This is a genomic window from Parasedimentitalea nitratireducens, from assembly GCF_057444295.1.
Map to the genome: position 1 here is coordinate 55,992 of NZ_JBYAXC010000009.1, position 55,405 is coordinate 111,396.

Consider the following 55,405-nt stretch of genomic DNA (forward strand, 5'->3'; position numbering starts at 1 on the left):
GTCAGAACATTTGGGCGCTTGGTTAAAGATGCGCCGATCCGTTGCTGCTGGCGCAACCCGAAATCCAACGTGTCAAACAGATCAAGCCCGGGTGGAAGTGCCGTGGGCTCGTCAGGCAAAAGATCCTTTACTACATCTGGTGGGAACAAGGCCTGCAAATGCCATCGGTTATTTTTCTTAAGGAAACGATTGGTCGCATCCTCCCAGTCTTCGATGGGCTTATAGGCGTCTGGCTTGGACCCGCCCAGGGTCGCGTCGCCCATGAAACCATGGAAGCTGGTGCGGGGGAGCCATTCTTCGTTTAGCGCGGCGTTCAGGTGCTTTTTTGAACTGTAAGCTCGCGCCACACTTGATCGCGCACAGGAGCGTATCTCATCTTCGATTGACCAGATGATTGATGATGTTGTTTTGAAACGGTGGTTTTTGGTAAAACTGCCGTAACGGCGGATGAACTCGTAATCGAATTGTCCAGGGTAGCCAAATGTGAAAGTGAATATACGCTGAGGCGGCAGAACCTCTCTGAGGGCAGCATAGATCACCCGGGAGTCCAAGCCGCCGGTGAGCCCCATCCGAGCCTCAGTACAGCCCGATTGATCGACAGCACGTTGAACCGAGGCGAGAAGACTGTTTTTTAATCTGGTGGTGCGTGTCTTTTTTGATTTGGCTTTACGCGGTTTGGATTTCCCGGGCTCGCGATGCCCGTTCAGGTGAGTAAGGTAGGAGTCGAACGACTGTTCGTCTAAGGTGAATCCTAAACTCAGGTATTGGCAGAGAGGTTTATTGATCAGAATGTTTGTGCCAGCTAGGGCACCGGAATAGTGCTCGTTTATGTGGTCTGATACCGCCATCAGTCTCTACCGGTCGTTGACACCATGGTAGAGCGCAATTTGATTTTGTCACATGTCGTCTTTGCAGCAGATCGCATGCGGGAACTGGCGCAGACGCTCTGCGCCAAAATTCGGCAAGGTTGTTTGCAAGTTTTTGCAGCAGCCGTTTTTGGAAATTAGCCCTTAACCAAACGCGCAGCTTGGGCGGCGGCGCGGATTTCTTCGGCAATTTCGTCAGCTTCTTCCGGGTCAAAATCCATGGGGATTTCAACACCATCGGCCTCGATGAACAGGCGCACCATACCGGCATCAGTAGGGCCAATTTGCATGTTTGCTTCGATATCGCGTTCGCTGTTGATACCCATTTTGCACTCCTGAAGATCTGATGGCTGAATGCAGGTGCTACCTCGCGCACTATTGAAACGCAAGGTGGGTTCGGTGTTTGATGGCATATGGTTGATGTGAGTTTACGCCGATTCGTTGCAGGCGATATGCACTGGCTGGCTGCACGCCACCAGGACTTATATGCACGTGAGGAAGGTTTTGATTCCAGCTATGGTCAGCTGATTGCTGGGGTGCTGCATGATTTCTGCAGCGACCATGATCCGATGTGCGAAAAAGGCTGGGTTGCCACCAAAGATACACAGCGGGTTGGCAGTATATTCTGCATCAAAGAAAATAGTGAAATCGCCCGGTTACGGCTATTTTTCCTGATGCCCGAGGCACGTGGGCAGCGATTGGGGCAACGGTTGCTGCGCGATTGCATGGGGTTTTCGCGGCAGGCCGGGTATCGCCAAATGGTGCTGAGAACCCATAAAGGCAAGCGGTCTAGCGGTTCGCTGTACAAAGCCTTTGGCTGGGAGATGACCGAGGCCAAACCGGTATTTTCTTACGGCGTAAATTTGATCGAACAAACTTGGCGTGTTATGCTTTAAGCCCCTTGCAATTGCCCGAGGGGTTGGCTAAATCGCCCTCAGTGCCGCCATAGCTCAGTAGGTTAGAGCGCCTGATTGTGGATCAGGAGGTCCCCCGTTCGAGCCGGGGTGGTGGTACCACTTCCTACCATTGCGCAAATACGATCGGGATGATGCCTTCGGGATCAGGTGGACTCGTGCCTGCAACGTCAGTTTATAGCATTTACGCGCCCTTGGCGCGCTGTGCAGTATCGGACACACAGGGCGGAAAATGAGAACTCGCTGCGATCGGTACCAATGGCAGCTTTACGGATAAAGCAGGCACAAAATTGATTGGAGTTCGATCAATCGGCTTCACTTCCACTGAAGCAGCTCGGCTTCATGTCTTTTTAAGATCGGGTAGGCTGCTTTGCTGCTTAATTCGGCGGTCTCAGCTAGGCCATCTGGGAAGATTTCGTGGAATTCAGCGAGTGCTCTGAGCGAAGACTTTGAGGCTACCCACTCACTTGCTAAAAGAGTTTCTGCATACATGCCACAGGTTCGTACAACGTGGTGACTGTCTAGGAGTAGGTGGTAGTATTCCACTTCATGCCAACTGGTTTCGATAGTTATGTTTTGGTTGTTCACCAAGTGCCTTGCCGAAACAAGCACTCCAGATACCCCAAACACAAGTTCGTTTATGGCACTGCTGCAGTAAATGCGATGCTGTTGAGACAGGAGGACGTCGGTGGCTGGCACTCCATTTCCTAAACAGCCAGCTGAGAACCGAACCGGGCGAAGATGGTGTGTGTTCGCGCCATTTAGCCGAACTCTAGAGCTGCCAATCCAGCGAGCGGGCTTGTCACCTTCGGGCGTTGATATCAGCTGCCCTTTCCTGAGATCTTCAATAGCAGTCGGACCATAGGGGGTATCGATAAGCGTACCTGCCACAAAGCAAGGCGGAGGAAGCGGCTCAAGATCAGTTGGTGGAGGGCTTGTATCCCAGGGTGGTCCGTCGGTGTACCAAGGGCCTTCACCGGGTGCATAATTTCCATCACCTGGACTGATACTAATCCCGTCTCCCGGGCCTCCGATTAAATCAAATTCTTCGTCTTTTCCCCAACCGACTTCGTCCACAATTGATGGCGTGTCATCGACAAGTACAAGGGCATCTCGCTGTTCTGATGGGGAAGATAAAGGTCCCAACTCCTGGAGATAATAATAGTAGCCATCATCTGGGTCGAAGACATAGGGTAATGACGTATCTACAAGTTGTGTCTGTGTTGGGGCAGAACCATTCCCGGATTGCCCATAGCTCACCAGTAACCAGTTTGATAGATCCTCGCCCGGGAGGGCTTGGATGTAGACTTCACCAGTCTCGGCATTGAAAGAGTAAATTCCAGCCATACAGCAACCTCGCTAGGTCATTTGTATACCTTAATTAAAAAAAGATGCATTAATTGTGGCCAGCTAATGTTTTTATATTGCGGCAGATGACACTGCCAAACCTCCATTGAACTGGATCTTCGCCGCAATAACCGCAAAAGTGCGTGGGCTTTGGCTGGCGTTACCTGCAAAGTCCCGAATGGCTGTGCTGTCTGACTTGCGCCTTGCCTGCGATATCATTCGTGTTATTTCAAACCGACTTTGACGATAGGTGTTTCATTGCCCTCTGGATTTGCCCAAGCTGAACTGATTGCCGTATTGGTGGCCGTCACCGATAACGAGCCGCGTGTCATGACGTTGCGCGCAGGTGAGGCCTTGCCTTCGGGCCCGTTTGAAACGGGTCATCGCAGCCTGCAGGCCGGGTTGCATGCCTGGATTGAAAGCCAGACGGGGCATCCGGTGGGCTATCTTGAGCAGCTTTATACCTTTGCTGATCGAGACCGGGATCCGCTGAAACATGAAGAGGGCAGTGAGCCGAGACAGATTTCAATTGGCTATCTGGGGCTGCTGCGCGAGCAGGATGTGCCTGAAACCGGGCAATCCTCTTGGCAGAGCTGGTATCAGTATTTCCCATGGGAAGATCACCGTGAAGGCGCTCCCGAGGTGTTGGATGTCATTGCTAAGGGGTTGGGCGATTGGTCCAACGGGGAAGCCTCACGTCAGCAGCGGGTGGACTATCTATTTGGCCTGAATGGCAAGTCGTGGAACGAAGATCTGACCCTGCAACGCTATGAATTACTGTTTGAGTCCGGCCTGGCTGACTGGGCTGCGGCACAAGGCAATGCCGAGCTGGGACGGGTTATGGTAGGGGATCATCGGCGCATTCTGGCAACTGGAATCACCCGGCTGCGGTCAAAAATCAAATACCACCCGGTGGTGTTTGAATTGATGCCCGACAGTTTCACACTGCTGCATCTTCAGCGTACGGTCGAAGCGCTGTCAGGATTGCGGCTGCACAAGCCGAACTTCCGCCGTCAGATCGACCAGCAGGAATTGATCGAGGAAACCGGCGAGATGTCCAGCGGTACAGGCGGGCGTCCAGCCAAGCTGTTCCGCTATCGCCCCGCCATCCTCGAGGCGCAGGTTCTGTCCAACGTGCGGCTTTCTGTTTCTCGCAGTTGACATAAACTCAGATCGAGAATAAGTAGCGCTCCGAAAGTACTCACTTTGAGTATAATGGAGACGTTATGACATCTATTCGCATGCCAGACCTGTATGACCGGGTTAGCCAGATCATTCCGCAACCCGATTGGATGCTGTTTGAGGACGATATCGAAGCGATTCTGAAGCTGAAGCGCGAGAGGAACGCGGTGATCCTGGCGCATAACTACCAGACGCCCGAGATTTTCCATGGCGTCGCAGATATTGTCGGCGACAGCCTGGCGCTGGCGCGCGAAGCGATCACGGTTGAGGCCGATGTTATCGTCCTGGCGGGTGTGCATTTTATGGCGGAAACCGCCAAGCTGCTGAATCCGGAAAAGACGGTTCTGATCCCTGACATGCAGGCGGGCTGTTCACTGGCAGACTCGATCACGCCTGCGGATATTGCCCTGCTGCGCGAGGCCCATCCCGGTGTGCCGATCATCACCTATGTGAACACCTCGGCCGATGTGAAAGCGGCATCTGACATTTGTTGTACCTCGGGCAATGCGGTCAAGGTGGTGGAATCTCTGGGCGTTCCCAAAGTCTTGATGATCCCCGATGGATACCTGGCCCGCAACGTGGCCAAGGAAACTGAAGTTGAAATCATCGCCTGGAATGGCGCCTGCGAGGTGCATGAGCTGTTCACGCCGGATGATGTGCGCGGTATGCGCGAGGCCTATCCCGGTGTGACCATTCTGGCCCATCCTGAATGCCCGCCCGAAGTGGTGGCCGAGGCTGATTTTTCTGGCTCCACTGCGGTGATGTCTGATTTTGTGGGCGACAAGAAACCGGCGCGGGTGTGCCTGCTGACCGAATGTTCGATGAGCGACAACGTGGCGGTGAACCACCCCGAAGTAGAGTTCATTCGCCCCTGCAACCTGTGCCCACACATGAAGCGGATCACGCTGGGCAATATTCGTGAGGCGCTTGAAAAAGGCCATCATGAGGTGACGGTTGATGCTGCGATTGAAGCGGATGCGCGCCGGTCGGTTGAGCGGATGCTAGAGATCTGATGCCAGACTTGGCCAAGGCACAGGGGCGCATTGCCATCATTGGCGGTGGGCTTGCTGGCATGATGACGGCGCTAGAGCTTGCGCCGCGGCCCGTGGTGCTGATCACCCGTGCCGGGCTGGGGCAGCAAAGTTCTAGCCTGTGGGCGCAGGGTGGCATTGCGGCGGCGCTGGGGGCGGATGACAGTGCTGAATTGCATTTGGCTGATACCCTTGCCGCTGGTGCGGGCCTGTGTGATGCCGAGATTTCGGGTGGGATCCTTGCCGAGACTCCCGCGGCTATTGCGGCGCTGGAACGCTATGGCGTGACGTTTGATCGTGGGTCAGACGGCGCGTATGTCTTTGGTCGCGAGGCTGCACATTCGCGGCGGCGTATTTTGCATGTTGGTGGCGACGGGGCCGGGGCGGCGATCACCATGGCGCTGGCAAAAGCGGTCGAAGATAGTCCGTCGATCCTGCAATTGACCAATGTCGAAGCCCGCCGGTTGATAGTGCGGGATGGTGAAGTTTCTGGCGTGCTGCTGCAACAGGGCGACCGAGCCGAGGTTTTACCTTGTTCACAGGTGGTGATGGCCACGGGTGGTGTTGGCGGGCTGTTTAACGCGACTACCAACCCGATTGGTAACTATGGTCAGGGCGTGATGATGGCGGCGCGGGCCGGGGCGCAGTTGATGGATTTGGAGTTTGTCCAGTTCCACCCCACAGCGCTGGACATTCCCCGCACGCCTCTGGGGCTGGTCAGCGAAGCGGTGCGTGGTGAAGGCGCGATACTGGTTGATGAGCAGGGCGAACGGTTCATGGCCGATGTGCCGGGCCAAGAGCTGGCCCCACGTGATGTGGTCGCCCGTGCGATCCATGCCGTGATTGCCCGTGGCGGGCGTGTGTTTTTGGATGCGCGAGAGGCGATTGGCGACCGGTTCGCCAGCACCTTTGTCGGAATCCATCAGATCTGCCAAGAGGCCGGGATTGACCCTGCGCGGGATCTGATCGCGGTGCGGCCTGCTGCCCATTACCATATGGGGGGGATTGCCACGGATGCCCGCGCGCGCAGCAGCCTGTTGGGCCTGTGGGCTGTGGGTGAATGTGCGGCAACTGGGCTGCACGGGGCCAATCGGTTGGCCAGTAATTCCCTGCTCGAAGCGGCGGTAATGGCACAGCGCGCGGCGCAGGACCTGAAGGGGCAGGTGTCATCAGAGGCTCACCCATTCTCTGTATCCGAGCAGAACGTAGCGGCAGATCCCTCCTTGGTGCGCCCGATTGTGTCTCATCACCTTGGCGTAGTCCGCGATGAGGCTGGGTTGCGTCAGGCCATTGGTGAATTGTTGCCTTTGGCCCAAGGCTCGGGCGCCACCGCCGATCCGGCTGTTGTTGCGCTGAGTATGGGTGTTTTTGCCTATCTTCGTACTGAATCCCGAGGCGGTCATTGCCGTGCGGACTATCCAAATGAACTGCCCCATCCAGCCTCGCGCCGGATGGGGCTAAGCGATGTCTTTGCCCATGCAGAACAGCTTATCAATGAACCTATTTGTCGGAGTGCATAAGAGATGCTCAGCCCTTTACCCCGTGTGATGATTGAACCCGTGCTGCGCCGTACCCTAGAAGAGGACCTGGGGCTGGCCGGGGATATTACATCTGCTGCTGTGATCCCGGCGGGGCATCACTCGGTTGTCGAGGCGGTTGCGCGCAAACCCGGTGTGATTGCAGGATTGGATTGTGCTGAGCTGGCCTGTGAGCTTGTGGATCGAGCGATCAAGGTCACCCGGTTTGTCGACGATGGCGCCGCAGTTGAGCCGGGTACCCGGATTGCCCGGTTTGAGGGGCCATCAACCAGCATTCTAACAGCTGAACGAACAGCGCTGAACTTTTTGGGGCATCTGTCGGGGATAGCCTCGGTCACGGCAGAGCTGGTGCAGGCGATGGCTGGCACAGGTGCGGCGGTGGTTTGCACCCGCAAGACCACGCCGGGGCTGCGTGCGCTGGAAAAATATGCGGTGCGGGCTGGGGGCGGCATGAACCACCGCTACTCGCTGGCCGACGCGGTGCTGATCAAGGACAACCACATCGCTATTGGTGGCGGCATCGCGGCGACGCTGGGCCGGGCCAAGGCCGGGGTGGGGCACATGGTCAAGGTTGAGATCGAGGTCGACACGCTGGAGCAACTGGCCGAGGTGCTGGAGATTGGCGCGGATGCCATTCTGCTGGATAACATGCCCCCGGCGATGCTGCGTCAGGCGGTTGAGATGATTGATGGCCGTGCCATCACCGAGGCTTCGGGCGGGATTACTCCGGGAACCGCCGCCGAGATTGCCGCCACAGGTGTGGATCAGATTGCGCTGGGTTGGATCACCCACAGCGCGCCGACGATGGATATCGGGCTGGACTTCGTGTCGATGTCCGATGTGAAACCTGCGGGTTACTCGATAGTGATGGTCTGACGCAGATCGCAACTGGTCTTGTCAAAGATCAGGATCTGATTGTCACCGCTCACCACCGCGATCCAGCCCTTGCCAAAGGTCACGGCGGTGGGGGTGGTACCACCCTTCACACAACTAAAGTTTCGAAGATGCTACATCTGCTCATTGTCGCGCCGTCGGCACATCAGGGTTATCCGCTGGCTGAACTGGTCATTGCTTCGGAATTCCAAGTTTCAGGGTGACACAGATCTAGCTGAAATCGTCAGGGATGTAGGATTTCAGCAGCCTCTTGAAAGTACCTTCCTCTCTTAATGAATTTGTCGATTGTCTAAGCCGCTCTCTTGCCTCGGGCGAGACTTGTCCCTTAGCGCAATGCAGCCACAGTGAGGCCTGCAGGAAGGGTAAGATGCCGCCGATATCTTGGCGATCCATTTCTTCGGAGTGGAGATAGAAGAAAAGACTGATTTCGGAACCAGCAATTGCGTCGACGCGACCAGCCTTCAATAGGCGTACGCTTTGCTCGTAGCCCGTTGTCAGGAAGCGTTCGATTTTCGGGTCTGTAGAAATGGGGAATTTCCGGAAGCTCCCGCGCGGTATTGCGAGCCGCTGTCCGTGCAGGTCTTCGATTTTTGAGATGGGAAGCCCCGCTCGGGTGACAACCGTGGCATCGAATTTGTCCAACACCTCAGCTATTGGAATAAAGTTCTCTTCGCTCCATGGGGTAAGAGCAATTACTGCGCAGTCGGTGATGCCATGTTCCAGATTTTTCAGAGCCCGGGCAATCGGTAGGATTTCATCTGTGATTGAGACATTGGCCTGTTCGGCTATCATCTTGTTGATTTCGACGATCAGACCAAGGCGACCGCTGGAGTCATCGCGCAAGGCATAGGGAGCCAGATCCATGGTCGCAAAGTCGAGCTCCTGTGACTTTGCCGGATTACCAAGAAATGCGAGGCAAACTATGGCAAGAAATGCTGACAGCTGCTTGGTGTTGATCATCTGCATCTCAATCACTTGGAGCTTTGTTCGTACAGAAGCTTTTGGCCTCACTTGCACATGTTGTGTCCATTTGCGCGATGAATCAAGCAGTGTTCACGGTGAGGCCTAAAAGTGAAGAAAGACGCGCCCTGTTGGGTTGCTTTAGTCGATGTCAATTGTCTGGCGGAGTTCGCCGCTGGTGGCATCCATGATCAGGATGCGATTGTCATTGCTGACTACGGCAATCCAACCCGGTCCAAAGGTAACAGCTGTGGGGGTTGTGCCATCGGGCAGGGTGATGGTTTCGGGCAGGGCCACATCTTTATCAGACAAACGGATGACAAGCAGGCTGATAACCACTACAAGCCCGCCAATCATGACCACGGTAAGCGTGGTCACCAGCCGCCGCAGGAATTTTATCTGGGGTGGTTCTTGGACTTTAGGTTCGGAAGGACGTGTCATGGGCAGCCGCCAGATTGAGTTTGTCATTGCGGAAAATCCGCCTAAGCGGCTTGATAAGGCGCTTTCGCGGGATGTGCCAGTAGAAGCAACCCTATCGCGCACCCGATTGGCGCGGCTGATTGCCGACGGCGCGGTGAGCGTGGATGGCGCTGCGGTGACGGATCCCAAGGCCAAGGTGGCTGAAGGTGCGGTGATCGTGGTTAGTGTGGAAGAGGCTGAAGACAGCCATATCGGCCCCGAAGATATCACGCTGGATGTTGTCTATGAAGACGACGACCTGATTGTAATCAACAAGCCCGTAGGCACGGTAGTGCATCCTGCACCTGGGACGCCGTCGGGTACTTTGGTCAATGCGCTGTTGCATCACTGTGGGGACAACCTGTCGGGTGTTGGCGGGGTGAAACGCCCCGGCATTGTGCATAGGATCGACAAGGAAACCAGCGGACTGCTGGTGGTGGCCAAATCAGATGTCGCGCACCAAGGGTTGGCGGCGCAGTTCGAGAAACACACGGTGGAACGGTACTACCGCGCGATCTGTTACGGTGTGCCGGATGCCAATGATCCGCGTCTGCGCGGGATCAAGGGCACCAGCTTTGAACCTGGCAACATTTTGAAACTGACCACGCAACTGGCGCGGCACAAGCATGACCGTCAGAAACAGGCGGTGATGTTTCAAGGCGGCCGGCATGCGGTGACGCGGGCGCGGATTGTTGAGCCCTTTGGCAATCCCGGCGTGGTTGCGCTGGTCGAATGTTGGCTGGAAACCGGCCGTACCCATCAAATCCGCGTGCATATGGCCCATGCCGGTCACGGGTTGGTGGGGGATCCAACCTATGGCGGCAAGCGCAAGCTGGCGGCCAAGTCACTGGCTCCGGCAGCACATGACGCTCTGAGGGCCTTCCCTCGCCAAGCGCTGCATGCGGCGGTTTTAGGTTTTGTGCACCCGGTTTCAGGCGAAAACATTCGGTTCGAAGCACCGATGCCGGATGACATGGAGGCCTTGATGGAGACCCTGCGGCAGGTTGCTGCCTAGGCCTTTTCACTGTTTAGGACTACCTGAGCTGTGCTGGCCGGTAGATAAATCGGGCGTTCGGGGCCCTTACTTATATGGCCGATGTGCAAAAATCATAGAATTCGGCAACATTTTGAACATCCCTGTGAAGCAGATCACAGACGGCTCTTCGCGTGTTAGTATATCAAAACGCTAAGGCACCTCTTGAAAGAGAAAAAGTGCTGACCCATATGATGATATGTTAAGTCCTTATACATTAGGGAGGGGCACACTACATGGCGAACTTTAAGAACCTACCAGCACCAACACCTGAGGGCGGTCTGAACCGCTATATGCAGGAAATCCGCAAGTTTCCTTTGTTGGAACCGGAAGAAGAATACATGCTGGCCAAGGCCTGGGTGGAAAAGGAAGACTCAGGTGCTGCGCACCGTATGGTCACCTCGCACCTGCGTTTGGCTGCTAAGATTGCCATGGGTTATCGCGGTTATGGGTTGCCCCAGGCCGAAGTGATTTCAGAGGCCAACGTTGGCCTGATGCAGGCGGTAAAGCGCTTTGATCCTGAAAAGGGTTTCCGCCTTGCGACCTATGCAATGTGGTGGATCCGCGCCTCGATCCAGGAATACGTCCTGCGGTCCTGGTCGATGGTGAAGCTGGGCACAACCTCTGCGCAAAAGAAGCTGTTCTTTAACCTGCGCAAAGCCAAGGCCCGTATCGGTGCGCTGGAAGATGGCGACATGCACCCGGACAACGTCAAGCGGATCGCAACTGATCTGGGCGTGACCGAGGCCGAGGTGATCTCGATGAACCGGAGGATGTCGGGTGGCGATGCATCGCTGAACGCCACGGTTGGCTCCGAGGGCGAAGGCACCATGCAGTGGCAGGATTGGCTGGAAGACGAAGATGCCGATCAAGCCGGTGACTATGAGGCGCGTAACGAGTTGGAAGCGCGTCGTGAGTTGCTGGGGGAAGCCCTGGACGTGCTGAACGATCGTGAGAAGGACATTCTGACACAGCGTCGTTTGGCCGAGAAAGCTAAGACGCTGGAAGAGCTGAGCGGTCAGTACGAAGTCAGCCGCGAGCGGATCCGTCAGATTGAAGTACGCGCGTTTGAGAAGCTGCAGAAGAAGATGCGCGAACTGGCGCAAGCCAAGGGCATGTTGGCGCTGAGCTAATCAGCGACATAGAGCTCTGGATAAGAAAGAAGGCGGTGCTGATGCACCGCCTTTTTGCGTTTGATGGCTTGCACGATACCTGGAGAGGGCCTAGGGACCTGTGTCGCTATCGGTGCTGGCGGGGGGCTGGCTGATTAAGAGACACTGCACGGGCTTGCTGGGACTATCCTAGCGGACTTGGCTGGCTGAAATTGATCTGGGGAGCTGGCGTGTCTGGCTGTCTGGCATGCCCCGTAGGACTGGCTGGATTAGCTGGATGCTGGCGGCCTGGTGTTTCTGGCTTGCTGCCTGTCTTGAGAATTGGATATGGAAATCCTTCGGTGGCGTCAAGAATAATTGTTATAAATCAAATAATTGAATGTAATTATCAGGATTGTAAAGCGGAGCAAAAAGGTAGGTGTTTCCTGAGGGTATAGAAAAACCGCCCAGATATGCTGGACGGTTTTTTGGAAGTGCTTCACCTGTGTAAGGAATTAGTCGAGCCGCGCCCGCAGAACGCGTAGCATGTTTTCGCCCGCAACCTTTCGGATCTGCTGTTCGGTCAGTCCTGCGTCCATCATGGCCTGCGTCAAGGCAGCCAGTTCGGATGTGTCAAACGCGGTGGTCACTGAGCCGTCAAAGTCGGACCCCAGTGATACAGCGTCTTCGCCAATAACCTCGATTGCGGCCTTGATGGTTTTTGCGATACCAGCCGGGCTATCATCGCAGGTAACATCTGCCCAATACCCAATACCGATAACCCCACCTGTGGCAGCGATTTCTTTCATCAAGTCATCGGGGAAATTGCGTTTCACCTCACAATTGCTGTGGAGACCGGTGTGCGAAACGACCAGCGGGATATCTGTCATTGCGATGACATCGCGTGCAACCTGCGGGCTGGAGTGGGCCACATCCAAGATGAGACCACGATCAGCAACGGCCTGCACAACTTCGCGGCCAAAATCGGTGAGCCCTTTGTTGCCATTGCCGTGCAGTGAACCACCCAGCCTGTTATCAAAAAAGTGGTGCAGAGCAACCATCGTGAAGCCTGCATCCTGTAGGCCCTGGAGGTTGTTTAGATCTCCATCTAGGGCATGGGCTCCTTCTATTCCCAACAAGCCACCAACCACCGGTTCACCCGCCAGTTTCAGCGCCATTAAAGCATCCAGATCAGCTTCAGTGCGGATAATACGCAGGCTGCGGCCCGAGCGGTCTTTGACTTTGTGCAGCTTTTCGGCCTGATACAGCGCGCGCTGGTAGAGCGAGTTCCAGGTGCGTGGTGGCCACATCTGCGCAACGGCGAGCAGGGTGATGTTGTCCATCGCATCTGTTTCGTTGTGATCATAGTTCTGACCGGCTGGGGATTTGGTCACGGCGGTGAACATCTGCAGGGCCACATTGCCTTCGATCAGACGTGGGATATCCATCTGCCCCCGGTCACCGCGTTTGCTTAGATCACGGTTCCACAACAATGGATCAGCGTGCCAATCTCCGATCAGCAGGCTTTCGTGCAGGGCTGCGGCTTCGGGTGAGACCGGATAGGGCTCATGTTCGGCCACCACATTGCGGGATTCCTCGATATAAGCGGGCACAAAGACCAATACGGGCACTAAGGCGATAATTGCGAGCACAAGCAACCGTCCCAGCCATTTTCCGAATGTTCTCATTCCTAGTTACTCCCTGAAATTCATTTTGCGCAGCCTAGGGCAGGGGGCCGTAGGTGCAATGAAAACATTAGGTCAACAGCTCTTGCCGACGGTGGTGGCCGAAGTAAACTGGTGCTTCAATCAGGAGTGATATGGATGCAAAAACCTGTCAGATGGGGAATACTAGGGGCTGCCAAGTTTGCTCGACAGTATATGGGGCCCGCCATTCATGCTGCCGAAGGCGCGCATTTGGTGGCGCTGGCAACGTCTGATCCGGCCAAAGCAGAGCCATTTCAGGCGTTTTGCCCCGACCTGAAAATCTATGATGACTACGACGCTCTGCTGGCTGATCCTGACATAGACGCCGTATACGTGCCATTGCCCAATCATATGCATGTGGAGTGGAGCCTCAAGGCAATGGAGGCGGGCAAACATGTCTTGTGTGAAAAACCGATGACGCTGAAAGCTGAAGAGTTTGATCAGCTTATCGCCAGGCGCGATGAGACAGGTCTGTTGGCGGCCGAGGCCTATATGATCGTACACCATCCACAATGGCAGATGGTGCGTCGGCTGATTGACGACGGCGCGATTGGCAGGCTGGCACATGTAAGTGGTAAATTTTCATTCGACAACCGCGAGGACACCAACAACATCCGTAACAAGGCTGAAACCGGCGGCGGTGGTTTGCGGGACATTGGTGTCTATGTTTTCGGTGCCGCACGCTATGCAACGCGCCAGGAGCCCGAGGAAATCTCGGCGCAAATTCGCTGGGAGAATGGGGTTGATGCGCTGGCCGAGGTACAGGCGCAGTTCCCCGGATTTTCCTATTCCGCCTATGTCAGCATTCGTATGCATCCCTATCAGGAGATGTTGTTCCATGGCGAGAAGGGGGTGATCCGGCTGACGGCACCGTTTAACGCGCGTGTCTTTGGCGAGGCACGGGTTGAATTGCACCGCGCTGGACTGGAGGTTCAGGTCACACGGTTTCCGGCCGATGATCACTACAAGCTGCAGGTCGAAGCTTTTGGGCGTTCGGTTCGTGATGGGGTTGATTATCCTTGCCCGCTGGAATTTTCTCGCGGAACGCAGGATATGATTGACCGGGTGTTTGAGGTAGCGCGACCCTTGAACGGGTAGGTTCGCAACAATACTGGAGGCCGGGCTATGGCAGGTGGTTGGGCGCGTGATGGCGCTGTGAATGAGCAGATTGAGGCTTCGATCAGTGACGAGTTGGCGCGGATGAAGGCTCGGAAAAATCCTGTCGGGGAAAGCCTGACTTATTGTGCCGACTGCGAAGAACCCATTCCGGAAGCCCGCCGCAATGCTGTGCCCGGCGTCAAATTGTGCATCGAATGCATGCAGGAACGCGATGGTGCCCGGCAACAACGGGGCGGGATAAACCGCCGAGGTTCAAAGGATAGTCAGCTGAAATAGTTCAGTTTTCTGCCGCTACTTGCGCCAATTTCGCAGGGCGAAACCTTTTTTCAATTTTCCTTTGAAACTGCTTTGGTGCTGTCGCTTCTGTTTTGAAAGACTTGGACGCACTATCAGTTGCCCATGACCCGGGCCAATCCATAAGGGAGAGTTTGGCCAAGGAGCGGGTTTAACGCCACATCGGCAGATCAAGATCAGGTCCACCGCGCTTGAAGCGGCTGGGGTGGGCTGACCTGTACCTGGAGGAACTATGGTCGAGAGAACGCAAGAGATTGAGCAACAAGGTCTGCTTGAGAGCTATTTTGAACTGAAAAAACACGGCACATCCGTCAAAACCGAGGTGGTGGCGGGGATCACCACATTTTTAACGATGGCCTATATCGTCTTTGTGAATCCGGAGATCCTGTCGTCAACTGGCATGGATCGCGACGCAGTGTTTGTGGCCACCTGTTTGGCAGCGTCACTGGGCACGTTGATCATGGGTGTCTGGGCCCGTTGGCCGATTGGCATGGCGCCCGGCATGGGGCTCAATGCTTTCTTTGCCTTTACCGTTGTTGGAGCCATGGGCTTTACCTGGCAACAGGCATTGGGGGCGGTGTTCATCTCGGGGATGATTTTTCTGGTGTTGACCCTGACAGGTGTGCGGCGCTGGCTGATATCCGGAATTCCCGCCTCGATGCGCAATGCGATTGCAGCTGGGATCGGGATGTTTCTGGCGATTATTGCGCTGAAATCATCCGGTATCGTCGTGGCGAGCCCGGCGACCTTTGTGACTCTGGGTGATGTGACGGCGACTGGGCCACTGCTGGCCATTGGCGGGTTCTTTCTGATCGCGGCGCTGGATGCGCTGAACGTGCGTGGATCGATCCTGATTGGTATTCTGGCGGTGACGGTGACATCGGTTTTGGTTGGGCATTCCGACTTTGGTGGTGTCATGTCCATGCCGCCGTCTTTTGCGCCGACCTTTATGCAGCTGGATGTCTGGGGCGCACTGGGTGCCGGTATTTTTCAGGTGGTTCTGGTGTTTGTTCTGGTCGAGGTTTTTGACGCCACTGGCACGCTGATTGGTGTCGCCAAACGTGCAGGCCTGATGCAAGAGGGGCCAACGCATAAGAATGAGAATCTGGGCCGGGCATTGATGGCAGATTCAACCGCGATTGCGGCGGGTTCCTTGCTGGGCACCTCGTCTACCACCGCCTATGTCGAAAGTGCGTCGGGTGTGCAGGCGGGTGGTCGCACCGGTTTGACGGCTGTTGTCATTGCAGGGTTGTTCCTGTTGGCGCTGTTCTTTGCCCCACTGGCGGGTTCGGTTCCTGCCGTGGCGACTGCACCGGCGCTGCTCTATGTGGCGGCCCTGATGTGTCGCGAGCTGGTCGAGGTGGACTGGGACGACGTGACCGAGGCAGCCCCTGCGGCGCTGACGGCGCTGATCATGCCCTTTACCTATTCGATCGCCAACGGTCTGGCCTTTGGTTTCATCAGCTATGCGGCACTGAAGCTGCTGACCGGCAAAGGCAAAGAAGTCCACATGGCAACCTGGATTGTGGCTGGGCTGTTTGTGATCCGGTTTGTGTTCCTGTCGCACTAGGCAGATGGCGTTTAACAAGTAAGGGGGCTGTCCGGTCGTAAGGCCGGGCAGGCCCTTTTGCATTGGAGGCAAACTTAGGTGTCCGTGCGGTTCTGGCGGGCTTTGCGCCAACGGCGGTAGAGCTTCACATCCAAGGCCGCGACCATGATCCCCAATGGGATCATCCAAAAGCCGAGGATGGGTAGGAATCCCAGAAAGCCACCGGTGATCAACAGAATGCCAAGCACCAGCCGCAACCCGCGCGGCACGCGCCGACGCACCCAAGACATAAAGGGTTGGAACCGGGTTTTGATGGCGTCAAAGCGTTTCATTTGACAGATGAGTCAACAGGGGCAGGCAACAGGTTAGTCAGAATGGCAGAAAGTCCTTATTCAAGCTTTCGAAGACCGGATGATCTGGCAGATGTATGCCGCTTCCCACTTCTTGCAATGCTCCTTCAAATCGCCTTGCCGGCCTAGGAACACCAAAGAACCCGCCTCGCGCAAAGGTTTTGCGCAGGTAGGTGGTAAAGGGCATTTGGATGCCTTCAGCATAGATAATCGGGTCGAGCGCGATGCTGGAGAATCTGAACATCGGGTTGTTTCCACCGCTCACATCCGCCTTGTGCTCAAAGCTGGGGGCAAATTCCGGGAAGTAGGCAATGCCACCCTGTTCCAGAATATGGGGTTCGGATTCTTCGTCCGTCAGATCATAGGCCAGATACTCAAAGTTGACGCAAAGCGGATCCCAATCGCCCAAGCGAGATAGAACAGCATCATCTGCGTGCGGGTGGGGGATACGGTCTTCAGTTTCTACTTGTTGCTCTCGCTGGACTTCTTGCTCCGTTTTCGCAGGCGTCGCAGCTTCGATGGATTTGAGCATGGCCTCCGCAGCTTGTTGGAGCTCAGGATTAGACAGGAATTCCAGGCCTGAAGTGGGGCTGGATTGCTGAGATCTGAGGTCTTGTGCGAGGGCTGCCAGGTCTGTTGCCTCTGTTGCCGGATATCGTTGCCGCAGATCTAGCGACCCGACGATCTGACCAAATCGTTCGAGTGCTAGCGGAAATGGGGAGAGGCTTTTATCAAACACGGTTAGATCACCAAATTCAGCTTCGAGCGCGGATTTGCAGGTTGCCACGTCTTGGGTTGCGTTGCGGCGGGGGGCATAGGGGGCACCGTCGCGTCCAGCTTCACATTCAAACCGGTAGCCTGTTTCCCGTAAACGTTGGATAAGTAGGTCGGCATTGCGAGCAACGCGTTCGAATGTTTGCTGTAGGACATCCTCGGCATCATTGCGATCAACGTTGTAATGGCGCTCCCAATCGATTCCGCTGCCCATTGTTTCGCCATAAGAAGCCCATTGGCTATCCATTTCCTGCCAGACTTCTTGGTGTTCGCCTGCCGCGTATCGTTTTGAAAAGGACGTCATTGTAAAGTTTCCGAGTTTTTAAATTGTCTGGATGAGTTATGCCAGTGGCATCCGCATGACGTGTTGCGGGCCTGCGATGCCGCTGGTGTACAATTCGCCGGTATCTACGAACCCAGCCTTTTTGTAGCAAGCATAGGCGGCCGGATTGGCCAAATTGACTGTTAGCACAATCGCCGGGGCAGTGGAGTAGTGGCGTGGCAGGTAGTTGCGCAGGGCGCGTGCAGTGGTGACGCCGTAGCCTTTGCCCTGTTGCAGGGTGTCGATCATGAAGGCGCGCAGACCAAGCTCACCGTCATGGGCAAAGCCATTCTTGGCACTAAACCCCCGGTCGATCTTGAAGAAGCCAACGGCGTAATCCCTAGCAAAAGCAGCGTGGAAGTCGACCTCTGGTTCTTGGGAATTGAAGGCTTGGAGTATGGTGCCGGAATAGAGCACCTGATCAGCCGTGACTTGGATGTGGCGGACCAAGTCGAATTCTTGCTGTGATACTGGACGTAGTTCGACGAAAGGCATTGATGCTCCGGGAAAATATGCGTCAGACGCGGGTGTTGCGCTCTTTGAACGGCATAACAAATGAACCGGGAGAGTAATTCAAGGTCTTCGTCTCAGAGACACGAGACAGTTATCTGACTCGTCTGGGCTGGCAATTATCCAGGTTGCCCCTCACAAAACAGCAGTCTGGTCTTCGAGCAGTTTGCCCCAGGTGAAAATCTTATAGGTCCGAAGTTCGGGGAAATAAAATGGATCCTTGGTAATCAGAGTTTCGACCTCGGCCTTGGTTTCTGTCTCGACTACCCAAAGTGCGCCACAGAAGTCACCACCGACCTCGGGTTTTAGTCCGCCACCGATCAGCAGTTCTGGGTGGGCTTTTGCATAGGCAACATGCGCGTCGCGCAGGTTTTGCCTTTCCCGAATATCGAGCATCTGCGGCATGTCATCAAAGAGTACCACCCAACGTGTCATGTTAGCTCCTTTTGGTATTAGCCAGCGTAGGAGCCAAATTTAGCGAGAGTAGGGCCAGCGGATCGCGCGCGTAGGTCCAGCCTGTGCACATGGTTAGGGCAGGGCTGCGATCCAATTGGTGACGAGAGAGAAGTACCGCGCCCGAATGATGCGGTCTTTGTCGGGGAGCGTCTCAATCAACTGCTTTTTGAAGTCGATGAGATTTTCCTGATTGGGGTATTCACGTTCCGAGATCGAGGCGAGTTGGGTGTCACCGTTGCCCTGCCAGGTGTTGTTCACCGGAAACCCAAGTGGGATCATTTGGTCATGCCAGGTTGCATCCAGATTGAGCGGGCCATTCGGGGTATGCACGCGCACGTAGTGGTGAAAGTCGGGAATGCGATTGTTGGCTGAGAGTTCTTTCAGCTCGGCGGGAAAGCTCTCGTGTGTTGGCGTGCTTTCGTTGAAGTAGGTGAACATCGTAATGATTTCAGCCTGATATCCGGCGGTACGCAAAAGGTCGCGCAGCAGGATGTGTTTGCCGAGCAGGACCCCTCATTCAGTTCGGCCACCATGCGTGGGTCGCGGGTGCCGGTGGAGCCATAGGGGATGTTGCGCACTCGGTGGTAGATAGCGGGGAGGCTGTGGAGGGCTTCGTTTTGGAGTAAGTCAGTGAGGAAAACTGTGTAGCTCAATGGAAGACCTTAGAAAATGTATTGCTAATGAAATGTAGTTTGCCTGCCCCAGCGACCGGAGACAATGCTGTTAGGTTTCTGCCGCGTGACTGTCATATTCTGGAATGCCGTTGAGTTCACGAAGCTCTGTATTCTGCATGTTGATGCCGCATCGTTTCATCCCGCTGTCGATGTCCGCCCAATGGGTCAGAACCCCACAATTTTGGCAGCGATGGAATGTTATCATCCGATCTCCCCACACGTAAGTGTCGGTTGTTCCAGAAATGCTGATTTGTTCCGGTGCATAGTAACCCCAAAGCGCGCCGTATCGTCGGCAAATGGAGCAGCCACATCGATTTAGTTTGTCGGGAAGGGACGGCAGTTTGATTGATACCTGTCCGCAATGGCACTGGGTTTTCATGGCCTGTCCTTGGATCTGCGTAAAGAATTTGGGCGAAAACTGTTGAACAAAGACGACGTGTCTGACCTTGGGGAGATGCAAAGCGCCTTCCCGGGGGGAAGGTCAGGCGCGGCCTGGCGTTGCCGGGCCAAACAAGCTTTCTTGCTTCAGTTCACATCTTGCCAGCTTTTGGTCTAAGACATCGGAGGTTCGGATGCTTTTCTGACACAAAATACGGCAGATCCGTCTTTGCGAACAAAGTCTACGTTGTCAGGCGAGCGAAAAGTGACTTTGCTTCTTTCGCCCTCCTTCAGCATTCTACTAAGTAGTGTTTTGGCTTCCTGACCATTGCGAATATCTACTCCACCTGAGGTAAACGAGAGAATTCTGGCTGAGATCGGATTGTCTTCAAAATAGCCATCAGAAATTTTGTAGTTCGCATGATACTTGGCCCGAGCCGTTGCAAATACAACTCCGTTTTTAGTGTAGGAAAGCTGCACTACTCCCTCAAAATGGCCGAACTTTGAAACGCTCATATCAGCAGTCATGCGCCCTTGCTCGTGTTCTTCGGAGCATGTCCAATTGCCGACCAGTGTTTCTGCATGTGCAGGTGAACTGGCCAGCATTCCTAAGGCTAGAAAAAGCGGTTTCATTCCTCCATCGCTTCCAGTTCGTCAATGAAGCCAGAGATCATCGATAGGCCTTTTTCCCAGAACTTGGGGTCCGAAGCGTCTAGGCCAAATGGGGCAAGCAGCTCTTTGTGGTGTTTGGAACCACCGGCTTTGAGCATCTCGAAATACTTATCCTCAAAGCCTTCGTCGCCCTCGGCGTAGACCGAGTAAAGCGCGTTCACCAGTCCGTCGCCAAAGGCATAGGCGTAGACGTAGAAGGGCGAGTGGACGAAGTGGGGGATATAGGCCCAGAAGGTCTCGTAGCCGTCGACGAAGTCAAAGCAATCGCCCAGGCTTTCGGCCTGAACCGACATCCACAGGGCGTTGATGGCGTCTGGGGTGAGTTCGCCTTCGGCGCGGGCGGCGTGGAGTTTGCATTCAAAGTCGTAGAACGCAATTTGGCGAACCACGGTGTTGATCATGTCTTCGACCTTACCCGCCAGCAGCACCTTGCGCTGTTCTTTGGTTTCGGCCTTGTCCAGCATCTTGCGGAAGGTGAGCATTTCACCAAACACGGATGCCGTCTCGGCCAGGGTCAGCGGGGTGGATGAGAGCATTTCACCCTGAGCGGCGGCCAGCACCTGGTGTACGCCGTGGCCCAGTTCGTGTGCCAATGTCATCACGTCGCGCGGTTTGCCCAGATAGTTCAGCATCACATAGGGGTGCACGTCGGTGACGGTGGGGTGAGCAAAGGCACCGGGGGCTTTGCCGGGTTTAACAGCTGCATCAATCCAGCCATCCGAGAAGAAGGGTTTGGCCAGCTCACCCATGCGCGGATCAAAGGCGTTATAGGCCTCCATCACGATGGATTCCGCTTCATCCCAATTGACGGTGCGGGTGTCTTCCATCGGTAGGGGCGCGTTGCGGTCCCAGACCTGCATGCGGTCCAGACCCAGCCATTTGCGTTTCAGGTCATAGTAACGGTGCGACAGCTTAGGGTAGGCGGCAACCACGGCGCTGCGCAGGGCTTCGACCACCTCGGGCTCGACATCGTTGGACAGGTGGCGGCCCATCTGCGGCGAGGGCATTTCGCGCCAGCGGTCGACGATTTCTTTTTCCTTGGCCTGGGTGTTGTGAACGCGGGCAAAGATCTTGATGTTGTCCTGAAACACATTGGCAAGCTCGCGGGTGGCGGCCTCGCGTTTGGCACGGTCCTGTTCGGTGAGCAGGTTCAGGGTGCCTTCGATGTTCAGCTCTTCACCGTCGACGGTAAAGGTCAGCCCGGCGATGGTTTCATCGAACAGTTTTTCCCAGGCATCACCCACAACGCTGAGATCATGCAGAAATTTCTCCAGCTCATCCGACAGCTGATAGGGTTTCATGGCGCGGATGCGGTCAAAGACCGGCTTGTAGCGGGCCAGATCGGCGTTGGCCTTAAAATGCGCGTTGAGTGTTTCGTCTTCGATGCGGTTCAGTTCCAGCGTGAAGAAGACCAGTGGGGTGGTGAAAACGGTGATCGCCTCTTGCATGTCAGACATGAACTTGGCGCGGTCAGAGTCAGTGGTCAGTTGATAGTAGCGCAGACCGGCGTAGGACATAATGCGGCCGGCCTTGTTGTTGATCTTTTCATTGCGCATCACGCAGTTCAACAGGCCCGCATCGTCCAGAATGGCCAGCTTGCCTTCATAAGCCTTAGCAAAGGAGGAACACTCGTCTTCCAGCCAGTCGAGGTCGCGCTTTAGCTCGGGTGCATCATCACTGGTGTAGAGATCCGAAAGATCCCATTCGGGCAGATTGCCAAATTCATCAGAGCCAGAGGAGGCATTGGCGTCGCGAACGGGGAAGGGGAGTTGGAACATGGTGCACCTCTATGTCTTGGGTTTACAAGAACATCTAAGGCGCGGGCAGGGGGATCACAAGCGCAACGAAGCGCTTGAAACGGTGATTTTATTGTAGAACGGCAAGGGTTTGCTTAGCGGTATTGGTCAAACAGGCGGCACATGCGGTCAAATACATGGGCGCGGATCGCGGGAACTTCCATCACCACCTCGTGCTGGGCGCTGGGCACCACTTCGAGTTCGCCGCCAGGCCAGCGGGCCATTCGGTCATGGATGGCGGGGCAATCCACAATCTGTTCGTCAGCACCCAAAAAGGTGATGCAGGGCAGCATGGGAGAATCCATTGCCGCGAGTTCGGCGCAGTCTTTTAGACCTTGGCCCAGCCAGTTGATTGTTGGGCCACCCAAGGCCAGATCGGGCTGCGCCTGTAGTTGATCGCGCATGAACTGGTACATGTCTGGATCAGTTGTGAGGCTGTTGCCTTGGAAGTCTTGTGCCATGACATAGGTTTGCAGCGATAGAGTTGGGACCAGTTTACCGCCCAGCCCGATAGCAGGGCCAAGCTTGCCCATCAGCTTTCCAAACGGTTTCAAGGCCGGTGCGATATAGATATCCCACATGGGGCCCGTAAAGGCGCAGGCTTTAACCGGTAGGCCGTTGATCAGCGCGCGCAATCCAATTGCGCCGCCCATAGAATGGCCAAGCAAGAAGTAGGGTTTGGGCAGCGCCAGACGGTCAGCAAGATCTAAGGCGGCTGTGACATCGTGCTGAAAGTTGGTGAACTGGTCGATATGGCCCAGTCGCGGATCATCCAGAATCCGGTCAGCCAGTCCCTGACCGCGCCAGTCGATGGTCAGCGTTGCATAGCCGCGATCCGCAAAGTCCTGAGCTGCGGGTCCATATTTTTCGATATATTCCGTGCGCCCGGGAAACAGGAGAACCGTTCCCTTGTCGGCGTTCTCGGGGTGCCAATGGCCCACGCGGATACGCAGGCCATCGCTGGTTTGCGCCCAATGCGCCTGTCCGCCAGCAGGTCCCTTGGCGATATCGGCAAAGAACGGGGCGGGCTGCAGGTCGTTTGGGCGCGCGTCCATCAGGCAAGCGCCGATGCAAGTTGCATGGCTGTGCCCATGTCGCCATCGATAGTCAGTTTTCCGGACATAAAGGCGCTGGTTGGGTTCAGCTCGCCGCTCAGGATCTCTTCGAATGTTTCGGCGTCGGCTGATAGGGTGACATCTGCGTCATCGTCACTGACCCGCGCACCCGAGGCATCCAGAACGATGGCGCCCAGATCGGCGATTTCAAATTTTGCCGAGGCTGAAAAATCTCCGCCGGAGAGTTTTTCGTTCAGTGCTTCTGCGGCTTTGGCAAGTATATCGCTCATTTGGTGTCCTTGTTGCTTTCTTGGATCGCACACAACTGTGTGACAGCTTATCCGTCAACACTGGAATTTGTCGTATGCGTTGTTACACTGGCCAGTATCATGATCATTTCTTCTGTGAACCTCAAAGCTATCGTGGCGGCAACATTGTTGTCAGCCAGTCTTTTTCTGCCATTTTGCGCAAATGCGCAGGATTCCGCAGATGAAACAGCGCTATTGGCTGAGTTGGCCGAGGCGGATTCGTCCACAGCGATCAATTTGGATCGCGAATTGCAGGCTTTGTGGAGCAAGAGCGGCTCGGCTGCGATGGATCTTCTGTTGAAACGCGGCGTGGATGCGATCGAGCGTGGAGATCTGGAGGCTGCGATTGAGCATCTGACGGCCTTGACCGATCACGCACCTGAGTTTTCCCATGGCTGGCTTCAGCGCGCGCACGCTTATTTCCTGAGTGATCGTTTTGGGCCAGCCGTCGCAGATCTTGAGCGGGCACTGTATCTGAACCCCAGTGACTATAACGCTATTTATGCGCTGGGCAGTGTATTCGAACATTTCCGGGATCCTGAACGCGCCTTTCAGGCTTACCTGCGCGCACAGGCTATACATCCTCACCACAAGGACGTATCCACTGCTTTGGAACGACTACGCTCCTCTGTTGTGGGCAAAGAACTGTAATTAAGGTTGATGCAATGACGAGCGCATCTCGGGTTGTGGCCGTATTAGGCCCGACCAATACTGGCAAAACCCACTACGCAATCGAACGAATGCTGGGCTACCGCACTGGGGTTATTGGCCTGCCGCTGCGGCTGTTGGCGCGCGAGGTCTACGATAAGATTGTCGCCATTCGCGGGCCTTCGGTGGTGGCTTTGGTCACCGGAGAAGAGCGCATTGTGCCGCCGCGCACCAAGTATTGGGTCTGCACCGTCGAGGCCATGCCCGAGGGTATGGGCTGCGATTTTCTGGCGATTGACGAGATCCAGCTTTGTGCCGATCCCGAACGCGGCCATGTGTTCACCGACCGGTTGTTGCGTGCGCGCGGCACCAATGAAACGCTGTTCCTAGGCGCCGATACCATGCGCGGGCCGATTTCGGCCCTGGTGCCCGAGGCACAGTTCATGCACCGTGAACGGATGTCGGAACTGGCCTATGGTGGATCCAAGAAAATCAGCCGAATGCCAGCGCGCAGCGCCATTGTTGGGTTCTCGGTTGATAACGTCTATGCCATCGCCGAGCTGATCCGTCGCCAAAAAGGCGGCGCTGCGGTGGTGATGGGGGCCTTGTCGCCCCGGACCCGCAACGCGCAGGTTGAGATGTATCAGAATGGCGAGGTCGACTATTTGGTGGCCACCGATGCCATTGGTATGGGGCTGAATCTGGACATCAACCACGTGGCGTTTTCAGCGCTGAACAAGTTTGACGGACAGCGCATGCGTCCCTTGGCCCCGAACGAGCTGGGGCAGATCGCTGGGCGCGCTGGGCGTGGCATGAGCCATGGTAGTTTTGGGGTCACCGGTGATGCGCCTCCGCTGGATGATTACGTGGCCTCGGCCATTATGAATCACCAGTTTACCCCGCTTAAAAAACTGAACTGGCGTTCATCCGACTTGCAATTTGGTTCACCCGAAGCGCTGATCCGCTCGCTGGAAGTGGCGCCGGTCGGCGAAAACCTGCTCAAAGCACGCGAGGCCGATGACCTGCGGACGCTGAAGGCGCTGTCGCAAGATTCGCTGATTTCAGCCCGCGCCAGTACCGGGCAGGGGGTGAAGCTGCTGTGGGATATTTGTCGGATCCCGGATTTTCGGGGTGTGTCACATGCCGAACATACTAACTTGCTAGGGCTTGTTTTTGACCACTTGGTCGAACGGGGCGTGGTGCCAGACGACTGGTTGGCACGTCAGATCAAGCTGATTGACCGCACCGACGGCAATATTGATACTCTGTCCAAGCGGTTGGCCTTTATCCGTACGTGGACCTATGTCGCACAAAGGAAAGGCTGGGTTCGTGACGAAAGCCATTGGCGAAGTGAAACACGCGCTGTAGAAGACAGGTTGTCGGATGCGTTGCACGAGCGTTTGACTCAGAGATTTGTGGACCGGCGCACATCCGTGCTCTTGCGCCGGCTCAAACAGAAGGAGGCCCTCTTGGCCGAAGTGAATGATAAGGGTGAAGTGACCGTCGAAGGTGAATTCGTTGGTCGACTGGAAGGATTCCGGTTCTCACCGGATAAAGGCGCTCAGGGAGCCGAGGCAAAGACCCTCAAGGCTGCCTCGATGCAGGCCCTGGCACCGCAGTTCCATCTGCGTGCCGACCGGTTTTACAACGCACCCGATACCGAGATTGATTTCACCGAACAGGGTGGATTGATGTGGGGCGAACATGCAGTTGGCAAATTGACGGCCAGTGCTGATCCCCTGACTCCGGGCATTACCGTTTTTGTTGATGATGCTGCCGGTGCAGACGTTGCCCAAAAGGTTGAACGCCGCCTGCAGCACTTTATCAGTCGCAAGATTGCGGCGTTGTTTGAGCCGCTGATCGCCTTGCAAAAGGACGAAGAGCTGACCGGACTGGCGCGGGGCTTTGCCTTCCGCATGGTCGAAGCACTGGGTATCCTGCCACGCGCCGATGTGGCGCAAGAAGTCAAAGACCTGGATCAGGATTCGCGCGGCGCTCTGCGCAAGCACGGTATTCGTTTTGGTCAGTTCACCATTTTCATGCCGCTGCTGCTGAAGCCTGCACCTACGCGTCTGCGTCTGGTGTTGTGGTCGTTGGCGCAGGATCTGCAGGAATTCCCCGAAGCACCGCCTCCGGGATTGGTCACGGTGCCAACCGACGCCGCTGCGCCCAAGGGCTATGACACCATGTGTGGCTATCGCGCCGCGGGTGAGCGTTCGATTCGCATCGACATGCTGGAGCGTCTGGCAGACATGCTGCGTGGTGAAGACAGCCGCGGTGGGTTCGAAGCCAAGCCTGATATGTTGTCGATCACGGGCATGACGCTGGAACAATTCGCTGATCTGATGAGCGGTTTGGGCTATAAAGCTGAAAAAGGCGAGCGCGCTAAGGTCAAGCCAGCGGCAGACCCTAAGCCTGAGGCCGAGAAGGCGAGCGGGTCTGAGACTGCCGAGGGCGAAACGGCTACGGAGCCTGCACAGGCTGAAGAAACGGCCACAGCCGCCGAGGCTACCGAAAGCACCGAGGCGGCAGCCGAGGCCACTGAAGTAGAAGCACCTGCCAAGGACGAAGCTGTTGAAGCTGAGCCAGAGATGGAGCAGTTCTATACCTTTACTTGGGGTCGCACCCGTCAGGGCGGCGGCCAGCGCGGTCAACGACGCGAGCAAAATGCTGGTGGTGCAGGCCGTGGTAAACCTCAAGGCAAAGGCCGTGGTGGCAAGCCGCAGGGCAAAGGTGCCCCGGGCAAGAAGGGTGGTCGTCCTCAGCAAGGGGCCAAAACCTTCTCGTCTCGTCCACCTAAGCCCGAAAAGAAGATCGATCCCGACAACCCCTTTGCCGCAGCGCTGATGGGGTTGAAGCAGGGTAAGTGATCTGATGTCGCAAACGGCAGACAAGATCCGCATTGATAAATGGCTGTGGCAGGCGCGGTTCTTCAAGACCCGCAGCCTGGCCAGCAAACAGATCAGTGCGGGTCATGTCCGTTTGAATGGCAACAAGATTTCCAAACCGGCGCAGATGGTTGCGCCGGACGATGTGTTGACCTTTGCCCAGGGGCGCCAGACCCGAGTGGTGCGCATTATGACCATCGGCACACGGCGCGGACCGGCCCCTGAGGCGCAAGCCCTGTACTTTGATATGACCGAAAAGCAGGAAGATGTTCCGCGCAGCCCCCGGTTTGAGGGAAAAGGCCGCCCAAACAAGAAAGAACGCCGACAGCTTGACCTTAAGCGGCAATCAGACGTGTTTTGACATCTTGAAGTCATGCGGGCGGTGATTTAGCTAGGCCACGTGAGACAACCTGGACCTGGCCAATGACCTACATCGTTACGGACAACTGCATCGCCTGCAAATACACCGACTGTGTCGAAGTTTGCCCGGTGGATTGTTTTTATGAAGGCGAAAACACTCTGGTCATCCATCCCGATGAATGTATCGATTGCGGCGTTTGTGAGCCTGAATGTCCCGCTGATGCAATTCGCCCTGATACCGAGCCTGACATGGACAAGTGGGTTGAGTTCAATCGCAAGTATGCCGAGTTGTGGCCGGTGATCATTTCCAAGAAAGATCCGCTGCCGGGGGCCGAAGACAAAGACGGCGAGACCGGAAAGCTGGAGAAGTATTTCTCGGAAGCACCAGGTGAGGGCGGCTAAAGCAGGGTCTGCGACCTGTTATCGCTGCAGCAGCACCTTAGCAGTCAAAAGTTACATGCGGACTGAAGGCGCAAGTTTTCGCTATCCTTTTCTGACGCTTGGCTTTTGGTTAGGCGTTTTTTGTGTTATACTGATGGGACAAACATACTCACCGACCGGCCTCTATCCTGATCGTGTGCTGTTATTATGCACGCATTTGGGTGGTTTAGCCACGCCATGCCTTTGATCAGCGGGTCACTTTTGTGTCTCGAATCGCTTGCGTGCTTGGTTATGCTCCGGTTCTTGGCCAACTAGGCCGGTATACAGCAAGGAAAGATCTGAATGAGTAAATCGAAAAAGCTCGACTTCCGCCCGAACGAGTTTGTGGTCTATCCGGCCCATGGCGTTGGCCAAATCATCTCGGTCGAAGAGCAGGAAGTTGCCGGCTTTGCGCTGGAGCTGTTCGTGATCACCTTTGAAAAGGACAAGATGACCCTGCGGGTGCCAACAAATAAGGCAGTCGAAGTGGGCATGCGCTCGCTGAGCTCGCCGGATGTGATCGCCCATGCGATGAAGACTTTGAAGGGCAAAGCCAAGGTCAAGCGCGCCATGTGGTCGCGTCGCGCGCAGGAATATGAACAGAAAATTAACTCGGGCGATCTTATCGCTATTGCCGAGGTGGTTCGCGATCTTCACCGCACCGATGACCAGCGCGAGCAGAGCTATTCTGAGCGTCAGCTGTATGAAGCGGCTCTGGAGCGTTTGACCCGTGAAGTTGCTGCGGTTGCCGGCGGCGACGAGCTTCTGGCGGCCAAGCAGGTTGGTGATGTGTTGTCATCGCGCACAGCTGCTGCTGCGTAAGCAACACTTACAAACAGATTAGAAGGCCGTGCCTGTTTGGTGCGGCCTTTTTCGTTACGGGGCTGATGAAATTGATGCAGGGGAGGGGGCGCTGCCCCCTCTTGGCTGTTTGGCCAATTCACGCCTGGTTTTTTTTGGCCAGATGAAGCCCGAGGCGGTCAGACTATCAGCAGTGCCAAGAGGCCGACCGTTTCACATAGCTGTTGGGTTGCCCCCAGGACATCGCCTGTTTGGCCGCCAATTTTAGCACGTGCAACGAGCGCGAGGCCAAGGCTGACCATGGCTAGTGCTGCGACCAAGGCAAAAGTGGCGGTCCCAATAATGAGGAGCGAAGCTGTGAGTGCCAGGCATATCCCTAGGGCGCAGGATGCATAGGGGGGGCGGCCGACGGATTGCGAGAGGCCGTATGAGCGCGCATGTGGCAGGGATACCATCAGAGCTGGCATTGCGGCCCGGCTGAAGAGTGCCAGTACGATTACCGGTCCTATTCCAGCTTGAGTGAGCAAGATCGACAGGGCGAGCCAGCGCAGGCCGATGGTCAGGAACAGGGCCAATACGCCATAACTGCCGATCTGGCTGTCTTTCATGATTTCCAACCGTCGTTCCGGGGCAAATCCACCCCAAAAACCGTCAGCTGTATCCGCCAATCCGTCTTCGTGCATGGCGCCGGTCAACAGGATCTGCATACCTAGCAGTAGCCCGGCAGCGATACTGGCGGGCAGGCCAAGCCAAAGGGCGAGCATGGCGATGGCACAGGCAGGTAGTGACACCGCAAGCCCAGCCAAGGGGAAGGCCCAAGAAGCCCGCGCCTGATGTTGAAACCAAGGTTTGGGCAATGCGGGCAGTGGCAGGCGGGTCAGTAGGACCAGAGACAGAGCGATATCACGCAGTATGTCGTTTTTTCGCATTGGCGGGCCTCTTGCGGGACTTGCGGATGAATGTACAGCGGTTAAACAGTCTGCACCGCTTTACCCGCGTCCCCCCCCTTGATGCAACGAGGCTTTTTATGCTGCCAGCGCTGACCGACCTAGATCACTTTCGTACCCTGCTGTCGCAGGCGCCCGCCACCGACCTTGTGGCGCAGTCCGCAGCGGCCGAGCGCAATGGGCAGCTGACCAAGCCACCGGGTGCCCTGGCTCGGCTAGAGGAACTGGCGATCTGGTATGGGGGATGGCGCGGTACAGACCGTCCGGACATCCAGAAACCTCAGGTGGTTATTTTCGCGGGCAATCACGGAGTCACAGCCCAGGGCGTATCGGCGTTCCCGGCTGAGGTTACGGCGCAGATGGTGATCAACTTTGAACACGGCGGCGCAGCGATCAATCAGCTCGCCAAACTGGCTGGCGCCAATATGGACGTGTTGGCGTTGGATCTGGAGCGTCCTACCAAGGATTTCACCCAAAGCCCAGCAATGGATGAGGCAGAGCTGCTGGCGGCGTTGCAGGCGGGCTGGACGTCTGTTGATCCTGAGGCCGACCTAATGGTGGTTGGTGAGATGGGTATTGGCAATACTACCCCGGCGGCGGCGCTGGCCTGTGTGTTGTTTGGCGGCGAGGCTGCTGACTGGACCGGGCGGGGCACAGGTGTGGATGACGCAGGTCTGGCCAATAAAACACGTGTTGTAGCCGAGGGTGTTGCGTTGCATCAAGCTGGCATCAAGGATGGTGTCGACGCCTTGGGCCGTTTGGGCGGGCGCGAGATTGCCGCCATGGCAGGGGCGATTGCAGCTGCGCGTCAGTTGCGGATTCCGGTCATTCTGGATGGGTTCATTTGCTGTGCGGCGGCTGCCTGTTTGGCGCAAAGTGCGGACGGTGCGCTTGATCACTGTGTGGCAGGTCATCAGAGCGCCGAAGGCGCGCACCAGGCGTTGTTGAGCAAGCTTGGTAAAGAGCCACTGCTGGCGCTTGGATTGCGACTGGGCGAAGGGTCGGGCGCCGCTCTGGCCATACAGATCCTGAAAGGGGCTATTGCTTGTCACAGTGGAATGGCGACCTTTGCCGAGGCCGGGGTTAGCGACGGCTGATCGCTGGCGACGACATGGTAAGTAAATGAGAGCAGGCGGTTTTTACGCCTGCTTTTTCTCTTTCTGCTCAGCCAGTTCCAGCAGTGCGGTTTCGAGATCTTTCTCTAGCTCACGCGCGCGGTCAATATAGGCCTCGTTCTGACTGGAGGGCACACCGGGTTTCCAATAGTCGGCTAGATCGCGCACTGTCATCCGGTCGTGTGCATAGAACGTTTGTTCAGCTTGGGCGGCCTCATATTCGCTGAGACCGATGTTTTCCAGCACATAGCGACCGGCGCGAAGCGAGCTGTCAAAGACCTCGCGCACGATATCATTGGCGCCCGCTTGATAAAGTTCGAAAACATGAGTGCGATCACGGGCACGCGCAACGATATGCAAGTCGGGCCTGACCTTGCGTACCTGTACGATCATCTGGACTGTTTTCTTGGGGTCATCCAAAGCCACAACCAGTACGCGGGCTTTGGCCAGACCCGCAGCCTTGAGCAACTCGGGGCGGGTTGGATCGCCAAGAAAGCCTTTGACGCCAAAACGGCGCATGAGCTGGATGGCTTTCATGTCGTAGTCCAGCACCACGGTTTTGATCCCGCTGGCGCGGATCAGCCGGTTGACGATTTGACCAAAGCGACCAATGCCAGCAATGATGACTGGTCCTTCTTCATCAATCTCGTCGGGTTCAAATTCGGTTTTGGGATCGCCAAGCCGTTTGGATAGCAGGTCGTAGATGATGAATAGCAAAGGCGTGATCAGCATCGACAGGGCGACAATCAGCAACAGCTTTTCGGTCAATGCGGCGGGAATAACATTCAGCTGGCGCGAGAACGAGAGCAGGACAAAGCCGAACTCACCTGCCTGAGCCAGACCCAAGGTGAACAGCCAGCGATTGCGTCGCTTCAGCCCAAAGGCACGTCCGACAAAATACAGGATGGTGCCTTTGGCTACGATCACCAGCAGTGCCAGGCCAATCAAATCGCCAGGCTCGGACAGGAACAGCCGGTAATTGATACCTGCGCCAACAGTGATGAAGAATAGCCCCAGCAGCAGGCCCTTGAAGGGGGTAAGATCGCTTTCGAGTTCGTGGCGGAATTCGGAGTTGGCCAGAACCACGCCCGCCAAAAAGGCGCCAAGTGCAGGTGACAGGCCAACGAGTGTCATCAAAAAGGAAATCCCAACGACGATCAGCAACGCCAATGCGGTGTACATCTCGCGCAGGTTGGCGGCGTGGATATAGCGGAACACGGGGCGGGTCAGGTAGATGCCCGCCAGAATAATCAGGCCAATGGCACCTATTGTGACCAGCGTGACCGCCCAGCCTGGCAGGCCTTCGACCAAGGACAAACCACCGTGGTCGTCTACAACAGTAACGGCGGCCCGTTCAATCGAGCCATCCTGGGCTATTTGAAGCGAGGCCTGGGCTGCCAGCAGGGGCAGGAAGGCGAGGATCGGGATAACCGCGATGTCCTGGGTCAGCAAAACCGAGAAGCTGGCGCGCCCGCCGCCGGTTTGCATCAGTCCTTTCTCAGAAAGGGTTTGAAGTACGATAGCGGTTGAAGACAGCGACAACGCCAGGCCGATAGCCAATGCAACTTGCCAATCCTGGCCTGCCACCATGGCGGCGGCCATAAGGGCGAGTGTGCTGAGTAGGACCTGCAATCCACCCAGACCAACCAGTTTGTGGCGCATGGCCCATAAGGCTTGAGGCTCGAGTTCGAGACCAATCAGGAACAGCATCATAACCACGCCAAATTCTGCGAAATGTTGCAGATCCTGGGCTTCAGAGCCTACAAGACCAAGCACCGGGCCTATTATGATCCCGGCAGCAAGGTATCCCAGCACTGAACCAAGGCCTAGCCTGGCGGCAAAAGGCACAGCGATAACTGCGGCGGCAAGGTAAATTGAGGCTTGGTATAAAAAGGATTCCATGCCTTTGGTATCGCAAGGTGGTACGATATTGGCAATGGGCTTGCCGCTCTGAACCAATTTGCCCAGAGCAGCAGAGGGATTAGTGTTCGACGGTACGAATTTCAGAACTGAGATGGCCAATTCGCCCAAGCTGCGCCGAAATACGCTCTTGGAATACGCCCAACTGGTCGATGATCGCAGTCAAGGCTTCCCCTTCAGTTGAAAGACGCGCGCTCTCAATTTTGCACAAAACACGTGTCGAGCTTAGGCCAAGGAAGTGACGGTGCATGACATCGCAGGCAGTGAGAATGCGGTCGGCTTCAGCGCAGACCTCTTTTAGGCCAGAGGCTGCCTGGATATTTTGCCTGAGAATCAGCCTGTTCAGAACGGCTTGTTCATGATCCATGTCGACACCTTCAACATGGTTGGTGTCTGACTTAATGTGCTGGTCACATTCGTTCAGAATACGGGCAACGCCTTGGACAAACATGCTGTGGCTGATGGTGCCCTTGATCGCCGAGAAGTTGCTGTTTTCGCCCAAAACATTCTTCTCGAACCATTCCGACATTTCACGCGACATGGTGCCGTAGTTTTGTGACAGGACTGTTACTGGGCCACCGGCCGGTTCAATCCTAGAAGCAATGACGCGCAGATTGTGTGGAATGGTACGCATGGCTTCGAATTCCTGAACCAGTGCGTCGGTTTCCTTGAGCAGATCGGCAGCATTGGACTGCATTGTGAGATAGTCGCTGATTTTTTCATCAACAACATTGTTCAACCCCTTATCCCGGGCCACGAGCTCTTCGCTTAGCGCATGGGAGGCGAAAGCGGGGTAGTCGTCAAATCCCAATTCCTTAAGACGGACCAGCAGTTGGGCTGCGCTATCTTCGGCGGATAGGTTCTGTTCTTGTTCAGCTTTGCGCAGAGCAGCATATTCGGCTTCGATTGTCGCTAACACCGAGCTCGTAGGTTTGATCCAGGCGGATAGAAAACCACCGTCGCAGGGCATTGCAACGGCATAAACCCAGTAATAGAGCCCGTCTTTTGAGCGATTTTTGACATAGGCACCAATGCTTTTGCCGCGCTTCAAGGTGTCCCAGAAGAGGTGAAAAACCCCTTTGGGCATATCGGGATGCCGAATTATCTTGTGTGGCGCCCCCTGCATTTCTGCCCATTCATAATTTGCTACGCGTGCAAACACGTGGTTGCCAGCGTGTATTACGCCACTGTCATCGGTGCGGGAAAAAAACACCTCTTCCAGGTTGAACTGTGCTTCACCACGGAGGGTGGCGGGTTCAATGCGGCGATCGATATGGGACAATTTTGTATTCCGGTCTTGTAGTTTGGTATATCTGAAACTTACCTAATTATTCTTCCCATAAGCTTAACTGCTAAATTAAATTACAGTAAGGCTTCATGTTGTTATGTTGATCTGGCTGAGGCAGTAAGGTCGTTTTCGTTTTGAGACGGGCAAAAGATAAAACCTACCTCGGCAGATCTGACGAGGTAGGTTTGAAAAGTTTTGCTCAGAGGCTTTGGTGAGCCCAAGAACACTGACCTAGACGCTGGGGTTTATTCATTGTCCTGCGCGCGGATTGAAGTGCTCAGATGTTCGATGCGTCCAAGTTGTTTTGAAATCCGCCCCTGAAACACACCAAGTTGGTCGATGATGGTCGTGAGTGTTTCGCCATCACGCGATAGGCGGGCGCTTTCAATCTTACACAGAACGCGCGTGGAGCTCAGGCCAAGGAAATGGCGATGCATGACTGTACAGGCATTTAGAATGCGATCCGCTTCGATGTTGACATCTCGTAGTCCGGCTTCGGCTTTTTTGGTTTGCCGCGTAGTCAAATCTGCAAGAAGCTGATGTTCTTTTGCTGTATCAACGCTGTTGCAGTCTTGTTCTTTAGACTCTTTGGCAAGCTGAGTGTCACATTCGTTGAGAATACGAGCCAGGCACTCGACAAACATGCTGAGATTGACAGTGCTTTTGATTGCGGAAAAGTTACTGTTTTCGCCCAATACATGCTTTTCAAACCATTCGGACATGTCACGCGACATGGTGCCATAGTTTTGGGAAAGCACGGTTACAGGCCCACCAGCTGGTTCAATCCGCGATGCAATAACGCGCAGGTTATGCGGGATCGTGCGCATGGCTTCGAATTCTTGCACCAGAGATTCGGTTTCTTTGGTCAGCTCATCCGAGTTGGCGAGCATGGTGCGGAACTTGTTGATTTTTGGATCGGGGCTTAGGCCCAGCCCAGCATCACGGGCGATGAGCTCTTCACTTAGCGCATGAGACGAGAACTTTTCATATTCGTCGAACCCCAGGTCAGCCAATCGTGCCAGCAATTGTTTAGCACTATCCTCGGGGCTAAGGTCATCCTCGGTTTCTGCAGTCCGCAGAGCAGCATATTCGGCTTGGATTGTTGCCAGCAGCGAGCTGGTAGGCTTGATACGTGCTGAAAGATAACCACCTTCGCAAGGGGTTACGACCGCAAACACCCAATAGTACAATCCGTCTTTGGCCTGGTTTTTGACGTAGGCACCAATACTCTTTCCTTGCTTCAATGTATCCCACAGCAGCCAGAAGACGCCCTTGGGCATATCCGGGTGGCGAATGAGTTTATGAGGCGCACCCTGCATTTCGTCCCAGTCGTAATGTGCGACTCGACTAAAGACGGCATTGCCAGCCTCGATGACACCTCGGTCATCGGTTCGTGAAAAGAAAACTTCTTCTAGCGAAAAAGGAGCTTCGCCACGGGAAGGGCGGATTTTGACGTTGCGGTCGATAAAGGACACTGTGCGATTCCAGTAATTGTTAAGCTGATCTCTCTCCTTTTCCTAACAACAGAATCTTGTGGGAGGATTAATGCGGCCTTCGTTCGAGCAAACAATATGCAGAAAAGGCGCAGAGGGTCCTATCCTTCGGTCGACTGGATTTCCGCGCCAAGCACAGCAATTCGATCCAACTGCGCTGAAATTCGCGCCTGGAAGACCCCAAGTTGATCAATGATCGCTGTCAACGCTTCGCCTTCGTTGGTCAGGCGAGCGCTTTCGATCTTACAAAGGACGCGGGTAGAACTGAGCCCAAGAAAGTGTCGGTGCATCACACTACATGCTTTTAGAATACGCTCGGCTTCTATGCTTACATTCTTCAGCCCTTGCTGGGCCTGGTTACGTTGTTCCTGAACCAAATTGCTTAGAAGTTCACGTTCGCTGTCAAGGGTGTTGCCGCCAACTGATTTGTGTTCCTTTTCCAGCAACGCGTTGCATTCATCCAGAATGCGAAGCATGCATTCGATGAACATGCCGTGATTGACGATGCCCTTAATAGCAGAAAAGTTGCTATTTTCCCCGAGCACATGGGTTGCGAACCAATCTGACATGTCACGCGACATAGTTCCGTAGTTTTGTGACAATACGGTTACTGGCCCACCGGCTGGTTCAATTCGAGAAGCAATGACTCGCAGGTTGTGCGGAATTGTTCGCATTGCTTCAAATTCTTGCACCAAGGCCTCGGTCTCTTTGGCCAGTTCTTTGGCGTTTGCAAGCTTAGAACGGTAACTTTGAATGTTTAAATTGGTTGTCTTACCCAATCCCGCATCTCTTGCGGCCAATTCTTCAGCAAGCGCATGGGCGGCAAAACTGTGATAGTTGTCAAAGCCCATTGCGTTCAGTTTTTCCAGCAGCCTTTTTGCACTGTCTTCAGGGCTGAAGCCCTCTGTTTCCTCGGCTGCGTGTAGTTCTGCATAGATATCTTTGATGTCTTCGAACATCGGGCTGCTTGGCTTTATGCGAGCCGAGAGATAGCCATCTCCACAGGGAACTACGATTGCATACACCCAGTAGTACAGGCCGTCTTTTGCCTTGTTCTTTACATAGGCACCCATGCTGCGACCACGTTTGATCGTGTCCCAGAATAACCAAAACACCCCCCGTGGCATATCCGGGTGCCGGATCACATTGTGCGGCGTGCCATTCAAGTCTCCAGAATCGTAATTAGCAACACGGTGAAAAATGTCATTGCCGAATTGGATCAGTCCACGATCATCCGTGCGGGAATAAAAGGCTTCGTTCAGATGAAAGGGGGCAGCGCCAGATGCAGGGCGGATTTTAGCAGGAGATTCGTGATAGGACATATCGGTACCAGTGTAATTGAAAATGTATTAGGCAAGTTATTAGCCTTCGAACATTTCCGTAAAATTAACGCAAACAAGATGCATCAAGCCGTTAAGTGGGCAGGGGGCCATCGTGTTTGAATTGGTCCATAACAATCTGGCTTTGCACCCGAGCTACCACGGGATGAGGCAGAATGACTTGATGCAGTAGTGTGTTCAGTTCTGTCAGGTCTGCGCAGTAAACCCTTAGAAGATAATCGGCCTCTCCGGTCATGGTCCAGGCTGACGTGATTTCGGGACGTGTGCTGATCAAACTGGCAAAACTGGCGGCCTGCTCGGGGCCGTGACTGCCAAGGTGCACCTGAACAAAGCCCTGAACATGAAGACCCAGCTTTGCGGCATTCAGTTTTGCCACATAGGCTTGGATATAGCCTTCGCTTTCTAACCTCTGCCTGCGCCGTCCTGCCTGGCTGGGGGACAGGTTCAAAAGCTCACTCAGCTGTTGGGCTGTCAGATGTGCATTTTTTTGAAGCGCCGCGAGAAGCTTTGTATCTATGCTGTCGAGCATGTGCGTGCCTTTTACATGTTTCGTGTCTATTTTGCGCAAAGAACGCGTAAATGGCAAGTTTTCCACCCAAATATGCGCAAAATAAGCATGTGTTTTACACTAAAATTGACGACAACAAAAACGCGCAATCAGGAGATCAATCATGGGTCCATTTCCGCACACCGCTCCGAAATCGGTTATTTCAGAAGAAAACCCTGCTGGTACAGACGGCTTTGAGTTTGTTGAGTTCGCAAGCCCAAACCCCGAAGAACTGCGTGAGCTGTTTGCGCGTATGGGATACGAGCTGACTGGTCGTCATAAGTCCAAGAATGTTGAGCTTTGGCAGCAGGGCGATGTGACATATATCCTGAACGCTGAAGAAAACAGCTTTGCGGCCCAATTTGTGGAGCAGCACGGACCCTGTGCCCCATCGATGGGTTGGCGGGTGGTTGATGCCAAACAGGCGTATGACCATGCGGTGTCCAAGGGGGCAGAGCCTTATGATGCGGATGACAAGACTATGGATGTGCCTGCAATCAAAGGCATCGGCGGATCACTGATTTATTTCATCGACCAATACTCGGACACCTCGCCCTATAATGAAGAGTTTGACTGGCTGTGTGAGTCCAAACCGCGTGGCGACGGGTTCTTCTACCTCGATCACCTGACCCACAATGTGTTCAAGGGTAACATGGACAAGTGGTTCAAGTTCTACGGCGAGCTGTTCAACTTCAAGGAAATTCGTTTCTTTGACATTCAAGGCAAGTTCACTGGTCTGCGCAGCCGCGCGTTGACGTCGCCTTGTGGTCGGATCCGTATTCCAATCAATGAAGATGCTGGTGAAACAGGTCAGATCGTTGCTTATTTGAAAAAATACAACGGTGAGGGCATTCAACACATCGCGGTTGGATCTGATGATCTGTATTCCTCGACTGATGCGATTGCTGACAAGGGTGTCAAGTTTATGCCGGGTCCGAACGAGACCTATTATGACATGTCTTATGACCGGGTAACTGGCCATGATGAGCCCAAAGAACTGATGATGAAGCACGGCATCTTGATTGATGGCGAAGGTGTGGATGATGGCGGTGAAACCAAAATCCTGCTGCAGATCTTCTCAAAAACTGTGATCGGGCCGATTTTCTTTGAGTTCATCCAGCGCAAGGGGGACGATGGATTTGGCGAAGGCAACTTTAAAGCGCTGTTTGAATCGATCGAACGTGAGCAGATTGCAAATGGTGAGATAGAAGCTGCTTAAGGGCAGGCGCCGTTGACTAAACAAGCTGGCCCTTGGAACTTGTCGTTTCGAGGGCCTTCTCATGTAGTGTCAGGCCTTTTCGAAACTGTTTAATTAGCCGTTGGGCATCTTCAAGGTCAGATTACGGCCACCCTTTTGATACCGCAGTTCTGAATCGCCAATGGCAACCACTTGGCCACCGTCAATTCTGTCACCTACTTTGACTTTCTTGTAGCGCCCGGATGACAGGCGAACCAATGCACTTCGGTTCGAGGGTTTGCCGTAAACGCCAATCAAATTGACTTTGCGTAGGTTGATCGAGTTTTCCAAAGTTGCCTGACGCGCAACCGAAGCTGACGTTGGTATGGATGGCGTAACGGTGGCTGGAGCCACACTGGTTGGAGCCACGCTGGCTGGAGCCACGCTGGTGGTGGGCGTCGAAGTCAGAACGCCAGCAGTTGAAGCCCCGGCAGATGCAGGGATATTATTGGTATTGCGTTGGGCGCGATCAACAAGGTTAGCGAAATTTGCGGGTCTGGCTCTGGGAATAACCGAAGTCGCAATAGCCTGCTCGGTCGTGGGGAGACTATTTTCGTTGGCGGGCCTTGCGCTTGCAGGGCGGGAACGCGGCCGTTCTTGGCCGAGTTCGGCCAAGCTGAGGCCGCCTAAGTTCGCGCGCTCGGCTTGCTCGACAAGGTCATTTGGACGGGCCCGAGGCCGCAACCGCGCAAGCACGGCTTGCTGTTCTTCAACCTCGGCCTCGGCCTCGGGGTTCGAGCGATCAGGAGTTGGTGGTGGAACTCGACTGGGGCGGCCCAGGTAGACCATAACGCCATCTGGGTTCAGCGTGCCTTCTGGCGTGGCGCGGACCAAGCCACGTTCATCCAGTTCAAAGGAGCTTCCAGCTGCAGTGGGCGAGGTCACAATGTCCAACTCTAAGTCGGTCGCGTAACTGGTGGTGGGTGGCAGCGCCACCGCATCTTGTGACAGGTCTGTGTTGTCAATCGATGCGACATAGAGGTCGTCCAGCCCAATCACCGCAGGAGGGGCGGGTACATCTGGTAAAGCTTGCCAAACTCCTGTGGCAGCATACTGCGCGGCTTGGGAAAGCTCAGGGAGCGGGTTGGTGGCTGGACCAATGACATCATCGGCGAGCGCCTCGGGGTCCAATTCTGAGCGTGTTGGCTGGCGGAGTGCATCAAGAACAGCGTTGTCAGTTTCAGTAAGGAGGGCAACTTCGCTGGGGTCTGTGATCGGAGGGTCGGATAGAACTGAAAGGTTTTCAGGAAGTGCACTGACCTGTGGCGCCAAGATTTCGGGAAGCTGCTCTGGCGCTGGTTCGATCACGGGTACTGGGATTGTCGCAGGGGCACTGGTCTCTGGTTCGGCGAAGTCCTCGCCGCCGTCGGAAGACGTGGCCGGAGGGGTGTCGAACAGGTCAGCAGGGTCTTTGCCAAATGAAAACAGTGTTCCCCCTCTAAAAGCCCAAGCAGCTACAACCGCCATGAATAGTAGTAACCCGACCACCAGCACCAAGCCTAGGTAGCGCGGTTTGCCACCAACATCGATGGGTTCACTCTGGGAAAAAGGACTGGTGTTTAAGTCGGCCTCGGTCGCTGCATTTGCCAGCGCAGTCTTACGGTCATCTACAGGGCGCGCCGAATGCGGTGGTGACTCAGCAACTGGCTTTGGTTGTCGTCGACTTGAAAATGCGGTTTGCTCAGAGGCAGTGGCTTCGCTGGCAGCAGCGAGAGAGGGCGCTGAAATTTGTACTGAAGGAGGGGCCGGGTCTTCGTTTGCTGGCGAAGGTGTTGGCTGGGAGGTGATGGTCGCAGCCTCACCAGCGTCCAGTTTTTTGCCAGTCGGCTGCACTGATTTAGGTAACGCCTCTGGTGGCGGTGGCGTTTTGCCTTTGACAGGCGTAACCGGAATAACTGTGCGACTAGCGCCCTGTAACAATGGGGCCGTTGAACCCGGCTTCCCCCTCCGGCTACTAAAACCAGCAATGGGACTCGAGTCTATTTCATCTAATTCCTCTGATTCAGAAAGTGAAACAGATGTACCATTTGATGCAGTTGGTTTAGCGATAACTGGTGCAGGTGGGATGAGCGGCTTTGCGGCGGGAATAACTGCTGGGCCGATATCAACCACAGCGATCCCGTCTGGTTCAATATTGCGACCGCGTACCGCGCGCGCTGTTCCAAAAAAGGGTTCGCCAAGAAAATCCATATCGCCAGGCGCTGCAACAAAACTGGTGGGTCCAAACTTGTATTCGGTGGCAAACGTTTCTGCTTCTTCCAGAGTTTCGATTGCAACCGCTGCAACATGCGTCATCGGCCCATCCTGCGACAGGTCAAAGGCCAACTCGTTCACGCCATAAGGCGTAGCACCATCCAAAGCCGCGCGGGCCATGTCCAGTCGAGTGCCTTCATCGACTATTCCTGTTTCAATCGACAGGTAGCGGATCTGGTCGTTGGGGATAATCAGCTTGCTGGAGATCGGCTTTGGTTCAAGCTTTTCAGCCAGCGTCCGCAGTTTGGAAAGATCTGCACCAAGGTCAGGTGAACTGAGTTCAGCACTGCCAACCAACCGCCATCCTCCGGCGGCCCGGTGCAAGAGAGATATACCATCCGGAGACAGCGATAGCGCAAAGCCCGGTTTCATGTTGTGGTCAGACCATCCAATTCGTTAGTGCCAAGATAGTGTTGCAACCAAGTCGGCTTGCTGCCCAAGTTTAGAGCAGGACTCCGCCGAGGAAAAGGAAAACACTCAAATTCCTTCTTGTTTGTGGCCATTTGCACTCTCATCTTGGCAATTCGAGAAGGAGTTTTAGCATGAAAACCACTAGATTTATTGTTCCAGCATTAGCCTTTGTATTGTCTGGGGGAATTGCATGGGCAGCCGAGACCCCCATCCAACGGCAGATTTCGGTCACTGGCGAGGCCCGGATTCAGGTTTCACCAACTGTGGCTACGATAACTTTGGGGGTGACAGAGCAGGCTGATGAAGCCGTAAATGCCATGCGGCACGTGTCCAAAACCATGGTTGCGGTGATCGATCAGCTCCACAAGGCTGGTATCGCAGCCGAAGATTTGCAAACCCAGCAGATCTCGGTCAATCCAGTTTGGGCGTCAGCGGGTTCTTTGAGTTCGGGCAAGGAGCGTAAGATCACGGGGTTCATTGCCAGCAATACACTGATGTTGCGTGTGCGGGATCTTGATACCCTGGGAGAAGTGCTCGATCAGGTTTTGCAGGTTGGAGCCAATGAATTCAGGGGGCTTCGGTTTGGTGTTACAGACCCCAGCGAGGTTCAGGATGAAATTCGGGGTGCCGCCGTTAAAGATGCGATCCGCAAAGCTGAGCAGTTGGCTACAGCGGCAGGCCTAACGTTGGGGCCGGTGCTTACGATCACTGACCGGGGTGGTAACAGTGGAGGGCAGCCCATGAGGATTGAAATGGCCCGATCATCCGCTATGCCGATCGAAGCCGGAGAGTTGAGTTTTTCTCATAATGTGTCGGTGGTCTTTGGTATTGCCGACCCAGTAACAGAATAAGAAAGGCCGCGTGTTTTGCGCGGCCTTCTCATCGTTTATTGCTAAGAAGTTAGGAGCTGGCCTTGGTCAGCGCCTGATCCAGATCCGCAATCAGATCTTTTGGATCCTCAATACCAATGGACAAGCGAACTACATTTGGACCTGCGCCAGCGGCTTCCTGCTGTTCTGGCGACAACTGCCGGTGCGTGGTCGACGCGGAATGGATAATCAGCGACCGGGCGTCGCCCAGGTTGGCAACATGGCTAAAGATCTCAAGCGAGTTCACCAGCTTGACACAAGCGTCATAGCCGCCTTTGATGGCAAAGGTGAACAAGCCACCCGCACCCTTGGGATAGCAGGTTTTGGCGCGATCATAGTAAGGTGATGATGGTAGGCCAGCGTAGGTCACATAGTCGACCCGATCATCCTTCTCGAGCCAGGTTGCGATCCTCTCGGCGTTCTCCACATGGCGCTGCATCCGCAGAGACAGGGTTTCGACGCCCATCAATGTGTAATGGGCCGCTTGCGGGTTCATAGTCATACCGAGATCGCGCAGACCAATAGCAATACCGTGGAAGGTGAAGGCCAGCCCACCAAACGTCTCGTGGAACTTCAACCCGTGATAGGCAGGCTCGGGCGCGCTGAGCGAGGGGAACTTGTCGCTGGCGGACCAGTCAAAGCTGCCCGAGTCGACAATGCAGCCACCGGTGACAGTTCCGTTGCCGGTCAAGTATTTGGTTGTGGAATGCACAACCAGCGTCGCGCCTTGCTCTATTGGGCGGCAGAGGTATGGCGTAGCCGAGGTGTTGTCGACGATCAGCGGAATGCCCGCCGCATCTGACACATTGGCTAGCGCACGGATATCAGTGACATAACCGCCGGGGTTGGCGATGGATTCACAAAATACTGCGCGGGTGTTTTCGTCGATTGCCGCAGCGACAGCGTCCAGATCATCGGTATCGACAAATTTGGCTTCCCAGCCAAAACGCTTGATGGTCTGGCTAAGCTGGGTGACAGTGCCACCATAAAGCCGGGTTGAAGCTACCACATTGCAGCCGGGCTGCATCAGCGGGAACAGCGCCATGATCTGTGCCGCGTGCCCAGAAGAACAGCAAACTGCGCCCACACCACCTTCGAGTGTGGCAATCCGTTCCTGAAGAACCGCGACGGTTGGGTTGGTCAGGCGGGAATAGATAAAGCCGACTTCTTGCAAGTTGAACAACGCGGCGGCGTGATCTGCATCGCGAAACACATAGGCTGTGGTTTGATAAATCGGCGTTTGCCGCGCGCCGGTTGCCGGGTCAGGCTTGGCTCCGGCGTGAATTTGCAAGGTATCAAACCCATAGGTGGGGGCGTCGGTCATCGTGCTGTCTCCCTGATCAAATCAATTAATTGTTGGGCTCTAAAACACTCGATTGCCCCACTCAACGCAAGCGCGAACCTGGAACAGCAATTCGCAAAAGAACAGGATGCCTCGTTTTTGCGTCTATCGCATCCAGAAACCAGCCTTCTTGATCTGATTACGGATCGCCTGTTCGCGCAGGGGTAGGTTTTCGCGATCAAACATTGCGCGCACCTTCTCTCCGCGCCCCTGGAAAACCATGCGTTTGATTGGGTCTGAGCCCTTTAGCACCTTCTTGATTTTGTTCGGCGCGCTGATCTCGTGCAGCACCTCGACCACCCGGTTACTTTCACGGGCGTATAGCAGCGGCAGCAGGCGGTAGTGGCAGCTGACGTCACCGTCAAGATAGCCAGCGGGCAGCGTGTCACGACCGCCGCCAAAGGAATGGATGACCAAGGGTAAAACAATCTGGTCCAGCCAAGGATCAAGGGATTGGCCAATCAGTTCCGGTGGCAGGTCGTAGCGGACGGATTGGGCGTAAACAAGGAACCGCTTGCCAAAGGCGCGTGGGCAGGCACCGTAGAAAAAGCCTGCGTTGAAATAGAGATAGCGTTGCCAGTATTCATTGGGCTGTTTCAGATCCAGGCTGCTTTCAAAATCCAACCCAAAGCGAGTGTAAAGCGAGCGCCAGATCTCGGTATATCCGGGGCCATAGAGTGTTGGCTGGGGCCATGTTCCTTCACGCCGTAGCGAGGCCGAAGGGCGCGAGAAATCAAATGGGACCGACATTAGGTCACCAGTGATCAGCGTGTCGGTGTCAAAGAAAACAAACGGTTCGCCCTTGGGCATGGCCTGTAGGGCCTCGATCTTGTTGCCATAGGGATAGTCTTGTCCAAAGACTTTGTTCTCAAAGGGCAGGATCTCGGCGCCTAGCTGCTCCAGCGCGGCCAGCACCTCGTTATTGCGGATGCTGGGGTCGTTCTGCCATTTAGGGCTGGGCTGGGGCACTGCCACAAATAGCCGTCCGTTATAATCAGGCGAGCAATGACGCAGTGAGGCCGCAAACAATAGTGCTTCGTATTGCAGTCGCCCAGACTGACCAACGATCATGATATTGAAGGGTGTTTTGCCCATGGTGTTCCCGTCTGCCCTCATTTACCGGAGCTGGATGCCTGTTGCGGCAACTATAGGTGTGGCGCTATTGGTCCAACAGCCTACAATTTGATACTGAACACATTTTCTGGCCCGGCGTGGCTTTTGGGAGTTTTCAAGATGTTTGATCTGCTTGTTGCCATTGTTGCTGGTGCGATCCAATCCGGCGGAGATGGGGTTTCTACCGGATCGGTTGTGGTCCCGCCTGTGGCTGAGGCTGTATTGGTGGCCGAACCACAGGTCCCTTCGGGTCAGTTTACCACAGCGACAGAGGTCAAACCGATTTTGGGAATGACCAAAGCTAATTGGATTTCAGTACGGGAATTTGACGGGCAGGATTTATTGTACGTCACGCACATCTGGGCCTGGCGTTGTGGCCTGGTGCAGATGAGGCTTGGGGTGAATGGTGCAACTCCGGAAATCTGGCCTTTGCCTGAGTGTCACCTGGATCAGGGCGCGCCCAATGCGATTACCGAGGCAGATGGGTTGCCGTATCGCAACTATGAGCTGGGATCGATCAATCAAATCGAGGTGCATCTGACCTATGACGACCTGTCCGAAGAGCAGGTGGTTTTCAACCGGATGGGTCAACCACAGAACTAGCAGGCAGGGGCAGGTTGGCGCAGTGCTGCGCCAACCTTAGATCAGTGCTGTACTCAGGATTGGGAAATAGCTGAGAAGGATCAGGATCAGCGTCACCGCCACCAGGAACGGCCACAGGGCGACGAAGATCGTGAAGGGGCGTACCCCCGACATGGCCGAGGCGATATATAGGCCCACGCCAACCGGTGGGGTTAAAAGGCCTAGAACCAAGTTCAGACTGATCACCACACCAAACTGAAACGGGTCGATGTCATAGTTGTTCATGGCAATCGGCAACAGGATTGGCGTCACCAGGATTAGTGCGGCGATGCCATCAATCAACATGCCGACAAACAGCAGGCAGGCGTTGACGATCAGCAGGAACACAAACGGGTCTGAGGTGACGGAGGAAATGAACTGCGCCAGTTTCTGTGGTAGCTCTTCATAGATTACCACCCAGCCAAAGACATTGGCGGCAGCGATCATGAAGATCACCAGCGATGAATTGGTGGCGGTGCGGACAAAGAGCTTGCCGAGATCGCGGGGAGTAATCTCGCGATAAATCACCCAGCCCACGCCAAAAGCGATCAAAGACGCCACGGCTGCGCTTTCGGTTGGAGTGGCAATGCCAAACAGGATGCCGCCGACAATGGCCAGTGGGATTAGAAAGGCGGGGGCTGCGTCGCCGAGGGCACGTATGGCTTGCGGACGGGTCATCCAAGTGCCGCGTGGGAATTGCTGCTTCAGACCAATCAACGCCACGACCAGAAAGAAGGATCCGGCCATGATCAGGCCGGGGATGATACCAGCGATGAACAGATCCCCGATCGGGAGCTGTGCCAACACGCCATAGATCACGAATAGCATCGATGGTGGAATGACGGGCGCTAGAAGTCCGCCTGCCGCCGTGGTGGCTGCGGCGAAACCTGGATCATAACCCTCTTTGGTCATGGCGGGCACCATGGCGCGGCTCATCACTGCGATCTGACTGGCGGCGGAGCCGATGATGGCGGCCATGAACATATTGGCCAGTAGGTTGATATAGGCCAGACCGCCGCGAAACCCGCCAACAAACACGCGGGCTGCGTGGACAAGCCGCTGCGTCATGCCGCCTTCGTTCATCAGCTCACCGGTCAGGATGAATAGTGGGATTGCCAGTAGGCCGTAGTTTTCGACACCCGAGAACATTTGCTGGGAAAAACTGTCATACAGAACCGTATTGCCGCTTTCATAGATGTACCACAGAGCTGTCAGCGACAGCACCAGTGCAATTGGGACCGAAACAAACAGTAGGACCAGAAATACAACAGGTGTCATTGTTTTTCCTCGATCGGAGCGGGGCGGAACAGGTTGGCGGTGGCATGCAGTAGGGCACCAAAGGCAAAGAGGGGCACCACCAGCCAGACCCAGACCTTTTGTATGCCAAGCGTGTTGGTCGGTTCGGCATAGACAAAGTTGAAAGTCGCGCCCTGAAAGGCTTTGACGTCAAAGCCTTGTTTGGCCAGTTCCAGTGGCATGAACCAGCGCCAGCAGATCCAGATCAGCAGCAAGGCAAAAACAAAGATGACAACATCAACAACCCGGCTGAGCCAGTAGCCCACCCGCGCTGGTGTCAAGTCCGCGATCAAGGTGACGGCGATGGAGCTGCGGTGATGCACCGCAGCCGAGGCGGCCAGGAAACACATCCAAACCATGGAATAAATTGCGGCCTCGTCGACCCAGTAAATGGAGTTACCCATCGCGCGGGTGACCACGTTCAGCAGGATCAGTCCGGATACAGAAGCGGCAAGGGTGGCGGCGCAGAAAATCTCGACCCGCGCCCAGGTCTTGGAGGCCTGGTACAGCATGTGGCTGCCTTGTTGTCTTGATTGAAGTGGTGTTTGCCAGAGGCAAGCGCTGCCCGGTGTTGCCGGGCAGCAGGCGTTTGTTGGGCTTACTTGGCTGCGTCAGCAGCAGCACGCAGGTCTGGCAGCGACGGGGCCTTGGCCGCCCAGATCGCTTCCCACTCACCCATGACCGGGCCAAAGAACTCAGCATCCACGGTCATAACGTTGATGCCAACGCCGTTCAGACTTTCGGTCCAGGCTGGGGACTTGGCAACATAGGCGTCCAGGGTGCTGTCCACGTGTTTTGCCATCAGTTCAGAGACCATTTTCTTGTCGTCGTCGGACATCCCCGCATAGACACGGGCTGAAACCAGACCCACCATCGGGAACATCATGTGGTTGGAGATCAGCAGCGTGTCGGCGTGCTCGTAGTATTTCAGCACGTTGATCAGCTCAACATCCATGTCGATGGCATCCACTTGGCCGTTGGCAAGCGCATCATACACGGCGGGCAGAGGCATTGGGGTCGGAGCGGCGCCAACCAGATTGTAGAAATCCAGAATTGGATCAAACGGAGTGATCCGGAGTTTCTGACCTTTCAGGTCGTCGACCGAACCAACCTCACCACGGGTCAGGATCTGGCGCATACCAGCCGAGCCGTAGCCAACACCAACAACACCGGCCTCTTGTGGTAGCACATCCAGCATGCTCTTGGCGGTGTCCGAACGCAGAATGGCAGCGGCGTGGGTGATGTCATTGGCCAGGTATGGTGCATAGAATGCACCCATGTTGGGCACGCGGTTCGACACTTCGGCCACAGTCATAAAGGCCATATCAAGCGCGCCGGTTTGCAGTTGCTGCAACATCTGCGCTTCGTTGCCCAACTGGCGGGCAGGGAAGACAGTGACGCTGTGCTCACCACCGGATTTCTCGGCCAGTTCAGCGCCAAAAGCCTCGGCAGCTTTGGTCCAGACGTGGGGCGGAGGGGTAATCAGGCCAAGACGGAAGTCCTTGGCTTGTGCCACACCAGCAGCCAGAATGGCGGTGACGGCAACAGCTGTACCCTTGGCAAATGAGCGGATGTCCAGTTTCATCGAATGTCTCCCTGATAGAATCATTGTTGTTTTTGGCGAGTTTACGCAGCAAAGCGGTGCGAGAAAGGAGATTCCCGCGTCCGCTTGCTAACCAGAGACCTGGGGGATCTGCGCCGCCCTTGTGATCTCAGAAAATTCACGTGTTTATATTTTGAGCTTAAAATATCGCTGTTCGTCAAGATGTTTTCTCTGATACCGCATAACGATTGGCGAATATCATCGGCACGCGGGTCAGCACCAATATGTCTGTCAGCTTTGGCCTACATCGTGGCGCGCAACAGAAACGGACTTGATGATGGCATGACATTTCACATCTGGGGCCAGATCCAGCGCTTGGGCCGAACGGCGGGTGATCCGCGCCAACAAAAGATCTTCGCCACAGCGCATTTGCACCAAGGCGCCCGGTCCGTCACCTGTGCGTACATCAGTGATTGTGCCTGAAAGGATGTTCAGTGCCGAGAGGCCCTCAGGAGCTTTGCGTGACAGCATCACATCCTGTGCCAACACTCTGACGCGGGTTTGAGACGCGAGGGGCAGGTCAACTTTGGGTAGGAACAGTTTGCCACCGGATACGGCCAGTTCGGTCAGGCCGTCTGGGTGATGCTCCTTGATGCGGGCAGGCAGGATGGACCCGGCCTCGCGCAGTCCCAGTTGGCGTACCATCGCGGGGTCCGAGAAAACCTGTTCAGCTGTTCCAATCTGGGCGACTTTGCCGTGGTCAAGTAACACCACAGTTGCAGCAAGCCGGGCAACTTCGGCCACGGAATGGCTCACATACAAAATGGGGAGTTTGGTGAAATCCCGCAGGTGTTCCAGATAGGGCAGTATCTCATCCTTGCGGGCACTATCCAGAGCTGCAAGGGGTTCATCCATCAGCAGCATCCGAGGGTTGGACAGCAGCGCACGGCCAATCGCAACCCGCTGCTTTTCTCCACCTGACAAGGTACCGGGATGGCGGCTCAGCAGTGCCGAGATACCAAGCAGTTTTGTTACATCATCAAGGCTGGGTCCTTTACTGCCTTTGGGTGCAAACCGTGCGCCATAGTTAAGGTTTCCCAGCACAGTCAGATGCGGAAACAGCCGCGCATCCTGAAACACATACCCTAATCGGCGGCGGTGCGGCGGCTGGTTTATGTTTTCCTTGCTACTGAACAAGACCTCGGAGTTCAGCGCGACATGGCCCGCGCGCGGCGTGAGCAGCCCAGCAACCGCATTGACCACAGTTGTTTTGCCTGACCCTGACTGCCCAAACAGCGCCGTGATCCCGGCGCTTGTTTCAAAGGCCACGTCAACGTCCATATCGCCCAAGGTGTGGGATATGTTGACAGACAGGCTCATCGGCCGCTCACACGCTTTGCAGCGCGGCGCGCCAGGTATTCAGAGGCAATCAGCGCTCCCATAGCCACAACCAACGAGACCGCGACAAGTTTCAGCGCCGAGTTTTCTCCACCCGGAATTTGCAAAAAGCTATAAACGGCCGAGGGCAAGGTTTGTGTCTGGCCGGGGATGTTGGCCACAAAGGTGATGGTGGCGCCAAATTCGCCCATGGCCTTGGCAAAGCCCAGAACGGCTCCGGCGATTAAACCCGGCAGGATCAGCGGAAGCGTGACAGTTGCGAATACCCAAAGCCGGGAAGCGCCAAGGGTGGCAGCTGCCTGTTCCAGCTTTGGATCAACCGATTCAATGGCAAGCCGGATCGCACGCACCATAAGAGGAAACCCCATGATTGCGGCGGCCAGAACCGCCCCGGTCCAGCGAAACGCGAGCACAAGACCAAAGGTCTGTTCTAACCAGGCTCCAACAGGCGCGCGGCGTCCAAAGGTGATCAACAACAGATAACCAGTAACAACCGGGGGTAAGAACAGCGGCAAATGTACAATGGCGTTCAAAAGCTGTTTACCCGGAAAGGCCCATCGCGCCAAGGCGTGGGAAACGAGCACTGCAAACGGCAAGTTGATCAGGGTGGCCCACAGCGAAACCTGGAGCGACAACGCAACCGCCTGCCATTCCTCGGGGCCCAGCCAGTTGGTCATTCTGCCGCCTTTAAGCTGTTGAACCCATGTCTGGTAAACACCTCTTGGGCAGTAGGACTTTGCAGATAGTCATAAACGGCGCGGGATTCAGGGGTGACGGGCTCTACAAGCGCCAAGGGGTAGCGAATGGGGCTGTGGCTCTCAGCGGGAAACAGGCCGAGCAAACGCACCCGAGGGTCAGCGCCCAGATCAGTTTCATAGACAATACCCAAGTCGGCTTCACCCGTAGACACCAAGCGCAGTGCGGCGCGGACATTGTCGGTTTGCACCACTTTGCTCTTTACATCCTCCCAAACACCAAGCGTTTCCAGCGCTTCGCGACCGTAGATACCAGCGGGCACGGCCTTCACAATAGCCATTGCCAGCACGCGGTCATCCAGAGCATCTGCAAGGGCGACGCCGGGGGCAGGGGGGAGTCCTATTTTGCTGTCTGGAGCTGCGATCAGAGCCAGCCGGTTGCCCAATAAGTCAACGCGGCTATCGCGGGCCAACAGGCCGTCTTGCTCCAGGATATTCATCCAAGCAATGTTTGCCGAGAGAAACACCTGCGCCGGGGCGCCCTGTGTGATTTGCCGGGCCAGTGCAGAGCTGCCGCCATAAGCGATCTGTAGCTGACCACCGGGATAGTCCTGGGCCAATTCATCTAAGGCAGACTTAAGGCTAGCGGCTGCAAAAAGTGTCACTTCACCGGCGGTTACAGCACCGGGCAACAATTGAATGCAGACGGCCAGCGCGGTGCTGATGCGGAGCGAGCGGCGGATCAAGTTTCGCATGACGGTCACGGAGCAATCAAAGTGACGCCTGGAACGCGTTGTAATTGATAGATGTCTTCGTCGTAAATTTCAGTGAGATCCTCTACCAACTCGTCTGTCCAGCCGGACAAATCAAGCTCTTCTTCTATGGCGTCATCCAGCGCAAACTTGTCCAGAAACGCAGCATAAACCCGGCGCCTTTGCATTTCACTCAGGTTGTCATGAGCCTGTAGATATTCGCGTAGGCGTGTCATGCCTTCATCGGACATGATGGTGGTGAGTAAATCCAGATCCCCAAGCAGGGCCTCATTGGGTTCAAGCCCTGCCATATCACGCAAGATCTGTCCCCATATCAGAGGCATATCTTCGTAACACCAGACCGTGATTGAAATTTCCGGAACATCCTGGCGCAAGCGGGTCATCATTTCCGACCAGCGCAATTGCCGTGGGTCTGTTTGTTTTTTGACCTGACGCAGACGTCGCGGAGTTGCTTTTTCAAGCAGAGCAGGCAGGAACCCAGCCGGATTACGCAGTCCCATGAAGATTTCAATCTGATCATAGGGAAAGAGTTGCTGTAAAAACTGCATGCGCTTAACGGCTTCGGGGTACAACTCGTTGTCTTGCAGCGCGGCGCGCTGCGAGCCAAAGAAATGGGGATTAGAGAGCACCACCCGGTCAGCCTCTTCCTCGTCCAGAATGGCGTCCCAGAGAACATCACGCGAATCTGAAGCCGGGGTGCCAGCTTCAAGCGCTGCAAAACACTCTTTCAGCAGGCTGCGATACTTACCTGGGCCAGGCACGGCCACACCACGTTTTGAAAAATCTTCTTTGTTACGCAGCAGGCTTTTCAGCAGGCGGTCTTCTTCGGTGGCATGGGCACCTGTGTGAACAATTACCTGCATTTGAAAGTTACATCTCCAAGGTTTGCAACAGCATACATTGAGTAATGCGAGTGGCTCGTCAGGTCAAATAACTTGGCCTTAGCAGGGGGCATGGAAAAAAATCACCGAAAAGAGTAAAAATCGCGATTTTGCCGCTTGCAGGTTTTTTCAAGAGAGGCTAATTCGTCCTCCAACGGCCCCTATAGCTCAGCTGGTAGAGCAACTGATTTGTAATCAGTAGGTCCGCGGTTCGAGTCCGTGTGGGGGCACCATTTTTCTGACTAAAATTTATTTTTTTCAACGATGTGAACTGTAATACTTAATTTCAGTCCACCCATGTGTACACCTTAGCTCCTCTCTAACGGACTTGTTTAACCTCAGCCTTGTGCTACAGCTTCCTGTCTTCGACTTTTTACGGCTCACGGATAAGTACATGGTGGACCAAGTCACCGACATAGGACTACAGAGAACACGTCTAAATTTTTGCATCCGCCCGTGCTTTCACGTGCTGCAGTGCTCGGATCTTCTCGTGAAGCGGTAATCCTCCAAATTGTTTCCTCTTGTAGCGCATGCATGGGCGCGTAATCGCAACCACTTCACTCAATCAAGTAGTTTGAGGGACTGTTCTCGGGGTTAGACTGGCGCAAGCTTAAAGCACTCGCAGTTCGCGCGCCGACTGCGGCAGAGTGAATCAAGGAGGCGTTTGTGCGGGCATTTGGGGATTGATTTTGATAGATTCTGCCCATGATTGCGGCGACGGGTCTTCCTGAAGACATGAATGCGCTCAAGGCCGTGGTTGTGGCACAGCGCGCGCAAAACGCGCGCCTGGAGACACTGATCGCAGCTCTGCGGCAGGCGATGTTTGGTCGCAAATCTGAGAAGGTCGAACCGGATCTATTTGAGCTGACGCTTGAGGATATCGAGGCTGGCATCGCTCAGGTCGTAGCGGAGGGCGATGCCAACCCACAGGTCACACCGGCCCAGACTGCCAAGCCGCGCAATACAAACCGTGGATCATTGCCAAAGCACTTACCGCGCTTCGAAGAGGTCATCGCGCCAGACAGCACGGTCAGTTATTGCGGGTCCGAGCGTCACGAGATCGGAGAAGATGTGAGCGAGCTTTTGGATGTCATCCCGCTGCAACTCCGGGTGATTGTCACGCGTCGCCCCAAATATGCTTGCCGCTCTTGCGAAGCGGGCATAACGCAAGCACCGGCACCTGCGCACGTCATTCTGGGCGATATGCCAACTGAGGCGACCATCACCCATTTTTTGATTTCGAAATACATCGACCATCTGCGGTAATTCCCCTTATTTTTATGAGCCATGTCGCTAAATTGTGTTGGTCGATTTTGTTTTGAGGAATTCGGCCAATATAGACCTCTGCATTATCCATGGAGGGCAAATGGCAAAGACAACAAATACGGCTATCAGTCAGCATGCATTTCGAATGTTCCTCAATCAACTAGGTCGTGTTGACAAAAGGGATTCACATCTTGGCCTCACCGTGATTCAGGCGGGTATCTGCAATGGAGACCCACTTGGCGCGAGATCTTATGTCGGACGAGGAATGGGCGTTCTTTGAACGGTTCATTCTGGAAGCCTGCGCTCCGAATGGGCGCAAACCTACCAACCATCGCCTTGTTCTGGATGGAATATTCTGGATCGCTAGAACAGGCGTGCCGTTGCGGGATCTGCCCGAAGAGTTCGGGAGGTGGTCAAGCGTATACCGTCAATTTCGACGCTGGACGCTGACGGGGCTTTGGGAAAACATCATGGAGGCTCTTAACCATAGTGGGGCGGTGCCGGATGCCCTGCACATGGTCGATAGTACTGTAATCCGCGCGCATCATCAGGCAGCGGGGGCTAAAGGGGGACTCCGCAACAAGGTTTTGGCCGCTCAAAGGGTGGCTTCGCGACCAAAATCCACCTCCGCGTCAATGCCGCAGGCCTGCCAATGAGAACTGAGATTACGCCGGGCCAGACCTCCGACTACCTGGGTTTTGATATGGTCATGGCAGACAACTTGCCCGCACCGGGTGTTCTGCTGGCAGATCGGGGCTATGACGCAGACAGAATACGCGAAACCATGGCTGAACGGAACATGCTCACCCAAACCCCTATGCGAAAGTCCCGCAAGATGCGCGTCGGCGTGGATCACTCGCTGTATAGCTTGCGCAACTTGGTCGAACGGTGTTTCAACAAGCTCAAGAATGCCCGGCGCGTCGCCACCCGTTATGACAAGACCGCCGAAAGCTTCCTCGGATTCATCGACATCGCGTCCATCCGGCTCTGGCTGCGTCTTTTGTCAACATGACCTAGGATTGATCAATTTCCGGCGTGCGTTGTTGCTAAAAAATACAGCCCATGATTTAAATGCAAAAAAATTACGAAGATTTATTTCATGGCTGAAGAAGCTCCGACACTAGTTACTCCAACAGATTCAGCCGCGCTGAGCGACAATCCTGAACTGGACATTATCTTTCTACATGGGCTTGCGGGAGACCGCTTTAGCACGTGGACCAACGCGGCCGAGGAACTATGGCCGCGACTAATCGCAGATACATTCACGACCTGCCGTGTCTATACCTGTGGCTTCAAATCGTCCCGAACGGCGGGTATAAAGGCCGGGGAGGGAACCTCAATCATGGATCTGGGGAGCCTTGTTGCAGATGGTTTGATTTGTCGCGAGACCCTAGCACCCAAGACGCTGTTCATCTGTCACAGCCTTGGAGGTCTTGTGGTCAAACAGATGCTTCGTAAATGCAGCGATTCAGCGGATAGAGACTTCAATGAGCTTGGCCGATCATGCGTCGGGGTCGCGTTCCTTGCCACGCCGCACCAGGGGGCCAAATTCGCCTCAACGCTCAACACTATCTTTTCAAACGGGGCGAGCAAGCAACTGTCTCAACTGACCGACAGTGAAGAAGAACTCATTAGCCTGAATGAGTACTTCCGCGCACATGTTGGCCAAAAAGATATTGCAGTGAAGTCATTCTACGAAACGGAAAAGACGTGGGGTGTACAGATCGTCGACAAGGTGAGCGCGAACCCAGGCGTTTACGGAAGTGATCCTATCCCGGTTGAGGCAGACCACATCGGTATCTGTAAGCCAGAGACGAGCGACGCCCCTGTTCACAGGTCCATTTGTAAGTTCATTCGGGATCATCTCGCCAAAAAGACCACTGGCGCCGGTGGTCCAGCTGGGGATGAGGAAAACAAAAGTCTGGAGGACGCGGTTGCAGGTGGTGAGACAGGGTCTTCCCCGCATTTGGATCTGCTATCAGATTTCGAGATTTTCACGCAAATGTCGGAAGATGACAGGCGTGACTTGGAAACTAAGTTGAGCGTTGCCGATCGCGACTATCTGGTGCGAGCTGCCAAGCGCAAGAAAGAGCGCTTTCACATGGATCTCAGGCGTCATATTGGGCAGCCGTCTGCTGTCACGCGCTATGTGAAATTGATGGCAGATGTGGAATCGCGTTTCAATCGCCATGTTGCGCGTGTCATTGCTGATGGAGGTGAACTTTCTGATGTAGATTGTGCAATCCAGGATTATGTTCTGGATCCCTGCATCGAGGTTCATTCAACAACGGATCAACCAATTTCTGCAAATGCTGTAGACGGTGCACTCTACTATTTGGCTGGCAATTGCCACATTGCGTGGGACAATGACTGAGTTACGCATCTGGCACTCCTCACGGGATCCGTATCATTGTGTCTTTCGGATGCTCCGGTTGTTGACGGCAACCCAGGAGGGACTGTCTTTGGAGCGGCTTCGCATTTTGGACATGTATCTGCTGTATCCGCCGTTGCTTCACCGTCTATCGTTGCCTGCGGCGATAAAGGAAAAATTCCGTGAGCTCAAAATTGAGAACCCAAAGGCGACCTTTGTGAAGCTGCCCAGTAACGCCTCGGTCTGGCAAGGTTTGCAAGTGTATCAATCCGCGAGCCTTAAGCAACTGGT

Annotated in this window: 55 protein-coding genes, 2 tRNA genes and 1 pseudogene (2 of these 58 only partly in view); 25 read left to right on the top strand and 33 right to left on the bottom strand. The window is 55.1% G+C overall.

The window, feature by feature from the left end; translation table 11 throughout:
* On the bottom strand, positions 1-848 hold the 5' portion of the coding sequence (locus AC2T28_RS19725; RefSeq protein WP_486750367.1) for a hypothetical protein. The gene continues 496 nt to the left of window position 1, outside the view; the window shows 848 of its 1,344 coding nt (coding positions 1-848); its start codon is at positions 846-848; the stop codon falls past the left edge of the window.
* 155 nt (positions 849-1,003) lie between these two features.
* Positions 1,004-1,192, bottom strand: a complete 189-nt coding sequence (locus AC2T28_RS19730) for a DUF6324 family protein (protein WP_486750368.1) — start codon at positions 1,190-1,192, stop codon at positions 1,004-1,006.
* Positions 1,193-1,279: 87 nt separating this feature from the next.
* Here AC2T28_RS19730 and AC2T28_RS19735 point away from each other — a divergent pair, with 87 nt between their 5' ends.
* Together AC2T28_RS19735 and AC2T28_RS19740 are read left to right on the top strand one after the other, a co-directional pair.
* Positions 1,280-1,762, top strand: coding sequence for a GNAT family N-acetyltransferase (locus AC2T28_RS19735; RefSeq protein ID WP_486750369.1), 483 nt, complete (start codon positions 1,280-1,282; stop codon positions 1,760-1,762).
* A gap of 43 nt (positions 1,763-1,805) precedes the next feature.
* Positions 1,806-1,882 (top strand) — tRNA-His (locus tag AC2T28_RS19740).
* A gap of 213 nt (positions 1,883-2,095) precedes the next feature.
* On the opposite strand, the gene AC2T28_RS19745 is transcribed toward AC2T28_RS19740, so the two are convergent.
* Entirely contained in the window at positions 2,096-3,127 is a 1,032-nt protein-coding gene (locus AC2T28_RS19745) for a Hint domain-containing protein (protein ID WP_486750370.1), read from the bottom strand.
* 258 nt (positions 3,128-3,385) lie between these two features.
* Here AC2T28_RS19745 and AC2T28_RS19750 point away from each other — a divergent pair, with 258 nt between their 5' ends.
* The 4 genes from AC2T28_RS19750 to nadC all read left to right on the top strand — a co-directional run bounded on the left by AC2T28_RS19750 (position 3,386) and on the right by nadC (position 7,754).
* A complete protein-coding gene (locus AC2T28_RS19750; protein ID WP_486750371.1) occupies positions 3,386-4,288 on the top strand; it encodes an NUDIX hydrolase in 903 nt (300 codons plus the stop codon).
* 65 nt (positions 4,289-4,353) lie between these two features.
* The gene (gene nadA / locus AC2T28_RS19755) at positions 4,354-5,322 is read left to right on the top strand and encodes a quinolinate synthase NadA (protein WP_486750372.1); all 969 of its coding nucleotides are present in this window, start codon (positions 4,354-4,356) and stop codon (positions 5,320-5,322) included.
* A complete protein-coding gene (locus AC2T28_RS19760) occupies positions 5,322-6,860 on the top strand; it encodes an L-aspartate oxidase (protein ID WP_486750373.1) in 1,539 nt (512 codons plus the stop codon). The genes nadA and AC2T28_RS19760 overlap by 1 nt, the downstream gene beginning before the upstream one ends.
* A 27-nt stretch (positions 6,861-6,887) precedes the next feature.
* Positions 6,888-7,754 (top strand): carboxylating nicotinate-nucleotide diphosphorylase, encoded by an 867-nt coding sequence (gene nadC, locus AC2T28_RS19765; protein WP_486750374.1) that lies wholly within the window; start codon positions 6,888-6,890, stop codon positions 7,752-7,754.
* Here nadC and AC2T28_RS19770 read toward each other — a convergent pair.
* From AC2T28_RS19770 to AC2T28_RS19780, 3 genes are all read right to left on the bottom strand, one after another.
* A complete protein-coding gene (locus tag AC2T28_RS19770) occupies positions 7,733-7,864 on the bottom strand; it encodes a DUF6476 family protein (RefSeq protein WP_486750375.1) in 132 nt (43 codons plus the stop codon). The genes nadC and AC2T28_RS19770 overlap by 22 nt on opposite strands.
* A gap of 118 nt (positions 7,865-7,982) precedes the next feature.
* Complete coding sequence (locus tag AC2T28_RS19775) at positions 7,983-8,732, bottom strand: substrate-binding periplasmic protein (protein WP_486750376.1); 750 nt, start codon at positions 8,730-8,732, stop codon at positions 7,983-7,985.
* Between the two features lie 141 nt (positions 8,733-8,873).
* On the bottom strand, positions 8,874-9,173 hold the full coding sequence (locus AC2T28_RS19780) for a DUF6476 family protein (RefSeq protein WP_486750377.1): 300 nt from the start codon (positions 9,171-9,173) through the stop codon (positions 8,874-8,876).
* On the opposite strand from AC2T28_RS19780, the gene AC2T28_RS19785 reads away from it, so the two are divergent.
* Positions 9,172-10,206 carry an RluA family pseudouridine synthase gene (locus tag AC2T28_RS19785; protein ID WP_486750378.1) on the top strand — a complete coding sequence of 345 codons (1,035 nt, stop codon included), beginning with the start codon at positions 9,172-9,174 and terminating at the stop codon, positions 10,204-10,206. The genes AC2T28_RS19780 and AC2T28_RS19785 overlap by 2 nt on opposite strands.
* Positions 10,207-10,460: 254 nt before the next feature.
* Complete coding sequence (rpoH, locus tag AC2T28_RS19790; protein ID WP_486750379.1) at positions 10,461-11,357, top strand: RNA polymerase sigma factor RpoH; 897 nt, start codon at positions 10,461-10,463, stop codon at positions 11,355-11,357.
* A gap of 473 nt (positions 11,358-11,830) precedes the next feature.
* Here rpoH and AC2T28_RS19795 read toward each other — a convergent pair whose 3' ends face one another.
* A complete protein-coding gene (locus AC2T28_RS19795; RefSeq protein ID WP_486750380.1) occupies positions 11,831-13,003 on the bottom strand; it encodes a dipeptidase in 1,173 nt (390 codons plus the stop codon).
* 135 nt (positions 13,004-13,138) lie between these two features.
* Between AC2T28_RS19795 and AC2T28_RS19800 the strand changes: the two genes are divergently transcribed.
* The 3 genes from AC2T28_RS19800 to AC2T28_RS19810 all read left to right on the top strand — a co-directional run bounded on the left by AC2T28_RS19800 (position 13,139) and on the right by AC2T28_RS19810 (position 16,004).
* Positions 13,139-14,119, top strand: coding sequence for a Gfo/Idh/MocA family protein (locus AC2T28_RS19800; protein ID WP_486750381.1), 981 nt, complete (start codon positions 13,139-13,141; stop codon positions 14,117-14,119).
* A 27-nt stretch (positions 14,120-14,146) separates the two neighbouring features.
* On the top strand, positions 14,147-14,416 hold the full coding sequence (locus AC2T28_RS19805) for a DksA/TraR family C4-type zinc finger protein (RefSeq protein ID WP_486750382.1): 270 nt from the start codon (positions 14,147-14,149) through the stop codon (positions 14,414-14,416).
* A gap of 250 nt (positions 14,417-14,666) precedes the next feature.
* Positions 14,667-16,004 carry an NCS2 family permease gene (locus tag AC2T28_RS19810; RefSeq protein ID WP_486750383.1) on the top strand — a complete coding sequence of 446 codons (1,338 nt, stop codon included), beginning with the start codon at positions 14,667-14,669 and terminating at the stop codon, positions 16,002-16,004.
* Positions 16,005-16,078: 74 nt separating this feature from the next.
* Here the strand turns inward: AC2T28_RS19810 and AC2T28_RS19815 are convergent, their stop codons facing one another.
* From AC2T28_RS19815 to AC2T28_RS19860, 10 genes are all read right to left on the bottom strand, one after another.
* On the bottom strand, positions 16,079-16,315 hold the full coding sequence (locus AC2T28_RS19815; RefSeq protein WP_486750384.1) for a hypothetical protein: 237 nt from the start codon (positions 16,313-16,315) through the stop codon (positions 16,079-16,081).
* 37 nt (positions 16,316-16,352) lie between these two features.
* Entirely contained in the window at positions 16,353-17,411 is a 1,059-nt protein-coding gene (locus AC2T28_RS19820) for a hypothetical protein (RefSeq protein WP_486750385.1), read from the bottom strand.
* A 36-nt stretch (positions 17,412-17,447) separates the two neighbouring features.
* A complete protein-coding gene (locus tag AC2T28_RS19825; protein ID WP_486750386.1) occupies positions 17,448-17,924 on the bottom strand; it encodes a GNAT family N-acetyltransferase in 477 nt (158 codons plus the stop codon).
* 150 nt (positions 17,925-18,074) lie between these two features.
* Positions 18,075-18,374: a YciI family protein gene (locus tag AC2T28_RS19830; RefSeq protein ID WP_486750387.1), complete on the bottom strand. Its 300-nt coding sequence runs from the start codon at positions 18,372-18,374 to the stop codon at positions 18,075-18,077.
* A 93-nt stretch (positions 18,375-18,467) separates the two neighbouring features.
* Positions 18,468-18,869 (bottom strand): hypothetical protein, encoded by a 402-nt coding sequence (locus tag AC2T28_RS19835; protein WP_486750388.1) that lies wholly within the window; start codon positions 18,867-18,869, stop codon positions 18,468-18,470.
* Between the two features lie 249 nt (positions 18,870-19,118).
* Positions 19,119-19,448 carry a GFA family protein gene (locus AC2T28_RS19840; RefSeq protein WP_486750389.1) on the bottom strand — a complete coding sequence of 110 codons (330 nt, stop codon included), beginning with the start codon at positions 19,446-19,448 and terminating at the stop codon, positions 19,119-19,121.
* A gap of 173 nt (positions 19,449-19,621) precedes the next feature.
* A complete protein-coding gene (locus tag AC2T28_RS19845; RefSeq protein ID WP_486750390.1) occupies positions 19,622-20,080 on the bottom strand; it encodes a hypothetical protein in 459 nt (152 codons plus the stop codon).
* On the bottom strand, positions 20,077-21,897 hold the full coding sequence (locus AC2T28_RS19850; RefSeq protein ID WP_486750391.1) for a M3 family oligoendopeptidase: 1,821 nt from the start codon (positions 21,895-21,897) through the stop codon (positions 20,077-20,079). The genes AC2T28_RS19845 and AC2T28_RS19850 overlap by 4 nt, the downstream gene beginning before the upstream one ends.
* Before the next feature lie 113 nt (positions 21,898-22,010).
* The gene (locus tag AC2T28_RS19855; RefSeq protein ID WP_486750392.1) at positions 22,011-22,970 is read right to left on the bottom strand and encodes an alpha/beta hydrolase; all 960 of its coding nucleotides are present in this window, start codon (positions 22,968-22,970) and stop codon (positions 22,011-22,013) included.
* Complete coding sequence (locus AC2T28_RS19860; RefSeq protein WP_486750393.1) at positions 22,970-23,260, bottom strand: SCP2 sterol-binding domain-containing protein; 291 nt, start codon at positions 23,258-23,260, stop codon at positions 22,970-22,972. The genes AC2T28_RS19855 and AC2T28_RS19860 overlap by 1 nt, the downstream gene beginning before the upstream one ends.
* Positions 23,261-23,359: 99 nt before the next feature.
* On the opposite strand from AC2T28_RS19860, the gene AC2T28_RS19865 reads away from it, so the two are divergent.
* From AC2T28_RS19865 to AC2T28_RS19885, 5 genes are all read left to right on the top strand, one after another.
* The gene (locus AC2T28_RS19865) at positions 23,360-23,929 is read left to right on the top strand and encodes a tetratricopeptide repeat protein (protein ID WP_486750394.1); all 570 of its coding nucleotides are present in this window, start codon (positions 23,360-23,362) and stop codon (positions 23,927-23,929) included.
* Positions 23,930-23,943: 14 nt separating this feature from the next.
* Positions 23,944-26,796, top strand: coding sequence for a helicase-related protein (locus AC2T28_RS19870; RefSeq protein WP_486750395.1), 2,853 nt, complete (start codon positions 23,944-23,946; stop codon positions 26,794-26,796).
* A 4-nt stretch (positions 26,797-26,800) separates the two neighbouring features.
* On the top strand, positions 26,801-27,175 hold the full coding sequence (locus tag AC2T28_RS19875) for an RNA-binding S4 domain-containing protein (protein ID WP_486750396.1): 375 nt from the start codon (positions 26,801-26,803) through the stop codon (positions 27,173-27,175).
* Between the two features lie 62 nt (positions 27,176-27,237).
* Positions 27,238-27,576 carry a ferredoxin FdxA gene (gene fdxA, locus AC2T28_RS19880; protein ID WP_486750397.1) on the top strand — a complete coding sequence of 113 codons (339 nt, stop codon included), beginning with the start codon at positions 27,238-27,240 and terminating at the stop codon, positions 27,574-27,576.
* A gap of 321 nt (positions 27,577-27,897) precedes the next feature.
* Positions 27,898-28,416, top strand: a complete 519-nt coding sequence (locus tag AC2T28_RS19885) for a CarD family transcriptional regulator (protein WP_486750398.1) — start codon at positions 27,898-27,900, stop codon at positions 28,414-28,416.
* A 158-nt stretch (positions 28,417-28,574) separates the two neighbouring features.
* Here AC2T28_RS19885 and AC2T28_RS19890 read toward each other — a convergent pair whose 3' ends face one another.
* Positions 28,575-29,324: an adenosylcobinamide-GDP ribazoletransferase gene (locus AC2T28_RS19890; RefSeq protein WP_486750399.1), complete on the bottom strand. Its 750-nt coding sequence runs from the start codon at positions 29,322-29,324 to the stop codon at positions 28,575-28,577.
* Between the two features lie 98 nt (positions 29,325-29,422).
* On the opposite strand from AC2T28_RS19890, the gene cobT reads away from it, so the two are divergent.
* A complete protein-coding gene (cobT, locus tag AC2T28_RS19895) occupies positions 29,423-30,439 on the top strand; it encodes a nicotinate-nucleotide--dimethylbenzimidazole phosphoribosyltransferase (protein WP_486750400.1) in 1,017 nt (338 codons plus the stop codon).
* Positions 30,440-30,481: 42 nt separating this feature from the next.
* On the opposite strand, the gene AC2T28_RS19900 is transcribed toward cobT, so the two are convergent.
* The 5 genes from AC2T28_RS19900 to AC2T28_RS19920 form a co-directional block, all read right to left on the bottom strand.
* Positions 30,482-32,359 (bottom strand): monovalent cation:proton antiporter-2 (CPA2) family protein, encoded by a 1,878-nt coding sequence (locus AC2T28_RS19900; RefSeq protein WP_486750401.1) that lies wholly within the window; start codon positions 32,357-32,359, stop codon positions 30,482-30,484.
* Positions 32,360-32,438: 79 nt separating this feature from the next.
* Positions 32,439-33,659, bottom strand: coding sequence for a PAS domain-containing protein (locus tag AC2T28_RS19905; RefSeq protein ID WP_486750402.1), 1,221 nt, complete (start codon positions 33,657-33,659; stop codon positions 32,439-32,441).
* A gap of 251 nt (positions 33,660-33,910) precedes the next feature.
* Complete coding sequence (locus AC2T28_RS19910) at positions 33,911-35,140, bottom strand: PAS domain-containing protein (protein WP_486750403.1); 1,230 nt, start codon at positions 35,138-35,140, stop codon at positions 33,911-33,913.
* 119 nt (positions 35,141-35,259) lie between these two features.
* Positions 35,260-36,480: a PAS domain-containing protein gene (locus tag AC2T28_RS19915; RefSeq protein ID WP_486750404.1), complete on the bottom strand. Its 1,221-nt coding sequence runs from the start codon at positions 36,478-36,480 to the stop codon at positions 35,260-35,262.
* Between the two features lie 91 nt (positions 36,481-36,571).
* On the bottom strand, positions 36,572-37,027 hold the full coding sequence (locus AC2T28_RS19920) for an Lrp/AsnC family transcriptional regulator (protein ID WP_486750405.1): 456 nt from the start codon (positions 37,025-37,027) through the stop codon (positions 36,572-36,574).
* A 142-nt stretch (positions 37,028-37,169) separates the two neighbouring features.
* Here AC2T28_RS19920 and hppD point away from each other — a divergent pair, with 142 nt between their 5' ends.
* On the top strand, positions 37,170-38,264 hold the full coding sequence (hppD, locus tag AC2T28_RS19925) for a 4-hydroxyphenylpyruvate dioxygenase (protein WP_486750406.1): 1,095 nt from the start codon (positions 37,170-37,172) through the stop codon (positions 38,262-38,264).
* Between the two features lie 93 nt (positions 38,265-38,357).
* Here hppD and AC2T28_RS19930 read toward each other — a convergent pair whose 3' ends face one another.
* Complete coding sequence (locus AC2T28_RS19930; protein ID WP_486750407.1) at positions 38,358-40,907, bottom strand: hypothetical protein; 2,550 nt, start codon at positions 40,905-40,907, stop codon at positions 38,358-38,360.
* Positions 40,908-41,077: 170 nt separating this feature from the next.
* Between AC2T28_RS19930 and AC2T28_RS19935 the strand changes: the two genes are divergently transcribed.
* Complete coding sequence (locus tag AC2T28_RS19935) at positions 41,078-41,797, top strand: SIMPL domain-containing protein (protein ID WP_486750408.1); 720 nt, start codon at positions 41,078-41,080, stop codon at positions 41,795-41,797.
* A 49-nt stretch (positions 41,798-41,846) separates the two neighbouring features.
* On the opposite strand, the gene AC2T28_RS19940 is transcribed toward AC2T28_RS19935, so the two are convergent.
* Complete coding sequence (locus tag AC2T28_RS19940) at positions 41,847-43,139, bottom strand: O-acetylhomoserine aminocarboxypropyltransferase/cysteine synthase family protein (protein ID WP_486750409.1); 1,293 nt, start codon at positions 43,137-43,139, stop codon at positions 41,847-41,849.
* 123 nt (positions 43,140-43,262) lie between these two features.
* On the bottom strand, positions 43,263-44,252 hold the full coding sequence (locus AC2T28_RS19945; RefSeq protein WP_486750426.1) for a hypothetical protein: 990 nt from the start codon (positions 44,250-44,252) through the stop codon (positions 43,263-43,265).
* A 138-nt stretch (positions 44,253-44,390) separates the two neighbouring features.
* Here AC2T28_RS19945 and AC2T28_RS19950 point away from each other — a divergent pair, with 138 nt between their 5' ends.
* Positions 44,391-44,873: a hypothetical protein gene (locus AC2T28_RS19950; RefSeq protein WP_486750410.1), complete on the top strand. Its 483-nt coding sequence runs from the start codon at positions 44,391-44,393 to the stop codon at positions 44,871-44,873.
* 36 nt (positions 44,874-44,909) lie between these two features.
* Here the strand turns inward: AC2T28_RS19950 and AC2T28_RS19955 are convergent, their stop codons facing one another.
* The 7 genes from AC2T28_RS19955 to AC2T28_RS19985 form a co-directional block, all read right to left on the bottom strand.
* Positions 44,910-46,169 carry a TRAP transporter large permease gene (locus AC2T28_RS19955; protein ID WP_486750411.1) on the bottom strand — a complete coding sequence of 420 codons (1,260 nt, stop codon included), beginning with the start codon at positions 46,167-46,169 and terminating at the stop codon, positions 44,910-44,912.
* Entirely contained in the window at positions 46,166-46,699 is a 534-nt protein-coding gene (locus AC2T28_RS19960; RefSeq protein WP_486750412.1) for a TRAP transporter small permease, read from the bottom strand. Before AC2T28_RS19960 ends, AC2T28_RS19955 begins: the two co-directional genes overlap by 4 nt.
* An 86-nt stretch (positions 46,700-46,785) precedes the next feature.
* Positions 46,786-47,772 (bottom strand): TRAP transporter substrate-binding protein, encoded by a 987-nt coding sequence (locus AC2T28_RS19965; protein WP_486750413.1) that lies wholly within the window; start codon positions 47,770-47,772, stop codon positions 46,786-46,788.
* Positions 47,773-48,021: 249 nt separating this feature from the next.
* A complete protein-coding gene (gene modC / locus AC2T28_RS19970; RefSeq protein ID WP_486750414.1) occupies positions 48,022-49,110 on the bottom strand; it encodes a molybdenum ABC transporter ATP-binding protein in 1,089 nt (362 codons plus the stop codon).
* On the bottom strand, positions 49,107-49,805 hold the full coding sequence (gene modB, locus AC2T28_RS19975) for a molybdate ABC transporter permease subunit (RefSeq protein ID WP_486750415.1): 699 nt from the start codon (positions 49,803-49,805) through the stop codon (positions 49,107-49,109). Before modB ends, modC begins: the two co-directional genes overlap by 4 nt.
* Positions 49,802-50,578: a molybdate ABC transporter substrate-binding protein gene (gene modA / locus AC2T28_RS19980; RefSeq protein ID WP_486750416.1), complete on the bottom strand. Its 777-nt coding sequence runs from the start codon at positions 50,576-50,578 to the stop codon at positions 49,802-49,804. The genes modB and modA overlap by 4 nt, the downstream gene beginning before the upstream one ends.
* A gap of 5 nt (positions 50,579-50,583) precedes the next feature.
* Entirely contained in the window at positions 50,584-51,459 is an 876-nt protein-coding gene (locus tag AC2T28_RS19985; RefSeq protein WP_486750417.1) for a hypothetical protein, read from the bottom strand.
* Between the two features lie 175 nt (positions 51,460-51,634).
* Here AC2T28_RS19985 and AC2T28_RS19990 point away from each other — a divergent pair.
* The 5 genes and pseudogenes from AC2T28_RS19990 to AC2T28_RS20010 form a co-directional block, all read left to right on the top strand.
* Positions 51,635-51,710: transfer RNA gene (locus tag AC2T28_RS19990), tRNA-Thr, on the top strand.
* A gap of 472 nt (positions 51,711-52,182) precedes the next feature.
* Positions 52,183-52,737: pseudogene (locus AC2T28_RS19995) on the top strand (transposase); the annotation flags it as partial.
* Positions 52,738-52,967: 230 nt separating this feature from the next.
* Positions 52,968-53,755 (top strand): IS5 family transposase gene (locus AC2T28_RS20000; RefSeq protein WP_486750418.1). Its coding sequence is split into 2 segments (ribosomal slippage): positions 52,968-53,307 and positions 53,307-53,755, totalling 789 coding nucleotides; the frame shifts between segments, so codons are not numbered across the junction.
* An 87-nt stretch (positions 53,756-53,842) separates the two neighbouring features.
* A complete protein-coding gene (locus AC2T28_RS20005) occupies positions 53,843-55,117 on the top strand; it encodes an ABC-three component system protein (RefSeq protein WP_486750419.1) in 1,275 nt (424 codons plus the stop codon).
* Positions 55,110-55,405, top strand: the 5' portion of a protein-coding gene (locus AC2T28_RS20010) for an ABC-three component system middle component 5 (RefSeq protein WP_486750420.1). The gene runs 220 nt beyond the window's last position; 296 of the gene's 516 nt are visible here — the first part of the coding sequence; it begins with the start codon at positions 55,110-55,112; its stop codon lies beyond the right edge, outside the window. Before AC2T28_RS20005 ends, AC2T28_RS20010 begins: the two co-directional genes overlap by 8 nt.

What these genes read in the sequence shown, in the direction of transcription:
- AC2T28_RS19775 (WP_486750376.1), bottom strand. Translation starts at nt 8,732, where the DNA reads ATGATCAACACCAAGCAGCTGTCAGCATTTCTTGCCATAGTTTGCCTC.
- AC2T28_RS19940 (WP_486750409.1), bottom strand. Translation starts at nt 43,139, where the DNA reads ATGACCGACGCCCCCACCTATGGGTTTGATACCTTGCAAATTCACGCC.
- AC2T28_RS19945 (WP_486750426.1), bottom strand. Translation starts at nt 44,252, where the DNA reads ATGGGCAAAACACCCTTCAATATCATGATCGTTGGTCAGTCTGGGCGA.
- AC2T28_RS19820 (WP_486750385.1), bottom strand. Translation starts at nt 17,411, where the DNA reads ATGACGTCCTTTTCAAAACGATACGCGGCAGGCGAACACCAAGAAGTC.
- AC2T28_RS19890 (WP_486750399.1), bottom strand. Translation starts at nt 29,324, where the DNA reads ATGCGAAAAAACGACATACTGCGTGATATCGCTCTGTCTCTGGTCCTA.
- AC2T28_RS19745 (WP_486750370.1), bottom strand. Translation starts at nt 3,127, where the DNA reads ATGGCTGGAATTTACTCTTTCAATGCCGAGACTGGTGAAGTCTACATC.
- AC2T28_RS19810 (WP_486750383.1), top strand. Translation starts at nt 14,667, where the DNA reads ATGGTCGAGAGAACGCAAGAGATTGAGCAACAAGGTCTGCTTGAGAGC.
- AC2T28_RS19860 (WP_486750393.1), bottom strand. Translation starts at nt 23,260, where the DNA reads ATGAGCGATATACTTGCCAAAGCCGCAGAAGCACTGAACGAAAAACTC.
- AC2T28_RS19840 (WP_486750389.1), bottom strand. Translation starts at nt 19,448, where the DNA reads ATGAAAACCCAGTGCCATTGCGGACAGGTATCAATCAAACTGCCGTCC.
- modB (WP_486750415.1), bottom strand. Translation starts at nt 49,805, where the DNA reads ATGACCAACTGGCTGGGCCCCGAGGAATGGCAGGCGGTTGCGTTGTCG.
- AC2T28_RS19825 (WP_486750386.1), bottom strand. Translation starts at nt 17,924, where the DNA reads ATGCCTTTCGTCGAACTACGTCCAGTATCACAGCAAGAATTCGACTTG.
- AC2T28_RS19965 (WP_486750413.1), bottom strand. Translation starts at nt 47,772, where the DNA reads ATGAAACTGGACATCCGCTCATTTGCCAAGGGTACAGCTGTTGCCGTC.
- AC2T28_RS19850 (WP_486750391.1), bottom strand. Translation starts at nt 21,897, where the DNA reads ATGTTCCAACTCCCCTTCCCCGTTCGCGACGCCAATGCCTCCTCTGGC.
- AC2T28_RS19985 (WP_486750417.1), bottom strand. Translation starts at nt 51,459, where the DNA reads ATGCAGGTAATTGTTCACACAGGTGCCCATGCCACCGAAGAAGACCGC.
- fdxA (WP_486750397.1), top strand. Translation starts at nt 27,238, where the DNA reads ATGACCTACATCGTTACGGACAACTGCATCGCCTGCAAATACACCGAC.
- rpoH (WP_486750379.1), top strand. Translation starts at nt 10,461, where the DNA reads ATGGCGAACTTTAAGAACCTACCAGCACCAACACCTGAGGGCGGTCTG.
- modA (WP_486750416.1), bottom strand. Translation starts at nt 50,578, where the DNA reads ATGCGAAACTTGATCCGCCGCTCGCTCCGCATCAGCACCGCGCTGGCC.
- cobT (WP_486750400.1), top strand. Translation starts at nt 29,423, where the DNA reads ATGCTGCCAGCGCTGACCGACCTAGATCACTTTCGTACCCTGCTGTCG.
- AC2T28_RS19915 (WP_486750404.1), bottom strand. Translation starts at nt 36,480, where the DNA reads ATGTCCTATCACGAATCTCCTGCTAAAATCCGCCCTGCATCTGGCGCT.
- AC2T28_RS20005 (WP_486750419.1), top strand. Translation starts at nt 53,843, where the DNA reads ATGGCTGAAGAAGCTCCGACACTAGTTACTCCAACAGATTCAGCCGCG.
- AC2T28_RS19800 (WP_486750381.1), top strand. Translation starts at nt 13,139, where the DNA reads ATGCAAAAACCTGTCAGATGGGGAATACTAGGGGCTGCCAAGTTTGCT.
- AC2T28_RS19815 (WP_486750384.1), bottom strand. Translation starts at nt 16,315, where the DNA reads ATGAAACGCTTTGACGCCATCAAAACCCGGTTCCAACCCTTTATGTCT.
- AC2T28_RS19870 (WP_486750395.1), top strand. Translation starts at nt 23,944, where the DNA reads ATGACGAGCGCATCTCGGGTTGTGGCCGTATTAGGCCCGACCAATACT.
- nadC (WP_486750374.1), top strand. Translation starts at nt 6,888, where the DNA reads ATGATTGAACCCGTGCTGCGCCGTACCCTAGAAGAGGACCTGGGGCTG.
- AC2T28_RS19875 (WP_486750396.1), top strand. Translation starts at nt 26,801, where the DNA reads ATGTCGCAAACGGCAGACAAGATCCGCATTGATAAATGGCTGTGGCAG.
- AC2T28_RS19900 (WP_486750401.1), bottom strand. Translation starts at nt 32,359, where the DNA reads ATGGAATCCTTTTTATACCAAGCCTCAATTTACCTTGCCGCCGCAGTT.
- AC2T28_RS19785 (WP_486750378.1), top strand. Translation starts at nt 9,172, where the DNA reads ATGGGCAGCCGCCAGATTGAGTTTGTCATTGCGGAAAATCCGCCTAAG.
- AC2T28_RS19845 (WP_486750390.1), bottom strand. Translation starts at nt 20,080, where the DNA reads ATGAAACCGCTTTTTCTAGCCTTAGGAATGCTGGCCAGTTCACCTGCA.
- AC2T28_RS19885 (WP_486750398.1), top strand. Translation starts at nt 27,898, where the DNA reads ATGAGTAAATCGAAAAAGCTCGACTTCCGCCCGAACGAGTTTGTGGTC.
- AC2T28_RS19935 (WP_486750408.1), top strand. Translation starts at nt 41,078, where the DNA reads ATGAAAACCACTAGATTTATTGTTCCAGCATTAGCCTTTGTATTGTCT.
- AC2T28_RS19960 (WP_486750412.1), bottom strand. Translation starts at nt 46,699, where the DNA reads ATGCTGTACCAGGCCTCCAAGACCTGGGCGCGGGTCGAGATTTTCTGC.
- AC2T28_RS19855 (WP_486750392.1), bottom strand. Translation starts at nt 22,970, where the DNA reads ATGGACGCGCGCCCAAACGACCTGCAGCCCGCCCCGTTCTTTGCCGAT.
- AC2T28_RS19805 (WP_486750382.1), top strand. Translation starts at nt 14,147, where the DNA reads ATGGCAGGTGGTTGGGCGCGTGATGGCGCTGTGAATGAGCAGATTGAG.
- nadA (WP_486750372.1), top strand. Translation starts at nt 4,354, where the DNA reads ATGACATCTATTCGCATGCCAGACCTGTATGACCGGGTTAGCCAGATC.
- hppD (WP_486750406.1), top strand. Translation starts at nt 37,170, where the DNA reads ATGGGTCCATTTCCGCACACCGCTCCGAAATCGGTTATTTCAGAAGAA.
- AC2T28_RS19865 (WP_486750394.1), top strand. Translation starts at nt 23,360, where the DNA reads ATGATCATTTCTTCTGTGAACCTCAAAGCTATCGTGGCGGCAACATTG.
- AC2T28_RS19920 (WP_486750405.1), bottom strand. Translation starts at nt 37,027, where the DNA reads ATGCTCGACAGCATAGATACAAAGCTTCTCGCGGCGCTTCAAAAAAAT.
- AC2T28_RS19955 (WP_486750411.1), bottom strand. Translation starts at nt 46,169, where the DNA reads ATGACACCTGTTGTATTTCTGGTCCTACTGTTTGTTTCGGTCCCAATT.
- AC2T28_RS19795 (WP_486750380.1), bottom strand. Translation starts at nt 13,003, where the DNA reads ATGAGAACATTCGGAAAATGGCTGGGACGGTTGCTTGTGCTCGCAATT.
- AC2T28_RS19950 (WP_486750410.1), top strand. Translation starts at nt 44,391, where the DNA reads ATGTTTGATCTGCTTGTTGCCATTGTTGCTGGTGCGATCCAATCCGGC.
- AC2T28_RS19930 (WP_486750407.1), bottom strand. Translation starts at nt 40,907, where the DNA reads ATGAAACCGGGCTTTGCGCTATCGCTGTCTCCGGATGGTATATCTCTC.
- AC2T28_RS19760 (WP_486750373.1), top strand. Translation starts at nt 5,322, where the DNA reads ATGCCAGACTTGGCCAAGGCACAGGGGCGCATTGCCATCATTGGCGGT.
- AC2T28_RS19830 (WP_486750387.1), bottom strand. Translation starts at nt 18,374, where the DNA reads ATGACACGTTGGGTGGTACTCTTTGATGACATGCCGCAGATGCTCGAT.
- AC2T28_RS19735 (WP_486750369.1), top strand. Translation starts at nt 1,280, where the DNA reads ATGGTTGATGTGAGTTTACGCCGATTCGTTGCAGGCGATATGCACTGG.
- modC (WP_486750414.1), bottom strand. Translation starts at nt 49,110, where the DNA reads ATGAGCCTGTCTGTCAACATATCCCACACCTTGGGCGATATGGACGTT.
- AC2T28_RS19730 (WP_486750368.1), bottom strand. Translation starts at nt 1,192, where the DNA reads ATGGGTATCAACAGCGAACGCGATATCGAAGCAAACATGCAAATTGGC.
- AC2T28_RS19780 (WP_486750377.1), bottom strand. Translation starts at nt 9,173, where the DNA reads ATGACACGTCCTTCCGAACCTAAAGTCCAAGAACCACCCCAGATAAAA.